This is a genomic window from Bartonella sp. PS7NMGDW (assembly GCF_042193585.1).
Taxonomy (GTDB): domain Bacteria; phylum Pseudomonadota; class Alphaproteobacteria; order Rhizobiales; family Rhizobiaceae; genus Bartonella; species Bartonella grahamii.
Genome location: NZ_JBHILX010000002.1, coordinates 57,672 through 115,342, shown reverse-complemented (window position 1 = coordinate 115,342; position 57,671 = coordinate 57,672). Strand labels below are relative to the sequence as shown.

At 37.8% G+C, this 57,671-nt stretch carries 47 protein-coding genes (2 of these 47 cut by a window edge); 26 read left to right on the top strand and 21 right to left on the bottom strand.

Features of this window, described 5'->3' with window-relative positions; genetic code table 11:
* On the top strand, positions 1-42 hold the final stretch of the coding sequence (locus tag ACFIKJ_RS01710) for a TIGR02301 family protein (protein WP_375651547.1). Its footprint begins 327 nt before the window's first position; only the last 42 of its 369 coding nucleotides appear in the window; its start codon lies beyond the left edge, outside the window; its stop codon occupies positions 40-42.
* A 412-nt stretch (positions 43-454) separates the two neighbouring features.
* Here ACFIKJ_RS01710 and ACFIKJ_RS01705 read toward each other — a convergent pair whose 3' ends face one another.
* Positions 455-1,783 (bottom strand): dihydroorotase, encoded by a 1,329-nt coding sequence (locus tag ACFIKJ_RS01705; protein WP_375670181.1) that lies wholly within the window; start codon positions 1,781-1,783, stop codon positions 455-457.
* A 64-nt stretch (positions 1,784-1,847) separates the two neighbouring features.
* Between ACFIKJ_RS01705 and ACFIKJ_RS01700 the strand changes: the two genes are divergently transcribed.
* Both ACFIKJ_RS01700 and ACFIKJ_RS01695 read left to right on the top strand, forming a co-directional pair.
* Complete coding sequence (locus ACFIKJ_RS01700; RefSeq protein ID WP_375651549.1) at positions 1,848-2,720, top strand: YgfZ/GcvT domain-containing protein; 873 nt, start codon at positions 1,848-1,850, stop codon at positions 2,718-2,720.
* Entirely contained in the window at positions 2,713-3,330 is a 618-nt protein-coding gene (locus ACFIKJ_RS01695) for a YfbR-like 5'-deoxynucleotidase (RefSeq protein WP_375625859.1), read from the top strand. The genes ACFIKJ_RS01700 and ACFIKJ_RS01695 overlap by 8 nt, the downstream gene beginning before the upstream one ends.
* Before the next feature lie 513 nt (positions 3,331-3,843).
* On the opposite strand, the gene panB is transcribed toward ACFIKJ_RS01695, so the two are convergent.
* The 11 genes from panB to rpoZ form a co-directional block, all read right to left on the bottom strand.
* Positions 3,844-4,659 carry a 3-methyl-2-oxobutanoate hydroxymethyltransferase gene (gene panB, locus ACFIKJ_RS01690; RefSeq protein ID WP_375625857.1) on the bottom strand — a complete coding sequence of 272 codons (816 nt, stop codon included), beginning with the start codon at positions 4,657-4,659 and terminating at the stop codon, positions 3,844-3,846.
* Positions 4,656-5,516 (bottom strand): pantoate--beta-alanine ligase, encoded by an 861-nt coding sequence (gene panC, locus ACFIKJ_RS01685; RefSeq protein WP_375625855.1) that lies wholly within the window; start codon positions 5,514-5,516, stop codon positions 4,656-4,658. The genes panB and panC overlap by 4 nt, the downstream gene beginning before the upstream one ends.
* Positions 5,517-5,539: 23 nt before the next feature.
* Positions 5,540-6,286, bottom strand: coding sequence for a DNA repair protein RecO (gene recO / locus ACFIKJ_RS01680; protein WP_375625853.1), 747 nt, complete (start codon positions 6,284-6,286; stop codon positions 5,540-5,542).
* A 31-nt stretch (positions 6,287-6,317) separates the two neighbouring features.
* Positions 6,318-7,217 carry a GTPase Era gene (era, locus tag ACFIKJ_RS01675; RefSeq protein WP_375625036.1) on the bottom strand — a complete coding sequence of 300 codons (900 nt, stop codon included), beginning with the start codon at positions 7,215-7,217 and terminating at the stop codon, positions 6,318-6,320.
* Positions 7,210-7,917, bottom strand: coding sequence for a ribonuclease III (gene rnc / locus ACFIKJ_RS01670; protein ID WP_375625037.1), 708 nt, complete (start codon positions 7,915-7,917; stop codon positions 7,210-7,212). Before rnc ends, era begins: the two co-directional genes overlap by 8 nt.
* Complete coding sequence (lepB, locus tag ACFIKJ_RS01665) at positions 7,898-8,710, bottom strand: signal peptidase I (protein ID WP_375653326.1); 813 nt, start codon at positions 8,708-8,710, stop codon at positions 7,898-7,900. Before lepB ends, rnc begins: the two co-directional genes overlap by 20 nt.
* 79 nt (positions 8,711-8,789) lie before the next feature.
* Entirely contained in the window at positions 8,790-9,191 is a 402-nt protein-coding gene (gene acpS, locus ACFIKJ_RS01660) for a holo-ACP synthase (RefSeq protein ID WP_375625039.1), read from the bottom strand.
* A 37-nt stretch (positions 9,192-9,228) separates the two neighbouring features.
* The gene (locus ACFIKJ_RS01655; protein WP_375625847.1) at positions 9,229-9,801 is read right to left on the bottom strand and encodes a DUF2062 domain-containing protein; all 573 of its coding nucleotides are present in this window, start codon (positions 9,799-9,801) and stop codon (positions 9,229-9,231) included.
* 94 nt (positions 9,802-9,895) lie between these two features.
* Complete coding sequence (pyrE, locus tag ACFIKJ_RS01650; protein WP_375625185.1) at positions 9,896-10,474, bottom strand: orotate phosphoribosyltransferase; 579 nt, start codon at positions 10,472-10,474, stop codon at positions 9,896-9,898.
* Positions 10,475-10,490: 16 nt separating this feature from the next.
* On the bottom strand, positions 10,491-12,716 hold the full coding sequence (locus tag ACFIKJ_RS01645; RefSeq protein WP_375625041.1) for a RelA/SpoT family protein: 2,226 nt from the start codon (positions 12,714-12,716) through the stop codon (positions 10,491-10,493).
* Between the two features lie 128 nt (positions 12,717-12,844).
* Positions 12,845-13,243, bottom strand: a complete 399-nt coding sequence (gene rpoZ / locus ACFIKJ_RS01640; RefSeq protein WP_375625042.1) for a DNA-directed RNA polymerase subunit omega — start codon at positions 13,241-13,243, stop codon at positions 12,845-12,847.
* 545 nt (positions 13,244-13,788) lie between these two features.
* Between rpoZ and ACFIKJ_RS01635 the strand changes: the two genes are divergently transcribed.
* Positions 13,789-14,457, top strand: coding sequence for a uracil-DNA glycosylase (locus ACFIKJ_RS01635; protein ID WP_375625043.1), 669 nt, complete (start codon positions 13,789-13,791; stop codon positions 14,455-14,457).
* A 49-nt stretch (positions 14,458-14,506) separates the two neighbouring features.
* Here the strand turns inward: ACFIKJ_RS01635 and smpB are convergent, their stop codons facing one another.
* Positions 14,507-14,983 (bottom strand): SsrA-binding protein SmpB, encoded by a 477-nt coding sequence (smpB, locus tag ACFIKJ_RS01630; RefSeq protein ID WP_012231306.1) that lies wholly within the window; start codon positions 14,981-14,983, stop codon positions 14,507-14,509.
* A gap of 18 nt (positions 14,984-15,001) precedes the next feature.
* Complete coding sequence (gene dapA, locus ACFIKJ_RS01625) at positions 15,002-15,886, bottom strand: 4-hydroxy-tetrahydrodipicolinate synthase (RefSeq protein ID WP_375625842.1); 885 nt, start codon at positions 15,884-15,886, stop codon at positions 15,002-15,004.
* A gap of 252 nt (positions 15,887-16,138) precedes the next feature.
* On the opposite strand from dapA, the gene ACFIKJ_RS01620 reads away from it, so the two are divergent.
* The gene (locus ACFIKJ_RS01620) at positions 16,139-18,229 is read left to right on the top strand and encodes a lytic transglycosylase domain-containing protein (protein ID WP_375625840.1); all 2,091 of its coding nucleotides are present in this window, start codon (positions 16,139-16,141) and stop codon (positions 18,227-18,229) included.
* Positions 18,230-18,471: 242 nt separating this feature from the next.
* Here ACFIKJ_RS01620 and ACFIKJ_RS01615 read toward each other — a convergent pair whose 3' ends face one another.
* The gene (locus tag ACFIKJ_RS01615) at positions 18,472-19,254 is read right to left on the bottom strand and encodes a cell envelope integrity protein TolA (protein WP_375625186.1); all 783 of its coding nucleotides are present in this window, start codon (positions 19,252-19,254) and stop codon (positions 18,472-18,474) included.
* Positions 19,255-19,498: 244 nt separating this feature from the next.
* On the opposite strand from ACFIKJ_RS01615, the gene ACFIKJ_RS01610 reads away from it, so the two are divergent.
* The 5 genes from ACFIKJ_RS01610 (at position 19,499) to ACFIKJ_RS01590 (ending at position 25,848) form a co-directional block, all read left to right on the top strand.
* A complete protein-coding gene (locus ACFIKJ_RS01610) occupies positions 19,499-21,679 on the top strand; it encodes a TonB-dependent hemoglobin/transferrin/lactoferrin family receptor (RefSeq protein ID WP_375670179.1) in 2,181 nt (726 codons plus the stop codon).
* A 271-nt stretch (positions 21,680-21,950) separates the two neighbouring features.
* Complete coding sequence (locus tag ACFIKJ_RS01605; RefSeq protein WP_375625047.1) at positions 21,951-22,994, top strand: hemin-degrading factor; 1,044 nt, start codon at positions 21,951-21,953, stop codon at positions 22,992-22,994.
* An 18-nt stretch (positions 22,995-23,012) separates the two neighbouring features.
* Entirely contained in the window at positions 23,013-23,915 is a 903-nt protein-coding gene (locus tag ACFIKJ_RS01600; RefSeq protein WP_375625048.1) for a hemin ABC transporter substrate-binding protein, read from the top strand.
* A gap of 5 nt (positions 23,916-23,920) precedes the next feature.
* The gene (locus ACFIKJ_RS01595) at positions 23,921-25,018 is read left to right on the top strand and encodes a FecCD family ABC transporter permease (RefSeq protein ID WP_375625834.1); all 1,098 of its coding nucleotides are present in this window, start codon (positions 23,921-23,923) and stop codon (positions 25,016-25,018) included.
* On the top strand, positions 25,015-25,848 hold the full coding sequence (locus ACFIKJ_RS01590) for a heme ABC transporter ATP-binding protein (protein WP_375625832.1): 834 nt from the start codon (positions 25,015-25,017) through the stop codon (positions 25,846-25,848). The genes ACFIKJ_RS01595 and ACFIKJ_RS01590 overlap by 4 nt, the downstream gene beginning before the upstream one ends.
* Positions 25,849-26,992: 1,144 nt before the next feature.
* On the opposite strand, the gene ACFIKJ_RS01585 is transcribed toward ACFIKJ_RS01590, so the two are convergent.
* The gene (locus ACFIKJ_RS01585; protein ID WP_375653269.1) at positions 26,993-27,967 is read right to left on the bottom strand and encodes a tail fiber protein; all 975 of its coding nucleotides are present in this window, start codon (positions 27,965-27,967) and stop codon (positions 26,993-26,995) included.
* Between the two features lie 2,556 nt (positions 27,968-30,523).
* Between ACFIKJ_RS01585 and thiC the strand changes: the two genes are divergently transcribed.
* The 9 genes from thiC to ACFIKJ_RS01540 all read left to right on the top strand — a co-directional run bounded on the left by thiC (position 30,524) and on the right by ACFIKJ_RS01540 (position 42,229).
* On the top strand, positions 30,524-32,359 hold the full coding sequence (thiC, locus tag ACFIKJ_RS01580) for a phosphomethylpyrimidine synthase ThiC (protein ID WP_375653266.1): 1,836 nt from the start codon (positions 30,524-30,526) through the stop codon (positions 32,357-32,359).
* Positions 32,356-33,306, top strand: coding sequence for an FAD-dependent oxidoreductase (locus tag ACFIKJ_RS01575; protein WP_375625826.1), 951 nt, complete (start codon positions 32,356-32,358; stop codon positions 33,304-33,306). Before thiC ends, ACFIKJ_RS01575 begins: the two co-directional genes overlap by 4 nt.
* A gap of 3 nt (positions 33,307-33,309) precedes the next feature.
* The gene (thiS, locus tag ACFIKJ_RS01570; RefSeq protein ID WP_273791115.1) at positions 33,310-33,507 is read left to right on the top strand and encodes a sulfur carrier protein ThiS; all 198 of its coding nucleotides are present in this window, start codon (positions 33,310-33,312) and stop codon (positions 33,505-33,507) included.
* A gap of 4 nt (positions 33,508-33,511) precedes the next feature.
* Positions 33,512-34,285, top strand: a complete 774-nt coding sequence (locus tag ACFIKJ_RS01565; RefSeq protein WP_012754916.1) for a thiazole synthase — start codon at positions 33,512-33,514, stop codon at positions 34,283-34,285.
* A complete protein-coding gene (locus ACFIKJ_RS01560; RefSeq protein ID WP_375625055.1) occupies positions 34,282-34,887 on the top strand; it encodes a thiamine phosphate synthase in 606 nt (201 codons plus the stop codon). The genes ACFIKJ_RS01565 and ACFIKJ_RS01560 overlap by 4 nt, the downstream gene beginning before the upstream one ends.
* On the top strand, positions 34,878-35,636 hold the full coding sequence (locus ACFIKJ_RS01555; protein ID WP_375625187.1) for a hydroxymethylpyrimidine/phosphomethylpyrimidine kinase: 759 nt from the start codon (positions 34,878-34,880) through the stop codon (positions 35,634-35,636). The genes ACFIKJ_RS01560 and ACFIKJ_RS01555 overlap by 10 nt, the downstream gene beginning before the upstream one ends.
* A 445-nt stretch (positions 35,637-36,081) precedes the next feature.
* Positions 36,082-36,924, top strand: a complete 843-nt coding sequence (locus ACFIKJ_RS01550) for a uracil-DNA glycosylase family protein (RefSeq protein WP_273788417.1) — start codon at positions 36,082-36,084, stop codon at positions 36,922-36,924.
* A gap of 69 nt (positions 36,925-36,993) precedes the next feature.
* Positions 36,994-39,621, top strand: a complete 2,628-nt coding sequence (gene pepN / locus ACFIKJ_RS01545) for an aminopeptidase N (RefSeq protein WP_375670178.1) — start codon at positions 36,994-36,996, stop codon at positions 39,619-39,621.
* Between the two features lie 286 nt (positions 39,622-39,907).
* Entirely contained in the window at positions 39,908-42,229 is a 2,322-nt protein-coding gene (locus tag ACFIKJ_RS01540; RefSeq protein ID WP_375670177.1) for an ATP-binding protein, read from the top strand.
* Here the strand turns inward: ACFIKJ_RS01540 and ACFIKJ_RS01535 are convergent.
* Entirely contained in the window at positions 42,226-42,750 is a 525-nt protein-coding gene (locus ACFIKJ_RS01535) for a methylated-DNA--[protein]-cysteine S-methyltransferase (RefSeq protein ID WP_375625817.1), read from the bottom strand. The two genes, ACFIKJ_RS01540 and ACFIKJ_RS01535, sit on opposite strands and share 4 nt — an antisense overlap.
* A gap of 456 nt (positions 42,751-43,206) precedes the next feature.
* On the opposite strand from ACFIKJ_RS01535, the gene ACFIKJ_RS01530 reads away from it, so the two are divergent.
* From ACFIKJ_RS01530 to ACFIKJ_RS01515, 4 genes are all read left to right on the top strand, one after another.
* Positions 43,207-43,335 (top strand): hypothetical protein, encoded by a 129-nt coding sequence (locus ACFIKJ_RS01530; RefSeq protein WP_375651619.1) that lies wholly within the window; start codon positions 43,207-43,209, stop codon positions 43,333-43,335.
* 237 nt (positions 43,336-43,572) lie between these two features.
* A complete protein-coding gene (gene carB / locus ACFIKJ_RS01525; protein ID WP_375670176.1) occupies positions 43,573-47,058 on the top strand; it encodes a carbamoyl-phosphate synthase large subunit in 3,486 nt (1,161 codons plus the stop codon).
* 246 nt (positions 47,059-47,304) lie between these two features.
* Positions 47,305-47,514 carry a cold-shock protein gene (locus ACFIKJ_RS01520; protein ID WP_012754908.1) on the top strand — a complete coding sequence of 70 codons (210 nt, stop codon included), beginning with the start codon at positions 47,305-47,307 and terminating at the stop codon, positions 47,512-47,514.
* Positions 47,515-47,833: 319 nt separating this feature from the next.
* Complete coding sequence (locus ACFIKJ_RS01515) at positions 47,834-49,036, top strand: pyridoxal phosphate-dependent aminotransferase (RefSeq protein WP_375670175.1); 1,203 nt, start codon at positions 47,834-47,836, stop codon at positions 49,034-49,036.
* A gap of 1,147 nt (positions 49,037-50,183) precedes the next feature.
* Here the strand turns inward: ACFIKJ_RS01515 and ACFIKJ_RS01510 are convergent.
* Both ACFIKJ_RS01510 and trxB read right to left on the bottom strand, forming a co-directional pair.
* Complete coding sequence (locus ACFIKJ_RS01510; RefSeq protein WP_012754906.1) at positions 50,184-51,089, bottom strand: LysR family transcriptional regulator; 906 nt, start codon at positions 51,087-51,089, stop codon at positions 50,184-50,186.
* Between the two features lie 42 nt (positions 51,090-51,131).
* Complete coding sequence (trxB, locus tag ACFIKJ_RS01505; RefSeq protein WP_375653258.1) at positions 51,132-52,088, bottom strand: thioredoxin-disulfide reductase; 957 nt, start codon at positions 52,086-52,088, stop codon at positions 51,132-51,134.
* Between the two features lie 312 nt (positions 52,089-52,400).
* Here trxB and ACFIKJ_RS01500 point away from each other — a divergent pair, with 312 nt between their 5' ends.
* Positions 52,401-53,795 carry a TrkH family potassium uptake protein gene (locus ACFIKJ_RS01500; RefSeq protein ID WP_375625807.1) on the top strand — a complete coding sequence of 465 codons (1,395 nt, stop codon included), beginning with the start codon at positions 52,401-52,403 and terminating at the stop codon, positions 53,793-53,795.
* Between the two features lie 1,154 nt (positions 53,796-54,949).
* Here ACFIKJ_RS01500 and ACFIKJ_RS01495 read toward each other — a convergent pair.
* Together ACFIKJ_RS01495 and greA are read right to left on the bottom strand one after the other, a co-directional pair.
* Positions 54,950-56,008 (bottom strand): glycosyltransferase family 4 protein, encoded by a 1,059-nt coding sequence (locus ACFIKJ_RS01495; protein ID WP_375653256.1) that lies wholly within the window; start codon positions 56,006-56,008, stop codon positions 54,950-54,952.
* A 17-nt stretch (positions 56,009-56,025) separates the two neighbouring features.
* On the bottom strand, positions 56,026-56,499 hold the full coding sequence (gene greA, locus ACFIKJ_RS01490) for a transcription elongation factor GreA (protein WP_007347010.1): 474 nt from the start codon (positions 56,497-56,499) through the stop codon (positions 56,026-56,028).
* Between the two features lie 338 nt (positions 56,500-56,837).
* Between greA and ACFIKJ_RS01485 the strand changes: the two genes are divergently transcribed.
* Entirely contained in the window at positions 56,838-57,152 is a 315-nt protein-coding gene (locus tag ACFIKJ_RS01485) for an SH3 domain-containing protein (protein WP_273788409.1), read from the top strand.
* A 259-nt stretch (positions 57,153-57,411) separates the two neighbouring features.
* Positions 57,412-57,671, top strand: the 5' portion of a protein-coding gene (gene uvrB / locus ACFIKJ_RS01480; RefSeq protein ID WP_375670174.1) for an excinuclease ABC subunit UvrB. Its footprint extends 2,059 nt past the window's final position; only the first 260 of its 2,319 coding nucleotides appear in the window; its start codon is at positions 57,412-57,414; its stop codon lies off the right edge, out of view.

Genomic DNA, 57,671 nt, shown 5'->3' with positions numbered 1-57,671 from the left:
GGAAGAATTTTATCTGAAAACCTCCTCATGCATTATAAATAATTAATCTATACAAAAAGTATCTCTCTCAATTTTAGCGATATCAATGATATTCCTCTCACAAATGCGGAGAGCAATAAACCAGCTCTGAAAATAGAGAGACTTTTAAAAAATAATGTCTCGATACGCTTTTATTCGTATGAGCGCCTTCTTCTCATACAAAATCGTTCTTTGGCTTCCTCCCCACACCTCAAAGGATGAAGATTGTTAACTAAATTTTTTCTGTAAATAATCTAGGTTCTTGTTGAACAAGATTCCTCTTGGCTTCCCACTCATGTAATTTGCTTCATAGTTTCTACAAATAAGCCTAAGAATATTCACCACGCATAAAAAAATACTTATGTGCCAAAGAGGCTGACATACCCTATATCATCACTCTAAAAGATGATATTTTACGACACACTTTTTAATCTGTTTACACCAAATTTTCCATAAATTTAACAGGCTCTCCTTGTGAAGGTGTGACAATTTCACCTTCCCACATAACGCGCATACCACGGATAATAGTCCCAACAGGCCAACCTTTAACTTTTTGACCATCATAAGGTGTCCAACCGGCACGCGAACCAATTAAGCCATTCGTAATAATTTCTTCTCTCTTAAGATCAACAATGGTTAAATCAGCATCATACCCAACAGCAATGCGCCCTTTACAGCTTATACCAAAAATACGACTAGGGCCATGTGAAGTGAGATCAACAAAACGTTCAAGAGATATTTTTCCTTCATTCACATGTGTCAACATAATTGCTGCTGTTGTTTGCACCCCTGTCATTCCTGAAGGTGAAGAGGGATAAGGTTGAAGTTTTTCTTCAAGGGTATGAGGCGCATGATCTGAGCCTAAAACATCAATAATTCCTTGTTGAACACCATACCAAAGAGCTTCACGGTGGCGCAATTCACGAATAGGCGGATTCATCTGAATTAATGTACCAAACTTCTTATAATCATCAGCCGTGAGAGTCAAATGATGTTGTGTCACTTCAATTGTTGCAACATCCTTATGTTTTTTTAGAAAATCAATTTCTTCTTCTGTCGAAAGATGTAACACATGAATCCGTGCTTTCGTCTCATGGGCAATTTTTACCAAACGCTGCGTACATTTTAATGCCGCAATTTCATCACGCCAAATCGGATGTGACGATGCATCCCCTTCAATACGCAATATTTTACGCTCTTTGAGCCTCGCCTCATCTTCAGAATGAAAAGCTGCACGACGGCGTGTATTCTTCAAAATAAGGCGTACACTTTCATCATCATCAACCAAAAGATCACCTGTAGAGGACCCCATAAAGACTTTAATTCCAGCCGCACCAGGAAGTCTTTCTAATTCAGATAGTTCATGAGCATTTTCACGCGTTCCTCCAACCCAAAATGCAAAATCACAATGCATTCGATGAAATCCGCGTTGAACCTTATCGCTTAATGTTTCTTCTGATGTTGTTAATGGATTGGTATTAGGCATTTCAAAAACTGCCGTAACACCCCCTAACACAGCAGAATACGAGCCACTTTCCAAATCCTCCTTATATTCATTTCCTGGCTCCCGAAAATGCACTTGGCTATCAATAATTCCTGGTAAAATATGAAGCCCCGTACAATCAATGACCTCACTAGCCGATGCACATGTAAGGTTGCCTATTTCAGCAATACGACCATTTGTAATACCAATATCACGCTTGCTTCTTCCATCATGATTCACAAGTGTTGCACCTTTAAAAATTGTATCAAATGTTTTAAACATAGCCACGCTCCTTACATATTGCTCACTTATCGATTATGTAACTTTGAGCAGAAAGGCAAGAACCATGATTGAAAAACAAAATGCCATTTGCTTAAAAAACCGCGGGCTTATTCAAATTACAGGCGAAGAAGCAACAGATTTTCTACAATCCCTGATCACGACAGATGTAAAAAAAATCAGCCCACAGGAACTTTTCCCTGGAGCCCTTTTATCCCCACAAGGAAAGGTTCTTGCTGATTTTCTTATCGGAAAAAAAGAAAATGGTTACCTGATTGATATCAGAATGCCTTTAGCTGATACGCTTCACCAACGTCTGTTGCTCTATAAGCTGCGTAAAAAAGTAGAAATTACACAACCATTACAAAAGCTTGTTACGGTTTCTTTGAATAATGAATCAGATTCTTTAAATTTTGATTCAAGTTTTGTTGATAAACGCTTCCCACAACAAGAAAAAATAATACGAATCTATGGCAAAAAACCTTTTTTGACTTCAGAATATCATGACACATGGAATCAATTGCGTATCCGTTATGCAATTGCGGAAAGTGATCAAGACTATGAAATTGGTAAAGTCTTTCCTCATGATATTAATTACGATCAAATCAATGGACTCTCATTCAATAAAGGATGTTATATTGGACAAGAAATTGTTTCACGAATGCACCATCGCCGTGCAGCACGTCGCCGTATTTTTATTGTAAAAGGCCAGTGTGAATTAACCCCTCAATCTAGCATTGAAGCAGGAACAAAAGTGCTTGGCTACTTGGGAACGTGTGTAGAAAATGAGGCTCTCGCTTTAATGCGTATTGACCACGTCAAAGATGCTATGGATCATAACATCCCCTTTACTGTAAAAAACATTCCTGTCACTATAAGCATTGCTGAAAATATGAATTTTACCTTTCCTGAAAATACTATAGAAAATACGCATGGCTAAAGCTGAATTATTAAAAAATGGAGAAGCACGCGCTTGGCAAAGAATGCTCTCTGGACGCAGACTTGATCTTCTCAACCCTTCTCCTTTTGATGTTGAAATTGAAGATATTGCCCATGGACTTTCTCGCGTGGCACGTTGGAACGGTCAAACACGAGGGGAGCATGCCTATTCTGTTGCACAACATTCACTTTTGGTTGAACAAATATTTCAAAAACTTTTTCCACAATCGGGAAGCAACGAATGTCTTTATGCTCTTCTTCATGATGCTCCAGAATATGTCATCGGCGATATGATTTCCCCCTTTAAAGCTGTCATAGGAAAACAATATGAACGCATTGAAAAGGGCATCCAAGATGCTATCCACATGCGCTTTTCTCTTCCCGTTGATCTTTCTCAAAAACTTTTAAAAAAAATCAAACAAGCCGACCGTATCGCTGCATATTATGAAGCGATTACGCTTGCTGGATTTAGTAGAGAAGAAGCCCTTCGCTATTTTGGCTCTCCCAATAATATTTTACCCGATGATCTTAATTTATACCCCTACTCTACCCAACAAATTGAAAACGCATTTTTAACTCGCTTCAATGCCTTGGATGCCCAAAGATTATAGACTCTTCGCATTGTTCCTTCCCTATCATTAAAGACTCATCACACTGATTTATAATAATAATTCATTGTTTTTTCATGTTGAATGAGAGCCACTAATATCGTAAGATTCACTCATTTCAAATCTGTTTATATTGAATCAATCAAAACCATTCTCTTGTACGTCATAAGTGGGACCGGCATATGGGTAAAAACTTTTAAAGAAAGAATTTGAAATGTCTCTTATGAAGCGTAAAGATGGGGGCGCTCTATAAATTGTACACTTCACAGGGGCTTTACCGCTATACCATTCACAAGCGCCGTCGCGAAATAGGATTGAGTCCCCAAGAAAGCTTTCTTAAAAAAAGCACATGACTTAGCAACCCAATGGCGTTCTGTTTTGCATGAGAGGAGTGACTCCATTAAAGAAATGGAAAAAATCACAGCTCAAATTGCATACAAAATATATGAAATAATACACTTTCATTATCAAAATAACAAATGTTCCCTTGTTAAACTTTTCATCTTAAACTGAAGTTTATTTTAATTTATAAACTTCATTATCCGCTGGGAAAGCACGAGATGTGACATCCTCTGCATAATTCTTTATTGCAGTTTCCATGGCTTGTTCAAGGTCTCCATAACGGCGTACAAATTTTGGCACATGAACACCATAGCCCAACATATCTTCCATAACCAATACTTGTCCATCGCATTGATTGGATGCACCAATACCGATCGTAGGGATAGAAAGCTTTTCTGTCAGTTTTACTGCTAAAGGTTCGACAATCCCTTCTAAAACAATAGCAAAAGCACCGGCCTCCTCAATTGCAGCCCCATCGGCTTCAATTCTTTGCCAATCACTCTGTTTTCGTCCTTGTGTTTTGAAACCACCAAAACGATTCACCGCCTGGGGTGTAAGACCGATGTGCCCCATCACTGGAATGCCACGTTTACACAAAAAATCAATTGTTTCCGCTATATAAACACCACCTTCAAGCTTAACTGCACCACACCCCGTTTGAGCAAGAATACGCGATGCATTAAAAAAAGCTTGCTCTGGACTTTCCTCATAAGAGCCAAAAGGCATATCAATAACCACAAGAGCTTTTTGAGATCCACGCACCACGGCTTGTCCGTGTAAAATCATCATATCTAAATTAACAGGAAGCGTTGTCTCAAACCCATACACAACCATACCAACGCTATCACCAACCAAAAGGATATCGCAATATGGATCAGCAATCCGCGCAGTATAAGCTTGATAAGCTGTTAAAGAAACAATTGGCTGTTGTCCCTTTCTTGTACGTATTTCGGAAGATGTTATACGCTTTACGGTTTTATGTACACTCATTTTCCGCCCTTCTCTTGCAATATATATTGATCAATCAGCCTTACCTCTCCAAAGCGAACAGTAAGAAGTAAAACTGCTGGTTTATTCAATGTTCCTTTAACCACGCATAAAGTTTCCATATCCCGCAAATCTATTGCTTCAATGATTGCACGCGTTTCTTGTTGTAAAATATCACGAACAGTTTTGCATAATTTATCAACCGACCGTTCACCTTCATGGTAAAGCTTTTTAGCAGCTTTCCCACTTTCAGGAATAATTTTGGCAGCTTTACGATCTTCTAATGTTAAAAACTGATTGCGTGAAGAACAAGCGACACCATCTGACTCCCGTAGAATAGGAACTCCAACAATTTCAATAGGAAAAGCCAAATCTTCAACCATACGCCGAATAATTAAAATTTGTTGAAAATCCTTTTCCCCAAAAAAAGCCTTATCTGGTTGAACAATGTTAAAAAATTTAGCAACAACGCTTGTTACACCACAAAAGTGCCCTGGACGTAATTTTCCCATCAAAATACGTGATAATTTTTTCACTTGCACAATTGTATCATTTCCCAGTGGCCACATTTCATCTACAGAAGGGGCAAAAACACATTCAACACCTGCTTCTTTTAACAAAGCACAATCGCCCTTCAAATCTCTTGGATATTGAGAAAAATCTTCATGAGGTCCAAATTGCTTTGGATTGACAAAAATAGAAACCAATACGCGATCACACATTGCTCTTGCATACTGTACTAATGCAAGATGACCATCATGCAATGCCCCCATTGTTGGAACAAAACCAATCGAAAAACCTAAACGTCGTTCCTCTGAAGTATATTGGCGGACTTCAGCAATTGTCTTTAAAACTTTCATTTTTCCATTCAATTATCATCAGATCAACAAATTAATGCTCGTATACCAAATTGGCGCTCAAACAATTGTATCAAATTCATGCGCACTGACGGCTGCTTTATATCTCGTGGCTCCCAGACATGACGCATAAGAAAAAAACCCGTCAGTATAAAACCATTTATTATGTCACTAGAATCAGTAGGACGAGTTGTTCTTTGCACAAGAAACTGTGGTAGAATGAGAAGCTTTTTTTTCCAAGGTTCCCCTGCTTCTTCACAGACAGCCCGTCCAGATTTTGGTGATACGTAATGCAGCCTTTCCTGACGACCTGTTGCAGCACAACAAGATAAATCAAGACCAAAACCAAGTTCTTCAAGAAGCCGCATTTCAAAACGTACAAGCAATTCTGCAGTTACAAATGGTTCATCAAAATTCTGCATAAAAAGGTGTAAAATATCATATAAAACGGGATGTGGATCACGTTCGGGAAGAAGCCGCAAATGAAAAGCTATCAATTGCAAAGCATAAAGTGCTTCTGGTAGACAGATTAATCGCGCCGCGTGTAAATCAAGAGCTTCAAGTCGAAAAAGTCCCAAATGCTCTTCTAAACGAGCCCACCATTCAGCTTCCACAAAATTTCCAGGTTGAAGAAGAGCTGCCATACGACGCGACCGCCCCCCTTTTACCACTCCCATATAACGACCATGTTCACGTGTCATAACCTCAAGAATAACACTTGTTTCACCATATTGGCGTGTACCAAGAATAACGGCTTGTTCTTTCCACTTCATTTTACTTTAATTATTTTTAAAAATCTTATTTTTAAAAATCCAATCCCATTTCGCGATAACGTTCTGGATCGGTATCCCAATTATCGCGCACTTTCACAAAGAGAAAAAGATGAACCTTTTGATCCATAATTTTCATTAGTTCTTTACGTGCTGCTTGACCAATCGCTTTTATTGTATCGCCTTTTGCTCCTAAGACAATTTTTTTCTGACTCTCACGCTCAACATAAATAACTTGATTAATTTTAACGGAACCATCTGAACGCTCTTCCCAGTTTTCTGTTTCAACCGTTGAGGAATAAGGAAGTTCATCATGAAGACGAAGAAAAAGTTTTTCACGCGTAATTTCAGCAGCAAGATGACGCATGGGCATATCGGAAATTTGATCTTCCGGATAATACCATGGTCCCTCCTGCATCATATTACTCAACGCATGAAGTAAATCCTTGCAACCAGAACCGTTTAGAGCAGAAATCATAAATGTTTGCGCAAACTTTACACGTTCATTTATTTTAGTGGTTAACGCTAGAAGAGATGATTTAACAACTGTATCAACCTTATTAAGAACAAGAACTTTTTCTTGTTTCATGTTGTTTACAATATCTAACATCATATCAACTTCATCCGAAAGACCACTTTGAGCATCAATTAAAACGAGCAGAACATCCGCGCTCTTAGCCCCTCCCCAAGCAGCAGAAACCATGGCACGTTCTAAGCGCTTATGGGGACGAAAAACACCCGGTGTATCGACCAACACAATTTGCACATCATCATGAATGACAATACCGCGGATTAAAGTTCGTGTTGTTTGTACCTTATGCGTTACAATTGAAACCTTTGTTCCAACCAATTGATTAACCAATGTCGATTTACCGGCATTAGGCATCCCAATAAGCACAACAAACCCAGAACGCGTTTTCATAACGTCACTCATGATCATTTTTTCCCACTGTTTTCCATACACCCTCTCGTCGCAAAATTTTTTCAGCTGCCATTCTTTCGGCATATCTTTTGGAGCTTCCCTGCCCAATCTCTGAAGCAAACCCAGAAATACTTACCTCTACCATAAAAACAGGATCGTGATCTGGACCTGAACGTTTTATAACCTGATAATGTGGTTGTGCATTGCCTTGGATATGCGCCCATTCCTGTAATTCGGTCTTGGCATCACGCCGACCAGCATTCATTTTCTTTGCCCGACTATGCCAATATTTTTGAATAAAAGGGCGAACGCTTTCCAAGCCTCCATCGAGATATATCACGGCAATCAAAGCTTCCACGACATCTGCATGCATATTGATGAGTCGACGCCCCTCGAAATTTTTCATCTCAAAACCAACACGGATCATATCAGGCAGCCTCATTTCACGCGCAATATCAGCACATGTCTGCGCGTTGACCAGATGATTCAAACGGACTGATAATTCACCTTCACTTGCCTGAGGAAAAAGTTGATACAGCATTTCTGCAATCAAAAGCCCTAAAACCCGATCCCCTAGAAACTCTAGTCGTTCATAATTCCCCTGTTCCGAATCTTGCACACTCGAGTGTGTTAATGCCTTCTTTAACCTCTCTTCATCTTTAAAACGATGCCCCGTCAGCTTGAAAAGCTGATCAATCATTAGACGTTTCATCGTTGTTTCCTTGATTGATAAGCGGCAAATCATGAACCGTATTTATGAAAGAAAACAAACGCTTCCAACGCACATCAAATGGCCAGCGCCAAACCTGCCAAGCACTTGAACCGTTACTGATGGAAAAGAAAATCACGCTCGCGCGACCAATAAGATTTTCTTCTGGAACATAGCCTACATCTAAACGACTATCATCTGAATTGTCGCGGTTATCTCCCATCATAAAGTAATGTCCTTGAGGAACTTCAAAGACTTTTGTATCATCGACTTTCGGGATGAAAGCTAAATCAAGTGTATCATAACTGACACCGTTAGGCATTGTCTCGCGATAAACCTCAACAGGATAGTTAACCTCTGTTATATCAGAATTATCAATTTCCCCCATAAAGTGACGGGAAACAGCCTCATCATTAATATAAAGAACACTTTGACGGACTTGTATACGATCACCTGGTAGCCCAACAACGCGTTTTATATAATCAATCTTTGGATTACTTGGTAAGCGAAAAACGACCACATCTCCACGTTGAGGCTGAGATGCCCAAATCCGTCCAGAAAAAAGAGGAGGAGAAAATGGGATGGAAAAACGAGAATACCCATATGCATACTTAGAAACAAACAGATAATCTCCCACCAACAAAGTAGGACGCATTGAACCGGAAGGAATACTAAAAGGCTGGAAAAAAAGTGTCCGAATAACCGCTGCTAAAAGCAGAGCCTGTATTAAAACAGAAATAAATTCACGAACCCCACCTTTTTTTTCTTTTTTATGCACTTTATCTTTTTGGATCATCACCAACTGCCTTCTCATCACAGATATAATTTTTTTCATCATAATATTCAAATAACAAAAGCACAATCTCTCACACCATCTATCCACGTGGAAGTGCTTCGATAATAATAAATGCCTGTGCCCAAGGAAAATCATCTGTTATGCTAAGATGAATAACTGCATCATGATGAGGAGGTAATAACTTTTGAAGTTGTACTTGCGCACGATTTGTTAATTGCATTATTGGTTTACCAGATGGCAAATTAATAACCCCCATGTCTTTCCAATTAATCCCACAAGCGATTCCCGTTCCTAAGGCTTTAGCACATGCTTCTTTAGCAGCAAATCTTTTTGCATAGGAAGAAGAGCTTTTTTTGAGATTTTCCGATCTATTCCTTTCAATATCCGTAAAAATACGTTGGGTAAAACGCTCACCATAACGAACCAACATTTTCTCAATACGTCGTATATCAACCAGATCATTTCCAAGACCAACAATCATACGATATTACCCCATCTTTCTTACGATGAACGCTTCTTTAAACGCCTTTTTTTATAATCTTTTGATATCGCTTTTGTTTAAAACGAACCGTTGCTCTGTAAACACCTATATAAGATAAACCACCAAAAACAATACCTAAAAGAGTTCCACCTAAAATCATAGGACTCATAATTGTGTCCCATGCGCCTTTAAAGAGGAGAGAGAGATTTGACAATGTCAAACCATTAAATAGAGCACGAATTTGCGAAAGAGAAATCTCTTTGACATCGCTAAAAAGTGATAAACAAAAATACCCTACTTTATAATCAGCCATGACAATCAATAAAAATGTGAGTGGATTAGAAAAAATCGTCCCAATGATTGCGGCAGCAAAGTTTGCACGCAAAAGCCAAGATAAAAATATTGCCAAAATAATATGCAACCCAAAGAAAGGGGAACAAGCTAAAAAAATGCCAACAGCAACCCCTAATGCTACTTCATGCGGTGTTGCTGATATACGCAAAATACGTTTATGTATGTAGCAAAATGAGCGAGAAAATGAACGACGTGGCCATAACCAAAGTCGAATACGCGTTACAAAATCTATTGGTTCTCGACTACGAAAAAGCATATGACTCTCAATATACATCTTTTGATGATGAAATAATCTATATCATCCAAATTAATCTTTTTAAGCTTTTGCACAAAAAAAAATAGAAAGACAATTAAATATTTCGACTACCTGGTTTAATCGCTGGAAGAACAGAAAGCTCTGCAGGAAGTGCATCACTAGCATAAGAGGTTATCTCGTATTCAGCAAGTGCAATCAATGGAACTCCAACATTGACTTTACCACCAGAACGATCAAGGATACATGCACTGGCTAATACCTCTGCTCCTGCTGCAACGAGCGCCTCAATAGTCTCACGAATGGAAAGACCCGTTGTCACAATATCTTCAACGATAACAACCCGTGCCCCCTTCTTGATTTCAAAACGACGCAATTCAAAGATGCCATTTACACGCTCTACCCAAAGAGAAGGAACACCAAGGTGCCGTGAAGTTTCATAGGAAGGAATAAGGCCGCCAATTGCGGGACCAACAACATAATCAATTTTTCCCTCGATAGATTTTTTGATTTTTTCAGCTAATCCACGACACAACTTTTCCGTCAAGTCAGCATGCATGAATACTTTCGCTTTTTGCATATAAGTCGCACTATGGCGTCCCGATGTTAAAATAAAATGCCCTTCTAGAATAGCATCTGCTTGTTTAAAAATATCAATGACATCTTGTGTATTCATTGCAAAATCTTTCTTTTTATCCATGAACCCGCCGTACTGTACTTACTGAACCCGCCTCTTTTAACTGAGAAAAAATACGATTCAAATGTTTTAAATCCCACACTTCCAAATCAATCATAATTTCTGTAAAATCTGGTGCTGTACGGATAAAAGATAAATTTTGGATATTGGCATCGTTAGCAGAAATTATTTGTGTAATTTCAGCCAAAGAACCAGGACTATTTACAACCAAAATGTTTATCCGTGCAGGAAAACGTTCATTCATTTGGGCATCAATATCCCAGCGGACATCAATCCATCGTTCTGGCTGATCATCATATGCCATCAAAGCTGAAGACTGTATTGGATAAATAATGATCCCAGCCCCAGGCTGCATAATACCAACAATCCGATCTCCAGGCACTGCTCCTTCCGGTGAAAAACGTACGGGTATATCTCCACGGGTTCCTCTAATAGGCAATGCTTTAGATTGATGATTCTCGAACATTTCATTCTTTTCATTTTCTGGAACTTTAAAAATCATACCTTGAGCATTCTCAATATTAAACCAACCTTCTTCCCCAGGCTTAAAAGATGACTTTTGTACTACACGGTGATCTTGATAATCAGGATAAACCGCTTTAATCACATCAGCGGAAAACAGCTCCCCACGCCCAACAGCAGCCAATACATCCTCTACATCTTTACGTGCTAAACGTGGCAAAACTTTCTTCAAAACGTCTTTTGAAAATTGTTTTCCCATATATTCAAATGAACGCTCGAGAATACGATATCCTAAACCCGAATATTGTTTACGTACCGCAGCACGACTTGCTCGTCGAATAGCTGAACGTGCTTTACCTGTGACAACAAGAAATTCCCATGCAGCCGGCGGAATTTGAGCATGTGAACGAATAATATCAACCTCATCACCATTTTTTAATTTGGTCATTAAAGGCATAATACGACCATTGATTTTCACACCCACACAAGAATCACCAATATCGGTATGGACGGCATAAGCAAAATCAATAGGAGTAGCTCCTTTAGGAAAAGCAATTAATCGACCTTTCGGCGTAAAACAAAAAACTTGATCTTGAAAAAGCTCAAGCTTTGTGTGTTCTAAAAATTCTTCCGGATTATCTCCATCTGACAAAGATTGAATCGTTTGACGCAACCATGCATACGCATTTGTTTCATTTGATAACCTCGAAGCCGAATAATTAGAACCCTGCTCTTTATAAATGGAATGTGCCGCAACGCCATATTCAGCAATTTCATCCATAGCAGCAGTTCTAATTTGCAACTCAACACGTTGTCGCGATGGTCCCACAATCGTTGTATGAATGGAACGATAATCATTTTGCTTTGGTATAGAGATATAATCTTTAAAACGACCAGGAACCATTGGCCATGTCGTATGAATGACACCAAGAGCACGATAACAATCATTCACGGACTCAACAATCACACGAAAACCAAAAATATCCGATAACTGTTCAAAAGATAATGCTTTACTTTCCATTTTGCGAAAGACTGAATAAGATTTTTTCTGACGGCTTTTAACATCTGCTTTAATGCCGTGCTCGAAAAAAAGCTTTGTCAATTCATTTTCAATTGTGGAAAGCAAATCACGGTTGTGTTTCAATAATTCAGAAAGTCGATTAGTAATCGTACGATAACCTTCTGGATTTAAATAAAAGAAAGAGAGATCCTCTAATTCCTCGCGCATATCCTGCATACCCATACGACCTGCAAGTGGCGCATAAATATCCATCGTCTCCTCAGCAATTCGCCGACGTTTATCATCACGCATAACACCAAGGGTACGCATATTATGAAGGCGGTCAGCGAGTTTGACTAAAAGAACGCGAACATCATCAGAAATAGCAATAAGAAGTTTACGAAGATTTTCTGCCTGTACAGCTTTCTTTGATACAAGATCAAGCTTATTAAGCTTTGTAAGTCCTTCAACCAACTTCCCAATTTCAGAACCAAAAAGCTGATCAATTTCTGCTCGTGTAGCGCTTGTATCTTCAATTGTATCATGCAAAAGAGCAACAGCAATCGTTGCCTCGTCCAACCGCATATCCGTCAAAATAGCAGCAACTTCTAAAGGATGAGAAAAATAAAGATCACCTGACGCACGCTTTTGATGTGCATGCTTTCTCATTGCATAATCATAGGCCCTGTTTAAAAGAGCCTCATCTACGTCAGACTTGTAACGTTGAACACGTCCAACAAGCTCACACTGACGCATCATACGAGCATATCCTTTATCTTTTCACACCCCTAATCTTTATTGAACACGTCCTATCAATAAAAGACAAGAAAAATAATTGCTCCTCACATGACAAGGTATCTTTACTCCTGTAACATAAATTGCTGCAATTAATAATCGTCACTTTTTTCTGGAACAACCAAACCTTCAATACCCGCTAAAAGCTCTTCTTCTGACATATGATCAAATGAAGTACCTTCTTCTTGCGACGACGTATTAAAAGCACTTTCAGCTTCACCTGAATGGGTAATAAATTCACTTGCCATTTCTGGCTCATCTACTTCCACATGCTTTTGCAGCGAATGAATAAGGTCTTCCTTTAAATCAGCAGGCGACAATGTTTCTTCTGCTATTTCACGCAAAGCAACAACTGGATTTTTATCATTATCACGATCAACCGTAATCTGCGCTCCTTGTGAAATCTGACGCGCCCGATGACCTGCTAAAAGTACCAATTCAAAGCGGTTGTCAACTTTATCAATACAATCTTCTACCGTTACGCGGGCCATTTATGCCTCTTTCTCAAATAAAAAAATTTAATAGCGGATAGGGAAGTATATACAATAATCAAAACAAAACACAAGAAAAACAACACAAACTTTTATATTTTTTGATTAAAGAAATTATTTAAGAAAATTTATAAAAATGTATAACCTATTCATGCCCGTTATCAAAGCTGCTCTTAAAAGCATTCCAATAGATTGGCTTCAAACAGAGGGAGCTCTTTCTTGACAAAATACTTGTCTGGAGTCTTTATCCTTTTAAAAAGAATACCAGCTGTTGAAAATCCTTTGCAATAAAGGCAGCCTTATGCATAATTTTTATGATAATATTTTATCTTAAAGAGAGAGATTTTTTCTTTGAACATCATGTGTATTACGCTCTTATTCATCGAATAAATTACTGAAAGATTACCTCTCTTTACACAATAATTAGTAATAAGTTTATATTAAATTTTATTTATATTCATTATAGATTGTTTCTCAAAACATAACCCGTCATATACGCTATAAAAGACTCAAAAAAATAGAAAAAACGATTGATGCCTAACACCATGAATAACCAATTAACATCACTTTTCCCAGAACCACCCAAAAATTGCAATTTATGTCCTAGGCTCCATCAGTTTATCGCTGACTGGCGTGTAAAAGAACCAAGTTGGTATAACGCACCGGTGCGCCCCTTCTTTCCTTATAAAGGAGCAGACACAACGCGCCTTCTTATTGTTGGACTTGCTCCTGGATTACGTGGAGCAAATCGAACTGGACGTCCGTTCACTGGTGATTATGCTGGGCACTTACTTTATTCAACTTTAAAAAAATTTGGTTTTGCCCAAGGAACCTTCGAAGAAAGAGCAGATGATACTCTTGAACTGATTGATGCAGCAATCGTTAACTCTGTTCGTTGTGTTCCACCAGAAAATAAACCCACCGGTGCAGAAATTAACACGTGCCGCTATTTCTTCTCACCTCTTTTAACAAATCTTCCCAAACTTAAAGCCGTTATTACCTTAGGAACCATTGCACACCATTCAACGATACGTGCCCTTAATGCAAAAGTTTTAGCTCACCCTTTTGGACACGGCGAAATCAATAACATCGGCAGATTACGCATCTTTTCAAGCTATCACTGTTCTCGTTATAATACAAATACTGGACGCTTGACAGACGCCATGTTTCACCAAATTTTTCAAGCAGCAAAAACATACTTAGATCAATGCTAAAACTGTTTTAAACCAGCGCTATAAATAAAGGATACCTAGATCGCATTCGTCATCCATATCTTTTTAAAAGTCTTGCTTTTTCACGTCCCCAATCGCGTTTTTTTTCTGTTTCTCGCTTATCATGAAGTTTTTTCCCCCGCGCTAGAGCAATCTCCAACTTAACGCGCCCACGTTCATTAAAATAAAGTTTAAGAGGAACAAGCGTCATTCCTTCACGAGACGTTGCATTAAAAAAACGTGCCATCTCACGTTTTGAAAGCAATAACTTGCGCAAACGTCGCGGTTCATGATTAAAACGATTAGCCTGCGTATATTCAGGAATATAGCTGTTTACTAACCATAATTCCCCATTCTCAAAACTCGCATAGCTTTCAGCAATATTGGCATGATTAGAACGTAAGGACTTTACTTCCGCTCCCTGAAGGACAAGACCGGCCTCGAGATTATTAAGGATTTCAAAATTAAAACGTGCTTTACGATTGTCAGCAATTATTTTCCGTACGGGCGCGTTCTTTTTTTTATTCATGGCTTTGTCAATATCATTTTATGCTTTTAAAATACCAGCATGACTGAGGGCTGCATCAATAATCTTCTTTGTTCTTTCTGTTAACGGAACAATCGGAGAACGCACAGTATCACCACAAAATCCTAATTTTGCAGCAGCATATTTAATACCCGCTGGACTAGGCTCAATAAACACAGCACGATTAAGAGGCATCAAGCGATCATTTAATTCTCGTGCTGTTTTATAATCACCACGAAAACAAGCATCTTGAAGCTCTGCACACAGCTTTGGAGCAACATTGGAGGAAACTGAAATACACCCCATACCTCCATGTGCATTAAAACCTAACGCTGTACAATCATCACCGGAAAGCTGTACAAAATCCTTCCCACACTTTTCACGTTGTTCACTAACGCGTTCAATTCTGCTCGTTGCATCTTTTACACCAATGATATTTTTAAAATCTTGATAAAGGTCTTTCATCGTTTCCACAGCCATATCGATAACAGAACGACCAGGAATATTATAAATTATAATCGGAATAGAAACAGCTTTGGCAATGGAAGAAAAATGTTTGTATAAACCAGATTGATTTGGTCTATTATAATAGGGAGTGACAACCAAAACTGCATCTGCACCAGCTTTTTGCGCGTATTGTGCAAGCTCTACAGCCTCACTTGTGCTATTTGATCCCGCTCCAGCAACAACAGGAACACGCTTTGCGACCTGCTCAACACACAATTCTATAATCCGCTTATGTTCTTCATGACTTAACGTTGCTGATTCACCGGTTGTCCCAACTGGGCTTACACCGTTAATCCCTTGTGTGATCTGCCATTCAATAAAATCACAAAACGCCTTCTCATCAATTGCGCCCTTATTATCAAACGGTGTAATAAGCGCAGTTATAGCTCCCTTGAGCATGATAAACTCCCTATAATGTTCGCTTTTATTTTTTTTAATAATCGCCTTTTATAAATTTTAAATAGAGCATAATCTTGCTCTATCATTGAAGCAAGATGAATTTCAAAAAAAGCCCTCTTAAGATAAAAATATTCCTCCTTAAATGTTGCACATTTTTTTAAAATAAGCCGTCTATATTAACGCGTTTTTCATGCTTGTGTTCTATAAATCCTTAAGTTTTTACAAAAAGCAAGGTCTCAAGGTCTTTTTTCTATGCGTGTATTTTCCACCTCTCTTTTCGTATCAACCTTTACTGCACTTATACTGGCAATAAGAATTTTATTTTCAAGTGCATCCGCGCAAACACCCCTTTTGCACGGGAAAGCGCCAATCCCTTTGGTGCGCCCTACTCCCTTTACCGAAAAAGAAGCTCTAGAGCCTCTTCAACAGATACACACGACATTACACAATACTGCTACACTTCAGAAACTGAAAGCTGGGCTAGATGCACTAGCAAACAACAATATTGCAAAAACAATAAATCTTCGTAATTCAATGGAAAAACATAGCCTTGATCGTCATATTTTGACATGGGCGCTGGGGATATCAAACCAAGCTGATATACCAAGTTCTGAAATATTTAATGCAATCAACATGCTAAAAGGATGGCCCGGTATAGAAACGATGCAACGCAATGCTGAACGTGCTTTTCTTAACGAAACCAACCTCACACGCGCAATCATCCAAAAATTTTCTCATCACCCGCCCCAAACAGCGCAAGGAATGGCTCTCTTCGCTAAAGCACTTATTGCAACGGGACAAACCACTCGTGCTCGACACGTTATTGCGCCATGGTGGCATAAAACACAGCTTAATGCAAAAGAAGAAATATTTGTTCTTAAAAATGCAAGCGCTGCATTAAAACCTATTGATCATCTGAAACGCATGCAGTTTATGCTGTATGCATATCGTTTTGATTCAGCAGCACGCGTTGCAAAATTAGCCCATGCTCAATCTCTTTTTGATGCTTTTGTGGCCGTTGAAAAAAATGATCCTAGAGCTACACAAAAATTAAAAGCTGTAGAAAGATCATGGCAAAAAGATCCTCTTTTTCAGTTTGCTCGAATACGCCATCTTCGACGAACAGAGCAATATAATGCAGCTGCAGCACTCATGATGAAAACATCAAAAGATGCATTCCACCTTATGAACCCTCATTCATTATGGAAAGAACAACGCGCCCTTTCTCGTGAAATGCTCGATTTAAACAAACCAAAAATTGCTTATCAACTCGTTGCAATGCACACTGGTATAACATCTGCATTAGCTATCGATGCTGAGTTTCATGCAGGATGGTACGCACTACGGTTTCTTCATAACCCTAAATTGGCAATGCAGCATTTTTCACGTATTCCTCAACTCTCTTCTTTACCTTTTTCTGCATCACGTGGATATTACTGGATGGGACGAACAGCAGAAACGCTAGAAGAACATAAAAATGCCCAGCAATACTTTCATCGCGCAGCTCATTTTGGTGCAACTTACTATGGTCAATTAGCCGCTGCACGACTCAACCAAAAAAAGCTTAAAGTTTCCTTTCCCAAACCAACAACCGCTGAGCGACAACATTTTAGTGCACGAAAAGCGATCAAAGCAATTCAACGTCTTGAAGCAGCCGGCTATGCTGATTTTGCTAAAATTTTTTATAGAGAGCTCGGAAAAAAAATAGAAAGTCCCGGCGAATTAGCCCTTCTGGCTGTTATGGCAGAAAAAAACGGAGACTATTATACCAGTCTCAAAATTGGAAAAATGGCTGTTTTTCAGGGAAAAAATGTCGGTGCACTCTCTCATCCTCTGGGAGCTATACCAGCTTCTACTAATATTTCTGTAGAAGAAAAATCGCTTATCTATGCCATTGCACGCCAAGAAAGCGAATTTAATCCAACAGCCATATCAAAAGCAGGTGCACAAGGTATACTCCAATTGCTTCCTACAACAGCAAAAGCATTGGCAAAAAAACACTCAATTGCATGGTCTCCTAAAAAATTTAGCAGTGATGCTCATTATAATGCAACATTAGGTGCCCATTTTCTTAATGAACAATTGGAACGTTTTAATGGATCCTATATACTAACTCTTATTGGCTATAATGCGGGTCCCCGTCGTGTCAATGAATGGATAAAACGTTATGGCGATCCTCGAGGACAATCTCTCGATAACGTCATTGATTGGATTGAGCGTATTCCTTATACAGAAACACGTAATTACGTGATGCGTGTCATGGAAAATTATGGTGTCTACAAAGCAAGACTCACTGGGAAAATAGATATAAAAACCGACCTGCTTTCTGGTCGACGGAAATAATATGCCTTAACTTCCCAAATAGTACTTTGAAAGCGTTCATAAGACGTGTTTTTATTCCTTTTTAAATAGCACCCACATACCAACCTGCTTATGATGTATACGCAAGTAATTTTAATTGATTCAGTATCAATAAATTCAAAATGAGAAAACCCTATGCTATTAGGATCTTTTATTTCAAATACAAAATGATGAATTATCATTCTAAATCAATATATTATAAGAAAAGCGCCCCATATAAAAAATCAGCTAAATATCAAGGATACTCTGATTATTTTATTCACTTTTGATGGGGGGGGGGGTGGAAAAGAACCAACGCGTTGAAGTGCCGCCATCGCTAATCGATCAAGTTCCGGATTACCAGCAGAGACTGCTACACGACTAGAAAAAATACTCCCCTGCTTATGCACCATAAATTCTAACTTCACCGTTCCTTTTGCACGACTGGTACGCTGTCCCACAATATAATTTTTTTGCCTTTCTAATTGTGACTGTACCTTTGCTAACCACTCCATTAACAACATATCTTCAAGCCCTGCTGTACTGACGCCCTTGTTGGTGGAAGAAGAACGTACCGCCTTTGCATTGGAGCGCTTTACTACAGCTTTTGGCATCGGTATTGTTTTTTTGATAAACGCTTTATGCTCCACTTTTTGAGGAAGGGGTTCTTCCAAAGACTTTAAGTCATCTTGTTCTACCATATGCTGAGGCTCTTCCGATTGAACTTCATCCACGGATTCTAATTCCTCTGACTCCTTCTCTAAAAGATCAGACTGTAATACTTTTGGCTCTGTATTAATATCCGAATTAATATCCGACTCTGTATGAATATCTGACAAATCTGTATCAACATCCGGATAGATAGTTTCTTGCACAAAAGTCAGCATAATCTCCGACGAGAGCAAGCTATTACTTACACCCGTACTTTGAAAATAAAACTGCGCTCCCAATAATACATGCAAAAATAAAGCTCCAACAAATGCACCAATCCAAAGAGTTAATAATTGCGTCGTATTTTCAAAATTCATCGTTTCTTCTGCCGCTATTTTAAGCTTAATATTGGTGTAAATCTCATTAAAACAGGCTATTTTGAAATTGCAACTTTTTTCTTGACTGATTTTATCATGTTTAATATGGTTTTCTAGTGGTTTTGTCTTGTTGGCAAAATCACTTCTGCTTGGCTGGCAAGTTTTAATCAGCGGGTCCAGCCTTTTTGTATGTAAATAAAATTTCAAAACAGAGAGGGGATGTTTAAAAAGGTTGTGATGTGTTATGCAAATAAGACGAAAAAATATCTATAAAAGCTGTGTGATTTTAAGTGCATTATCGGTCTGTATACCTTCATTTGTTTTTGCACGAAATAAAGATGGAGGAGCTGTCACTGAACTCAAACCAATTGTTATTGAAGAGAAAAAAATAGGGACGGCCTTGGATTCGGTCACTATTCTGACAGATCGGAAAACCGCGAAGGATATTCGTGAGAAACAAATAACTGATGCCTATGATATTAGTCGTCTTTATCCAACCGTGGGGTATAGCCCAAGTAATAACAGTTTTGTCATTCGTGGTTTAGAAGCAAACCGTGTTCTCACAACAGTGGATGGTATTGTTCTTCCGTGGTTCAATGATATATTGCGTAATAACAGTGGTAACACAATGTTTGACTTTAGTGCGCTTTCCACACTTGATGTTATTCAGGGACCGGATTCTAGTCTTTATGGATCTGGTGCACTGGGAGGAGTTGTTGCGTTGCGTACCCTTGATCCTGAAGATCTTATCACAGAAGGAAAAAATTGGGGTGGTCTTATAAGAAGTGGTTATCATTCTGTTGATAATAGTTGGCACGTAGATCAAGCTGTTGCAATGCGTGCTCAACAAACGTTTTTGCTTTTCCAAGGTTCTTATGCGGAAGGTCATGAGCGCAAAAATATGGGAACCCTAGAAGGTTATGGAGAGCGCACACGTAAAAACCCGGCTCATTTTGACCAAAATAATTTGCTCTTTAAAATTCACCAATACCTTGATGACAATCACCGACTTGGTTTTACAGCAGAACGTTTTGGTCACAATGTTGATACACATTCATTGAATGCTTCTGAAAGATATTATGCCCGTGGTTCCGTTTATGACAAGGACGACAAACTCCGTGAACGCCTTTCTCTTTCTTATGACTATAACGGCAATGAAGATGCACTTTTTGATGCGTTTCGTGGACAGATTTATTGGCAAAGACAGTCAAGTCATGATATTATGACTTCATTTCGTGTTCGGGCACCCAAAGGGGATTTTTTGAGAGATAATTTTTTGCGTAATACCAATTATGGTTTCAATGCTGATGCTCTCAAGAAGGTTCATATTGGCACTGTAGACCATACGTTAAAGCTTGCCGCTAATGTCTTGTCATCTAAGTTTCATCATTATTTGTTCGGGAAAGATAATTGTCACTTGCCGGAAAATGCACGGGGATGCCTCTTTGTGCCCGCTAATCGGTCAGATTCACCAGATACAAATGGCTATAATTTGGGTTTTGTTTTCGAAGATGAAATTGGCCTTGCCGATAACCATTTCCGTATCACACCTGGAATTCGTTATGATTGGTATAAGTATGTCCCTCAGAAAACGTCTTCTTATGAGAAAGCTCTACTTTCTGACAAATTTCCTCCAGAAAGAAATGGTTCACGTTTTTCTCCCAAATTACGTGTGGAGTGGGATGTTCGTGATCAAGTAACGCTTTATGCCCAATGGGCACAGGCTTTTCGTGCACCACGTATTGCAGAACTTTACGTCTCTTATATAAAACCCTCTGCTTATTACTCGAAGGGCAACCCTGATCTTAAAGCAGAAACGAGCAATGGGTATGATGTTGGTATAAGGTATGGAAATAGAAATTTGGGTGGTTCAGTCAGTGCCTTTTTCAATCAATACAAGGACTTCATAGACACTATGGATAAAGGTCCATCAGAGGAATTCCCATTAGCACGTCGCCATTATATAAATCGTGCAAATGTGCGTATTTATGGTGCTGAAGCAAAAATACATTTGGCTCTTAATGGTGGATTCCATAGCAATTTTGCTCTTGCCTATTCGCAAGGAAAAGATATTGATAAAGATGAATATCTTAACTCAATTCCAGCTTTAAAAGCGATTGTTGGGATCGGATATGCAAAAGAAATCTGGGGAGCAGACGTTGTTCTTACCTCATCTGCCAAACGTGATAAAGTTGCTAAGGAATCGGACTATCAAAAAATTCCAGGTTATAATATTATTGATGTGTCAGGTTGGTTGAAGCCATTTGGTGAAAAGGGTCCTGTTATAAGGGCTGGTGTTTATAATCTGTTCAATCAAAAATATTGGAATGTATCAGATCTTCCTTCCGATGACGGCTCAACACCGAAGGATTATTATAGTCAGCCTGGTCGCAACTTTAAAGTTTCGTTCGTGCAAAAATTTTAGTCACTTTTGTTAATCATTAGATCAATTAAAAAGGTTATATCGATAAAAAATAAATTATTGCGTTTCTGTTCTCATTGTTCTTTGAACAACGAATTTTGAGGTTTGCGCTTTAACTCTTTGTAATTTATTGGTTTTTATTGTTCTATTGTTGATAAAATAAGGGCTTTTTTGGTGGTGAGTTGAACCATTAGTTGATAGTGGTTCAACTCACTGTTTTTGAGTTTTAAAATTAAACAATTAACCTTTAAACAGGTAACATAAGGATAAGCCCATGTCATACACAGCCGAAATGATTATTCACTTGCGTGAAGAAAAAAAAGAAATGCGTAACCGCGATTTCGCGGACTCTATTGGTATATCCGAAGCAGAACTCATTGCGGCTTATTGTACAATTGGAAAAGCAAAAAAACTACGCGCTGATGTCGCTACTCTCTTGGAAAATGCTCCTAAACTTGGAATAGTCATGGCATTAACACGGAATGAAAATGCTGTCCATGAAATAACAGGATGTTTTGAGAAGATTGTTCAAAGTCAGCATATTCCGATAACACTCGGTGAAATTGACTTGCGTATTTTTTCAAAACAGTGGAAGTTTGGTTTCGAGCATGACGTGACTATTCTCGGAACACCTATGAAAAGTCTGCAATTTTTTGATCAATATGGCATTGCTATTTTCAAACTCTATTCTCAAGACGCAACAAATATGGAAGAATGGGCTGCACTTGTTGAAAAGTTGCTTCATGACGATCAATCATCCGCACTTGATATTTCTCCCGCTCCTACTCCAGTACAATGTGATACGGCAAAGCTAGATGTTGAAAAGTTCCGAGATCGTTGGCGACAGATGACTGATGTGCATCAACTTCATGGAATTATTTCTGAACTGAAAATTAATCGACATAATGCCGTAAAACATGCCGGAAATGAATTTGCCGATGAGTTAAAAATAGAAGCTGTTGAGATGATGCTCAAACAAGTTGCACAAGAAGAGTTACCAATTATGTGTTTTGTTGGAAATAAAGGATGTATCCAAATTTTCACTGGGCAAGTAAAGAATATTAAGCAAATGGGACCTTGGCTTAATGTTCTCGATCAGAAGTTTCACCTCCATTTACTCGTTTCTGGAATCAAGAAGGTATGGCGTGTTCGCAAACCTACAATTGATGGATATGTCAACTCACTTGAAGTTTTCGATAAAGATGATGAGATGATTATTCAATTCTTTGGCGTACGCAAGGAGGGCCAAAAAGAACGTGAAGATTGGCGCTCTTTATTGAATGGTTTACCATCGAGCCAAGAAAACAGCAGTAACTAAGATAAGGTAAGGTCAGACATGTTCATATCTCTTTTGCATAGGTTATCAAACCTTTTCCTTATATGTTTACTGCTCTCTCTTACCTGTTTTTCTAAACAAGTGATTGCTGAACCCACAACCCGTTTTCCTGAAAATGCTCGAATTGTTTCTATCGGCGGAGCACTTACAGAAATTGTCTATGCATTGGGTGCCCAAGATCAGCTTGTCGCCCGTGATAGTACAAGCGTCTACCCGCAAGAAGCGCTCAAGCTTCCTGTGCTTGGATATATGCGTGCTCTTTCACCGGAGGGTGTTTTATCACTTGCCCCAGAGGGCATATTGCTTGTTGAAGGAAGCGGTCCCGCTTCAACAATTGATATTCTCAAAAAAACATCAATCCCTCTGGTGATCATACCAGAAGACTACTCCCGTGAAAATGTGATAGAAAAGATTCGCCTCGTTGGTCAAGCCATTCATCGGGAAGTTCAAGCCGCTGCGTTAATTGAAAAATTGAAGCGTAATTTTTTAGAAAACGATACGCTTTTGGCGAAAGTAACAACACCAAAGCGTGTTCTTTTTGTTTTCTCTGTGCAAAATGGACGCGTCATGGCATCTGGAACAGGTACTGCAGCTGATAGTATGATAAAACTTTCAGGTGCTATCAATGCTATCACCGATTATAAAGGATATAAACTTCTCAACGGCGAAGCGTTATTGAAATCAGATCCTGATGTTATCTTACTTGTAAAACATGGTGCAAGATCAACTAGCATTGATAAGATTTTAGCCATACCGGCAGTTCAAGCAACAACAGCAGCAAAAAATCATGCCATAAAACAGATGGATGCTATGTATTTTTTAGGATTTGGTCCACGCACTGCAGACGCATCAAGAGAGCTTATTGAGATACTTTATGGTGCAAATCAAAACGGTAAGAGCTGATAAAAATGGTAGACGGTACATCCATGATGCATTTACCTGAAACAAAAGAAGGTAAAAAAATAAACCGTTCAAAGCAGGGGAAGGTTTTATTATTAAGCTTAATAATATTCCTTACCTTCAGTATTTTTGGTGGGCTCTTGAATGGTGCCGCAAAGGTTTCTTTCCTTGATCTCCTCCATGTGATGCTTACACAAGATTTTTCAGTAAGTAGTAAAACGCGTGATTACCTCGTGCTTATCGACATAAGGCTTCCCCGTGTTATCTTTGGATTGTTAATTGGAGCAGCTTTAGCTGTCTCCGGTGTTCTTATGCAAGGGCTTTTCCGTAATCCTCTTGCAGATCCTGGAATTATAGGTGTATCAGCAGGTGCTGGACTTGGAGCAGTCTTAGCAATTGTTGTCGGTATTGCTTTTCCTGTTTCATTTGCACCTTTTCTAGAGCCTTACAAAGTTATCATAGGTGCTTTTTTTGGTGGACTTTTATCAACGATTATTCTCTACATAATAGCAACGCATAATAGCTTTACCTCTATTGCAACCATGCTGCTTGCTGGTATTGCTCTTGGTGCATTAAGCAGTGCAGTTGTTGGAACATTGATTTTTATCGCAAATGACCAACAACTCCGTGATATCACTTTTTGGAGTCTTGGCTCTCTTGCAGGCGCTACATGGTTGAAAGTATGGCTCGTTCTCCCTTTCATCGTTATTGGTCTTCTTTTCTCTCCCTTTTTATCACGAGCACTTAATGCCCTTGCTCTTGGAGAAGCTGTTGCTGGCCATATTGGTTTCCATATTCAACGCGTTAAAAATATTGCTATTCCCCTTGTTGCCCTTATGTGTGGTAGTGCTGTTGCTGTCAGTGGTGGTATTGGTTTTATTGGTATTATTGTTCCTCATATTTTACGTCAACTCATTGGTCCTGATCATCGCTATCTCATTCCTTGCTCTGCTCTCTTGGGAGCAGCATTACTTATTTTTGCTGATACGTTTGCACGCTTAATTGTTGCCCCCGCAGAATTGCCGATTGGGATTGTAACAGCGCTTTTTGGTGCTCCTTTCTTTCTATGGATCCTTATATGCAAACGAGGAACAGACTTTTCATGATTAAAGCGACAAATATTTGTGTTCAGCGCGGAAAGAAGCAGATTCTTAAACACATTAATCTTCAAGCTAAAAGTGGTGCTTTTACCATTATTATTGGTCCTAATGGATCAGGGAAAAGTACTTTTATCAAAGCTCTGAGTGGTGAAATTCCTTACAGTGGAAAAATAACCTTAAATGGTTATAATGTATGCCAAACAAAAACTCATGAAATGGCAAAAATGCGCGCTGTGCTACCACAATCAACAACGCTCGTATTTCCATTCTTAGTCCATGAAGTTGTAGGGCTTGGCCTTTCTGTAAACCAATTTACCATTACCAAAGCCGAAATGCAAAATCTTATCCAAAAAGCTTTAGAGTGCGTTGACCTTTCTGATTATGGCAACCTGTATTATCACCAATTATCAGGTGGAGAACAAGCTAGAGTACAACTTGCCCGTGTCCTTTGCCAAATCTGGAAACCTGTTCATAATGGGATTCCTCGCTGGATGATATTAGATGAACCTATTGCTAGCCTCGATATTCAACATCAAATCATCGTTATGGATATTGCTAAACAATTTGCCCATTCTGGTGGCGGCGTTCTTGCTGTTCTTCATGACCTCAATCTCGCAGCACATTATGCAGATAACATGATCTTGCTCAAGGAAGGAGAGATTTATTGCAAAGGAAATGCAACTAACGTTTTGACAACACAAAATCTCCGCGATGTTTATCATTGTTCTTTAAACGTTTCTGAATTACCTAAAGAAGATATCCCATTTATACTCCCTCAAACGGCATCCTCCTATGAAATTAGATCTCTAAGCTATCGGTTTCAATCTAAAAACTAAAGTCCATAGAAAAATAAAACATGCAAATATTTAAGAATCTTTTTTATTTTTATATGAACTTCTTTTTGTCATCTGTCATTTTAAAAAAGAAAACCAAACACCCTAAAAATATTTTGAGAAAAAACCACTAGTTTAAAATCTTTCAAGATTTTACATAACTAAAAACATGCGAAATTTTGTTTTGCTATCAAGCTGTTAGATAATACGAATTTATACAACATAAATATGCGTTTTTCCACTCTTTCTATCACTTTTATCTTTATAAAAATGTTTCAAGAAATGCGTACAAATGCCTTTGTTATAATAATGGGGTGTATTATTTATATCTTCTAAGGACTATGTAGAAATCAAGTACCTTTCTCCCATCTATAAAAATTTATTTGTAGCTTTAATGGTAATATTTTCTTTATAACACATATACTTTAGCTTTTTGTATAAATAAATATTGATTTATAATGATATTTTTTACTTTTCTCTCTCTATTTAAAAAATCGTTTATTGGCATATCACAAAGAATTAAACTATTGAATAAAAACTTTAAAATAAAATCAATAACGCTTCTTGTAAGCCCCCTAATACAAAAACAATGCGGAATATAGGAATGAGGAGAGAGATAGCATTTGTCTGCTGCTTCACAAGCATAACGATGATTCCACTCAAGGAATACTATCATTTACAGATAAAGCCTACACCATAGCAATGCAAAGAAATGAAATGGACAACAAGATGAGAGATATCTTTATGAGATAAATTAACTCATACAGGGGTATGCTATTTTTACACAAAAAACGTTAAAAATATTGTACTTTTTATGCCTCAGGTTGAATAATTTTATCACCTTATCCCCTATCAAAACACCTTATGAACAAATATATCTCCAGATCTCTTCATGGCACAGTTTAAATGATTTAATACATTTTCTCTATGTTATCATACAATTATAAAAAAGTTATGATTTTCTTTTTCTGATAATAAATTATATCCTTAACTCTTTCTTTTAATCATTTTAAAATTGTTTTTTTGTCTCCCTCAAGTATCGTATTAACAATATAGATTTCCTCTTCATAGACGTAGAAAATAACGCGGAATTGCTCCGCGTTAATAAAATTATCAATGTCTATAGATTATTATTACTCAAACATACTCAGGATTTTATAGCATAGACAACGGTTGCATTAACAGGACGCGTTTCTGCCTCACCCGTATGGGAAAGAGTTACCTTGTGTGTATGTGCGCCAGCAGAACCTGTTCTCCCCTTCAGGGTCGCATTATAGGTATAATGGTTCGGTAGTCTCCCAATATCACCAACTGGCCATCCAACTCCTTTATACTCAAAATTATGCGCATGCTCGCCTGCATTTTCAATACTCCCAATATGCGTATGCGATTTTATGCTATCTTGTTGTTCATCTGCAAATTTTCTACCACCATCTAACCCCCGACCATTATCAAAGCCGCGTAAAAACATGCCTCTAAAATCAGGAACTTTAAAAGTTTTATTGCTGTCTTTTCCCCATTTATCACCTATTGCGTTGAATAACTGCGGATAATCTTCACGCTTATAGGCCTTACCATCACACAAAAGCCAACCATTTGGCACATTTTGCATAGCAAATGTTGCAATAAATCCAGAGGGAAAACTTTCTATCTTTGGTGGTGTAGGATTTAATAAATACCACCCCTCATGCTCTTTTATTAAAACACCATTATTGTACACCATTTCATAAATGCCATCTGTTTGAAATTCTCCACCTTCTAATGGTATAACCCCCGCATCAGTTGCTTTATAGATAAGCTTTTCTCCTATATTATTAACAGTTATTTTTGTCGAGCCAATATTTACACCACAAGCTTTAAAACGTATGATGATATCATTGTTGTATTTTTTTATAGGCGAAACTGTCTTTAAGGTAATTAATGTTGTTTTATCTTCCACATTTACTGTAAAGCTTGAATTAATAGATCCACCATTATCTGCAAGATATTCACGCACGCGCTGCATCATCGCCCGTGCACTATCATTAACAGAACTAGGCGGCTGACCTTCTGCCCAATTAATGATACTATCTGAATAAGCATTTTCATCAGCCTTTAGAGACCAATCGTAAATATTAGACATTATAAATCCCCCATTATTTTCATAGTTTTTCTAACAAATTCTCGTTCTGTGCACTAAAATGTGCTGCCACTGTTGATTGGTACATCATAATCACTGCACCATCCGTATTTACGCATTTTACCTCTCTTCACTCCTTACAATTTAATAACCTAAATTCACCAGATGCTTTTCATAACATTAGTATTAATGTTTTCTCTTCTAATGTGTGATGTAACCACCTCATCTGATGTTACTTAATATCTTGTTTTGTTGCTTTGCTGTTGTTATATAAATATTTCTCAAATCTTGCATCTTGTTGCAAAATTTATAAATACTGTTCAAAATTTTCCTTATTATGGATTTCATATAACCATTATCGAATGTAATAACTTATCATCCACATAGAAAGTTTCTGACTTAAGCATTATCTTTTTTATTTTTTTCAATAGTTTAAATCTATCTCGTTGATATTTTAAAACAAGGAAACTCTATCTTTTGGCTATCACTTGTATTAAAATTTTAAAGTTAGCTTTAAATTCTTTGCATGCTTCATTATGTTTTTATTCACATGCAAATGCTTTGTTCTATTTTATTCAATTTATTCCTGAAATTGTGTTACAAGGTCAGCACCAATGTTTTTTTGAACAGGCTTTTGTTCAATCTAAATGCACCATAGAGAATATACTCAATATGGCCATTTCCTCACACTTTCATTGAACTGGAAATGAAATACCACACACCTTCACCACATCTGAAGGTTGTATCCGATCCGGAAAACATTAAAAAACATAACCTAGCACCCTCCCCCAATTTTTATGAACAATACCCTTGTTTTTTTAATGCCCCGTAACCAAATTCTCCCCTCCCGCATTTAGCATATTTCTATATATATTATTATATGTATATTTTTTTTGCAAGAATAATAAATCATTCTCAACAACATCTTGCAATTATTGGTGCTCTTCTCTATTCTTTCCAGCGTTTACCTCATTATTTAGTATAATTGAACTACTTAAAAATGATTTTTTTAACAAGATCTAAAAGATAAGCTATTTTTTATATCTTTCATAGTGTTCATAACGAGTTTTATGATATTAGTGGAACAATGCAAAGCAATTATAGAATGCTATGATAGTTTAGATAAAGAATTCACTAACGAATTTATCTATGAGTCTCTTGTTAACACATTTGTCTATCTCTGGGGTATACCAATCATCTTTTCCTGTATAGCTGCAGATTTTATATGGCTACCAATTGTAACATTGCTAATAATAGCAATATTAGTGGGAATTTGGTTACTCTTCCTCATAATTCCTTACTTATTCCAAAATTGGTTTTTGGCTTTGATAATCATTATTATAATAATTCTTTGTTTGCGTTTGTTTTATTTATTCCCTATTTTAGTGTTTAAAAATTTTTTTGAGGCGAATTTACTCAATTTTTTTCTTGTTGTATTATAATAAATAAGAGCACTTCATTATAATTAGAAAGCTTTTTGTATATCTTTTTGTATATAATGAGTGATTTCTTATCTGTAATATTACTGCACGATATCACATGACTCTTGAGTACCTTTACCTTGAAAACAAAGAGCTTTATGTCTCAGAAAATGAATTTAAGTAGTACTTTATGCTGAGATACATCCTTTTGCTTTCTCTCTTCCAACTCTTTAAAAGTGTTGATGAAATTTCAAGATGAAAAGCCTTTGTTCATTTTCATCATCATTTTTTAATAATAAAGATTAAGTATTGTTTCACATTTTTGTTTATCGCATTCTTAATGGGAATATCTCCTCATGAAAAATAGAATGCCCCACACAAAATATAATGATATTGCATATCACGCACTTTTTAAAGAAATATTGCTCAAAATATACTCTGTTCATTTTACGATAGCACACGTCAATGATACAATAGAAAGCCATTACAGATCGTCATCTTTAAGCTTTTGAAGATACAAGCTGGAACCCATTATACAATTTTGTTGGTCGCCACATTGCGATCGTCCTCGCATCTGAGAATGTTCATGTATGACTTTTCGCTTCCTTTCTTCAAGTATTTTGCCCCATATGCTCCCACTGATGACGTGCAAGAAGTGATTTTATATGAAAAGATGTATGATGAAAGAATCTTATGGTATTCTGAGTTACTATTTTAATATGAAAAAAATCTCGATCAGAGCTATAAACTATCTAATTTTTCCTTGATAATCCGTTTTTAACTTTATTCTTGTTTATAAAAGCTTCAGTATCATAGTTTATCACTTCATAATATCTATTTTCACTCTTAAAAAACACACCAAAATCATTTAAATATATTTTTATGATTGACAATATAGATATTTAAGCCAACCATATTCGTATTAAAAAAATACTTTAAATGGGAGGAGGCATGCAAATATTAGAATAGATATTGTATCAATTTTTCAAAATAAATTTTCTTGAGCTTTATTCGGTTTGCTTTGCTATAAAGCAAATACTATTTCTATTCATCCGAATGCTCGTAATTGATAATTTGAATATATCTCCATTAACATCGCAACCTATTTTTGAACTCTGTATCTATAAGGAAAAAGTTTGTGCAGAAAAATACTCCATCAATCAGTTGTAACCCCTTTCCCGCTTCACGCAAAATTTATCAACAAAGTCCTATCTTTTCTGATGTGCGCGTACCATTGCGTGAAATTTCACTGACTGATGGCAGTGGTGAGAAACCTTTAAAAGTTTACGATACTTCTGGCCCCTACACAGATAAAGATATGATCATTGATATTACAAAAGGCTTGCCAGCAATTAGCTTGCCTTGGCTCTCTAAGCGGGATGATACTGAAACTTATCCTGCACGATTAGTTAAACCTGAAGATAATGGATTGGCTTCTGATAAAAACCTTACACCAACCTTTCAACAAAAACGTCCCATTTTACGAGCAAAAAATGGCAAAGCAATTACACAAATGGCTTACGCGCGCGCAGGCATTATTACCGAAGAAATGGAATATGTGGCTATACGAGAAAATGAAGGATTAGCAGTAAAAGAACAGCAAAATGTACCATCAAATGAAACATTTGCTGGATCAATACCAGAAATTTATACTGCCGAATTTGTTCGCAATGAAATTGCTTGTGGACGCGCCATTATTCCACAAAACATTAATCATCCAGAGTGCGAACCCATGATTATTGGGCGTAATTTTCGTGTTAAAATTAATGCTAATATTGGCAATTCAGCAGTGACTTCATCTATGGAAGAAGAAGTTGATAAAATGGTTTGGGCCATTCGCTGGGGAGCAGATACAGTTATGGATCTCTCAACAGGTCGAAATATTCATAATATTCGTGAGTGGATTATTCGAAATGCCCCTGTTCCTATTGGAACTGTTCCACTTTATCAAGCACTCGAAAAAGTACAGGGTATTGCCGAAAACCTAACATGGGATATTTTCCGTGATACTCTTATTGAGCAAGCAGAGCAAGGTGTTGATTATTTTACCATTCATGCGGGATTAAGATTACCTTTTATCCCTTTGACCGTTGATCGGGTAACAGGTATTGTTTCACGAGGTGGTTCTATTATGGCAAAATGGTGCTTGCAGCATCACAAAGAAAGTTTTCTTTATGAACATTTTGATGAAATTTGTGATATTGCACGCACGTATGACATCTCTCTTTCCTTGGGGGATGGATTGCGCCCTGGCTCTATTGCCGATGCCAATGATGAAGCCCAATTTGCAGAGCTTAAAACTTTGGGAGAATTGACAAAAATTGCTTGGAAAAAAGATGTACAGGTTATGATTGAAGGTCCTGGGCATGTCCCAATGCACAAAATTAAAGAAAATATGGAGCAACAATTAGATCTCTGTCATGAGGCGCCTTTTTATACTTTGGGACCTCTTACAACCGACATTGCTCCTGGTTATGATCATATTACATCAGCAATTGGTGCCGCTATGATTGGATGGTTTGGAACAGCTATGTTGTGTTATGTAACACCTAAAGAACACCTAGGACTCCCCGATAGAAATGACGTAAAAACTGGTGTGATCACTTATAAAATTGCTGCTCATGCCGCTGACCTTGCCAAAGGTTTGCCTAGAGCACAATTGCGCGATAATGCTCTTTCGCGTGCACGATTTGATTTTAGATGGCATGATCAATTCAACCTTTCTCTTGATCCGGAAACAGCCTGTGCCTTTCATGATGAAACAATGCCTAAAGAAGCCCATAAATTGGTACATTTTTGTTCCATGTGTGGACCAAAATTCTGTTCTATGCGTATTTCTCATGATATTCGTGAGGCAGCAGCAATAAGAAAAACAAAAGGGGAAGGTATGATCGCCATGGCCGAAAAATATCAAAAAAATGGTGATCTTTATATGGAAATCATTTCTCCTCAAAAAAAGAAAGTAAACAGTTGAAGAACATTCTTATCAAAGGTGCAGGTGTAGGCGGCTTAACGGTTGCCTTTATATTACAGCAAAAAGGTGTTTCTGTTACTATATCGGCTCCCCCTCATTCTCCTATAGGAAGTGCTAGTTGGTATGCAGGAGGAATGCTCGCACCTTACTGTGAGAGAGAAAATGCGGAACAGATTGTTGAAGATCTTGGTATACAAGCTATACAGTGGTGGCGTAAAACGCTTCCCAACCTTGTCATACAAAAAGGCACTTTAGTGGTTGCACCTACACGAGATAGAGGAGAGCTTGAACGGTTTTCTGGACGCACGCATAATCACAAAACCATAGATAATATAGAGATAGCTCATCTTGAACCAGATCTTGCGGAACGTTTTAACTGTGCACTCTTTTATGAAAATGAAGCCCATATTGATCCTCGCAAAGCACTTATGGCTTTAAAAGAAAAGCTTCTCAACAATGGAGCGTGTTTTGTTGATGTAGAGACGGCTGAAACAAATTTTGATATTGTTATTGATGCGACAGGAATAGCACGTTTAGGAAAAGATAAAAATATACGGGGCGTACGCGGCGAAATGCTTCTCGTGCGCTGCACCGATATTAAAATTTCGCGTCCAATTCGTCTTCTTCATCCACGGTTTCCTCTCTACATTGTACCTCGACAAGATAATATTTTTATGATTGGTGCAACGATGATTGAAAGTGACTTTGATGGTGCAATCTCAGTGAGATCAATGATGGAACTGCTCAACGCGGCTTATACTTTACATCCTGCTTTTGCTGAAGCAGAAATTATTGAATCTGGCGTTGGTGTTCGTCCATGTTATCCTAATAACTTCCCTTCTGTGCATAAAGATGGTAACTTTATTTCTATTAATGGATTTTATAGACATGGTTTTCTGTTGTCTCCAGAAATGGCAAAACGAGCAATGGAATTGGCATTGGAATAAAGCATGCAAATATTTGTTAATGGTGAAACAGTCCAAACAGAAGTTATGACTCTCGGTCTCTTGCTTGAAGAATTGGGGTATGAAGGAAATTGGCTTGCAACTGCTGTTAACGCTGAAGTTGTTCCCATAGATGCACGAAGCCAATTTGTCTTGCATGAAGGAGATAAAATTGAAATTTTAAGCCCAATGCAAGGAGGCTAAAATTATGCTGAATCTTTATGGACGACAATTCTCTTCCCGTCTTCTATTAGGTACAGCGCAATATCCTTCACCAGCAATCCTTCGTGATGCTATTCATAAATCGAATACGGAAATTGTAACTGTTTCCTTGCGCCGTGAAACTGCAGGTGGAAAACAAGGTGGACAATTTTGGCAATTTCTTCAAGAACTTGGGGTAACAGTACTTCCTAATACTGCTGGTTGTTATACTGTTAAAGAGGCCGTAACCACAGCGCAATTAGCAAGAGATCTCTTTAAAACAGCTTGGATTAAACTCGAAGTGATAGGAAACCCAGACACCTTACAGCCAAATATTTTTTCCTTAATCGAAGCAGCGCAAATTTTAAACAATGAAGGTTTCAAAATTTTTGCTTACACAACGGATGATCTCATTGTTGCTGAAAAACTTTTTGACATTGGTTGCCGTGTTATTATGCCTTGGTGTGCTCCTATTGGTTCTGCCAAAGGACCTCATAATACTGATGGATTGCGTTCTATCCGTGCTTACCTTCCGGATGCTACTCTTGTTATTGATGCCGGCATTGGACGCCCATCACATGCCGCCATTGCGATGGAACTCGGTTACGATGCAGTACTGCTTAATACCGCAGTTGCTAAAGCAGGTGATCCTGTCTTAATGGCTGAAGCATTTTCTAAAGCTGTTCAAGCAGGACGTATGGGATATAAAGCTGGCATGATCGAAGCACGCAATGTGGCAGTCCCTTCAACGCCAGTCATTGGAAAAGCAGTATTTTCATGAAACTGGATCCATTTTACCTCATCGTTGATAACGCTGATTGGGTTGAACGTTTGCTCCCTCTTGGCATCAAGCTCGTACAATTGCGTATGAAACATGAAAATCAACAAATAATCCGTCAACATATCAAGCGCGCAAAAAACATATGCAATAAATTGGGAGCACAATTAATTATTAATGATCATTGGGAAATAGCAATTGATGAAAAGTGCAATTTTATTCATCTGGGACAAGAAGATCTAAGCAATGCTGATCTTCACGCAATTCGTAAAAGTGGTATAAAAGTTGGTCTTAGTACACACGATGAACATGAATTGGATATCGCACTCTCTGTTAATCCTGAATATATTGCACTTGGTCCTATTTATCCGACAATCTTAAAAAAAATGAAATGGATGCCGCAAGGACTAGAAAAAATCAAACAATGGAGAAAGCGGATTGGTGCTTTACCTTTGGTGGGCATTGGTGGTTTAACACCAGAACGCGCAGTTGGTGTTTTAAAAGCGGGAGCAAATAGTGCTGCTGTTGTGACTGATATTATCCTCCATAAAAAACCTGAAGAGCGTGTCCAACAGTGGATAAAAGTGACACAAATATGGCGTTGATACCTTCCATTCTTATTGTTGCAGGCACAGATCCAACAGGAGGTGCCGGTATTGTTCGTGATATAGAAACCGCTGCACATTTTCAAATAAAAGCAAATTTAGCAATCACTTGTGTTAACGTACAAGATGATAATCGCGTTGCCGAAATCATTCCAATGCGCGAAGACCTCGTCGCTGCGCAAATGCGTGCTGCCCTAGAAGCAAATCCAATAAGCGCAATAAAAATCGGTATGATGGGGACAAAAGCAATTATAGAAGCAATCTGTAACGTACTCAAAGACTATCCCCATATCCCAGTTATTTTGGACCCCGTACTTGTCGCTTCATCAGGAGGAAAACTAACAACGGAAACAATCATCGACACGATGATCGATAAACTGCTTTCTCATGTTACTCTTTTAACACCGAATAGAGAAGAACTTGCTCTTCTTAGCCAAAGTCCATTGGCATCTTATGATGAGCAAGCAATACAACAAGCAAAAAAACTTTTGTCATTGGGAGCTCAATCTATTTTAGTAAAAGGGGGACATGCAGAGGGTCCTCTTGCAATTGATAGCTTCTTTGACAAAACTGAAGTCATAAATATTTCTACGCCACGTTTAAAAGGAACAATGCGAGGAACAGGTTGCATTCTCTCAAGCGCTATTGCTGCGCATTTGGCGTTAAATGAATCTATGACTGAAGCGGTAAAAAAAGCAAAAGCATATACCCACACATTACTTTTAAACCATTGTAAAAACAGTTTGTAAAGTCTTAGTATTTTTTCATATAAAAGTAATATTTATATATCTCATTAATATATTTAATATTTTTAATAAAAATTATTAAAAATAATATAATAATAAAAAAAATATACTTAATTTTATAAATAAAATACTATAAAAGTAACTTTCATTAATTATTAAATATAGAATATAATGATCAAAAATGTTATCATACCACTTGCATTCAGTAGAGAATTCTTTTATTATAAAGAACTTAGTCTGTTTAAAAATTTAAAATAGCGTAATTTAAACAAATTGTACATTTAAAGATGTATATAATCGCGAACACTCGCATTTTACGATTTGCCTTTTTGTGAAAAGAGAGAATCCTATCAGCGTTCTTGTACATTAATGGCTAGCGAATACATTTATAAAACTTGAAGGATAATTTTGTTTGATCTATAGTTGCTAGATCATTAGAAAAAATAAAATGTTAAATCAAACGCCGTGCTCAATTTCCTATGAAGAACTCTTAAACTTTTATAAAGAAAGTGGTGCGGATGCTGTTCTGACAGATTTCCCTATTAATCGTTTTAAGCAGTCTGCTTGTTCAGAGAGCAAATTAATATCTGTCGTGAACATTTCTCATAATCAACAAACATCTCCCAAAACATCTCCCACCGTAAAATCAGATCATCGTCCGCTGCATAACTCTAGGGGGGCTATACAAAATGAACCCACAGCTATAGAGAGTGCAAACAATGCAAAAACACTTGATGAATTAAAATCTGCTCTCCTTGCATTTAATGGCTGTTCACTAAAATTGACAGCAAAAAATACCTGCTTTTCAGATGGAACAGCAGGAAGCCCCCTGATGCTTATAGGCGAAGCACCAGGACGAGAAGAGGATATACAAGGAATTCCTTTTGTGGGAAAAGCAGGGATGTTGCTTAATAAAATCCTCGCATCAATTGGCTTAACAAGAAATAATGTTTACATTGCCAACACTATTCCTTGGCGTCCACCAGGAAATCGTACACCAACACCAAGAGAAGTCGCCTTGTGCCGCCCTTTTATTGAACGGCACATTTATCTAGCGCGTCCTCGTGTACTTATAGCACTGGGAGGCATTGCTGCACAGCTTCTTACGGGATCTCAAAATGGGATTATCCGAACACGAGGGAAATGGCATATTTATGAAAGTGAGGATAATATAAAAATACCTGTTATGCCAACTTTCCACCCTGCCTACCTTCTCCGAACCCCTAGTCAAAAAAAACTTACATGGATAGACTTCTTAGAAGTAAAAAATCGCCTCGATAGCCTTTTGTAATTCTTTAATCTTCTTTGACTCTAAAATTAAAAACCTTCTTTAACTCTTAAAATATGAATGGGAAAAACTATGGAACAGCCAATAACATCTATTTATCGTTTGGAAGACTACCAGCAAACCCCTTACACTATCCCTAAAACACAACTTTCCTTCCAATTGGCACCAACAAAAACTTATGTTACAGCCATATTGTCTATCGAATCCCGTCACGATACAAAAGAATTAACACCTCTTGTTCTTTCTGGTGATGATCTTACTTTAATTTCCGTTTCTATCAATGATGAGACGTTAGCCCCAAACACTTATAAAGTGACGCCTTCACGTTTAGAAATTACAACGCCACCAGCAGCTCCTTTTACATTGAAATTGGTTACGGAACTGAATCCTGAAAGCAACCGCCAACTTATGGGCCTTTATCTTTCAAATGGTGTTTATTGCACACAATGCGAATCGGAAGGGTTTCGTCGTATTACTTATTTTTACGACCGCCCAGATGTTCTTTCTACCTATAGAGTGAAAATTGAAGCAGATTCCCAAACAATCCCAATATTGCTTTCAAATGGTAATCTGGTGGAAACAGGAACTTTAGAGAATAATCGCCATTTTGCCATTTGGGAAGATCCTTATCCCAAACCATCTTATCTCTTTGCTTTAGTAGGTGGAGATCTTGATAAGTTAGAAGATCATTTTACAACTGTATCTGGACGACGTATCGAGCTTGGTATCTATGTGGAAAAAGGAAAAACCAAACGCGCAACCTATGCAATGGATGCTCTTAAACGTTCCATGCGTTGGGATGAACAATGTTTTGGGCGCGAATATGATCTTGATGTTTTCAATATTGTTGCAGTGTCCGACTTTAACATGGGAGCAATGGAAAACAAGGGACTTAACGTTTTTAATGATAAATATGTTCTGGCAGATCCTGAAACAGCAACCGATCAGGATTATAGAAATGTTGAACGTGTCATTGCACATGAATATTTCCATAATTGGAGCGGTAATCGTATTACCTGTCGCGATTGGTTTCAACTCTGTTTAAAAGAAGGATTCACTGTTTATCGTGATCAGGAATTTTCATCAGATCAAAATGTACGCAGCCTACAACGAATTGAAAATGTAAAAGCATTAAAAGCGACGCAATTTGCAGAAGATGCAGGACCTCTTGCGCATCCTGTACGTCCTCGTCAATATAGCCAAATTAATAATTTTTACACCACAACTGTTTATGAAAAAGGTGCCGAAGTTGTTCGCATGATACGGACTATTTTAGGACCCTCTCTATTTCGTAAAGGTACTGATCTTTATTTTCAACGTCATGATGGACAAGCTTGTACAATTGAAGATTTTATCGCCTGTTTTGCTGAAGTATCTGGTCAAGACTTTTCCCAATTCATGTTGTGGTATGAACAAGCTGGAACACCAAATGTAGAAATCGATAGTCATTATAGCGATGGTGTTTTAACAATTCATGCAAAGCAACATATTCCGGCAACCCCACAACAAAATACAAAAAAGCCCATGCTTATCCCTATATTATTTGGCTTGTTAGGACCTAATGGAGAAAACCTCACCTATGAAGCGGATACAGATATTCAATCAAACGTTATGCTTTTATCCAAGGAAAACCAAACGTTTACATTAAAGGGTCTGCGTGAAAAACCTGTTTTATCACTGCTTAGAGACTTCTCTGCACCAATCAATCTACAAACTCCATTCAATGAAAGCGAACTTATTTTTCTTGCACAACATGATGACAATCACATCAATCGCTGGCAATCTCTTAATCATTTAATGACGCAAGCTTTGATTCAAAGCATTCAAGATGAAACAAAAGCAAAAGAGGGTATGCCCTCTGCTTTGATAAAATTGATTGAAGCTATCGTTACAGATGAAAGTCTTGAACCTGAGTTTCGTGCATTTTGTTTAAGTTTACCGAGCGAAGTTGAACTTGCCCACACACTTGGTAAAAATGTTGATCCAGAGCGTATTCATCATGTGCGCAATCAGTTTTTAGCTTCGCTCGCGCATACACATCAAGGGCTCTTCACAAAATTTTATGGGCAAATGCAAACCAAAGAGCCCTATTCATCAAACACTGTACAAGCTGGAAAGCGAGCATTAAAGAATATAATACTGGATTATCTTTCCATTACTGAGGCCAATCCAAATCGTGCTGCCACACAATATGCAACAGCTGATAATATGACTGACCGTATGGCTAGTATCGCTGTTCTCGTGAAGCGTTTTAATGAAAGTGAGCAGGCGCAAAATGCCTTAAATGATTTTGAAAACCGCTATCACCATGATCCTTTGGTCATGGATAAATGGTTCTCCATTCAAGCAATGGTTGCAGGGGCATCAACGCTCGAGAATGTTCAAAAGCTCATGCAACACCCGCTCTTTTCAAAAGATAATCCCAATCGTGTGCGTTCCCTAATCGGTGTCTTTGCCTCTAACAATCTCACGGGCTTTAACAGGATGGATGGAGCGTCTTATCATTTTCTTTGCCAAATTATTTTGGAAATTGACAAAAAAAATCCACAGCTCGCTTCATGGTTATTAACAACGATGCGCTCTTGGCGACAATTAGAACCCATTCGACAACAAAAACTTGAAACTGAATTAAAAACGATTGCTGCTGCGCCAAAGTTATCAAGCGATGTCGCTGATATCATCAACCGTCTGCTCACTTGAAACGAAAAAATTATTTTAAATCAATATTCTATAATATTTTTTAAATAAATTCTACAGACTATTCGATCATCATTAAATCTATAAACAGGCAATCTAAGCCTGTTTATAGATCATGTTTAAAGTGCCTTTTCCTTTTCATATTCCAAATTCATAGAAGTAAAATTATTTTTTTTAAAAAAAAGACTGGACAGAAGACTCCTGTTTTGATTCATTGCACTCGATGGGGTTACTATGAATATCGAAGCAGTTTTTAAATCACATTATTCCATAATTAAAGGAACTGGAAATGGCTAAATTGGACGCATATCATGCGCCAACGGAGGTGTATGCTGATTCAAAATCGAGCGCTCCAAGTCATAAAGCGCAGAAAAAACGCATTCATCTGCTTTCTGGCTCCGCCTATCAAAAGCTTCTCTTTATTGAGCCTTGGTTGCGTCGCTCACTTCCATTTGTCATTGTAGCATTTCTTATTGTACTTGCATCAATTCGTTTTGTATCACTCTATGATTGGCGTAACACGATTGATAAAAACACGCGTTCTACCATCACTCTCTTAGCTTCTCATATTACCAATACAATTAATCATGACTTACTGGCTGTTTCTCAGAAAGGAAAAGTCTCTACCCTTTCTCATAGTCATTTACAAAATATCCTCACCACTTTTCGTAATCAAGAGCTTATTAATCCTAGCACTCTGATCGCCATTATTGATCAAAAGGGAAATGTCTTAGCTTCATCTAGTTCAGAGATTGCTTTAGATAAACCTTTGCAAGATTTTATCTCTGACAGCATTGCTTTACAATCTCTTGGACAGCACATTGGAATTATGAAAATCACAATAGGAAAAGATGCCCCTGCTCTTGCTTCATTTCACCAAACAGAAAATGGGCAATATGGCGTATTCATTAGCGAAAAGATGCAAGATAGCGTCATGGAATGGCGGAAAATTCTCTCGTTAAATATAACTCTGTTCATTGGAACTAGTGGCGTTATCCTCGCTCTTCTTTATGCTTATTACAACCAAATTGTACGAGCACGCAAAACGGATCTTGTTTCAGAAAAAATTCAAAACCGTATTGATATGGCAATGATGCGTGGACGCTGTGGACTATGGGATTGGAATATGGCAAGTGGACGCGTCTACTGGTCACGAGCAATGTACGAAATGCTCGGCTATATCCCTCAGGATGCATTGCTCTCAATTTCCCAAATTAGCGCCATTATCAATCCAAATGATGCGAATTTTTTTGATCTTGCTCAGGAATTAATGAGTGGTAAAAAAAAGCATATCGATATTAACGTTCCCATGCGTCATGCCGATGGCCACTATGTCTGGATGCGTATTCGTGCTGAAGTTACTGAAGAAGAAGAACCCCATTTGGTTGGTATTTCCTTCGATATTAGTGAACAGCAACAATTGGCTGAACAAACAGCGCAAGCCGACCTTCGTATCCGTGATGCGATTGAAAATATTTCAGAATCTTTCGTCTTGTGGGATGCTGAAGGACGTTTAGTCATGTCCAACAGCAAATTTTGCGAATATGCCGCTATTCCTAAACAAATTCTACAATCAGGTATCCAACGTGCAACCGTCGAAGCCATGGCACGCCCTGCACTCAGTGAATATCCCCTTAAAGATGATGGTACTGGTAACTTAACCAGTATTCGCCAAACGGCAGATGGTTGTTGGCTCAAAATTAACGAACGGCGAACCCAAGACGGAGGATTGGTTTGTATTGGTACTGACATTTCTGAGCTTAAACAACAACAGGAAAAATTTGAAGACAGTGAAAGGCGTCTTTTTTCTTTCATTCAAGAACTCAAACGTGCTCGAGGAAGTGCTCAACAACGTGCCTCAGAAGTTGAAAAACTTAATAAAAGTCTCAAGGCAGAAAAAGAGCGTGCTGAAAGTGCTAACAAAGCTAAATCAGAGTTTTTGGCTAATATGTCCCATGAATTGCGCACGCCACTGAATGCTATTCTCGGTTTTTCAGATATCATGTTACAATCGACTTTTGGCCCTCTTGGTTCACAACGCTATAAGGAATATATGCATGATATTTACAATTCAGGAACCCATCTTCTAACCCTTATCAATGACATCCTTGATATGTCAAAAATTGAAGCTGGAAGATTTACGCTTGATTGTAAAAATACCGATCTTGAGCCCATCATTAGTGAAGCAGTACGGACATTAACGCCTCAAGCTCAAGAAAAAAATATTGTTGTTACAACAAACATTACGCCAGAACTTCATGCTGAAGTTGATGGTCGTGCTATGAAACAGATTTTCCTTAATCTCATCTCTAATGCCGTTAAATTTACGCCTTCTGGCGGAAATATTGATGTTTGCGCTTTCAAGAAAAAAAACAGCCTTATTTTTAAAATTACAGATACAGGTGTTGGTATTCCCCAATCAGCAATTAAAAAACTTGGGCAACCTTTTGAACAAGTTGAAAATCAGCTTACTAAATCTCACACGGGCTCAGGTCTTGGCTTAGCCATTTCACGCTCCTTGCTAGAACTCCACAAAGGAAAACTTGAAATTACCTCAAAAGAAATGAAAGGGACAACTGTAACGATTATAATGCCCATCACACAAAATTAAATTCCTCCATTTTGTTCTCGTTGTAGCAAAATCTGTTTCCGTTTGGATCCCCAACGATACCCTGAAATAAAACCATTTTTACGCACAACACGATGACAAGGAATGATAACAGCCAATTCGTTACGTGCACACGCATTAGCAACGGCACGAAAAGCGTTCGGTATACCAATACGGCACGCTAAGACTTCATATGAAATTGTTTCACCACATGGTATATCACATAATACTGCCCATACTTGTCGTTGAAAAACTGTACCATTTATATCTAAGGGAAAATTATATTTTTTGACCAACTTAGGTGTTTCTATCATGGCTATAATATGGGCAACTTCTCTCTTAAATGTATTGTCACCTACAACTTGTTGTGCATCACCAAAGCGTATCGTAAACCCCTGTAATAATTGCTCTATAGTGTCTCCTAACGCTATATAACAAATCCCTTTTTGAGACCTAGCCACCAAAAGCTTTCCTATTGATACATCTTTCAAACAGAATATTCTCGTTTGGGAAATGTTCAGCATTTTAGCCTTCTTTATATTTTTAAATATTTTAAAAAGTTTTGAACATCATCCATAAAGTAAAGAGAGAGTATTCACTATCTTTTAACAACAAACAAAATCATTCTGAAATTATCTCCTTAGCCATTGTATTAAAATACACTCTCGCCCTTTTATGAAATGGAAACATACATCGATTGACTTCCTTCCTACCCTAAAACGGAAACTTCAACCAGAAAAGATCTATCAACAATCTTGCTTTTTATCTAACAGATTCCAACTGAGACCATTTCATATGGTTTATTTCACAAGCTCTCTACAAACAAATCCTGCCCTGAATTCTATCATATACTCTAACAAAAAACACCTTAATGTGGTAAATTTTCATACCTTATATTAGAGCTCTAAACGGTAGTATTTTACGGAACAACACGATAAGATTCCCATTTCATTTTACGAAATCCCATCGAACCATAAATAATGGCTTATGTTTTACAAGCAACAGAAAAAGCGCGTGCTCTCTTAAGCAAAAAATGTCATAAAACACAAAACATGCCAGCAATGGACTGGAAAGATGTTCCGGCTTTTTATGCTCCACAGTATGCTTGAATATTCTAATTTGTTGGAGCACTATTATTGTTTTTTTATCAAAGGTCATACTTTTGATAGACCGACGAGATGACTCAACTCAAAAAAAATTATCTTCAATTTTATGAAAAAAAGCATGGAAAAGATATTTTAATGCTTACTTTCTTTGTCACTTAACTTATAAAATGACTGTAGCCTCAGAACTGAAATATTTTGCCCGCAACAATCGCACACAGATATTTGTCATAGGAAAAAGTCATGCCCAAACGCACAGATATAAAATCTATTCTTATCATCGGAGCAGGACCTATTATCATTGGTCAGGCATGTGAATTTGATTATTCAGGCACTCAAGCCTGTAAAGCATTAAAAGAAGAAGGTTATCGAATTATTTTGGTAAATTCTAATCCTGCCACGATTATGACAGATCCAGATTTAGCTGATGCAACTTATATAGAGCCCATTACTCCTGAAATAGTTGCCCAAATTATTGCCCACGAGCGTCCCGATGCCCTTTTGCCCACTATGGGAGGACAAACAGCCCTCAATACTGCTTTATCATTAAAGCGTATGGGTATTTTAGACCGCTATCATGTTGAAATGATAGGAGCCAATGCTGATGCTATTGATAAAGCTGAAGATCGTGCTTTATTCCGCCAAGCGATGGCAAAAATCGGTTTGGAAACGCCACGCTCTATGTTAGCGAATGCAACAGAACTGAAAGAAGAAAATCGCCAACAACACGCAAAAACATGTGCTGAACTTAAAGCAAAGCTTTCTGGTGCTGCGCTTGACAAAGCACTCGAAGAACTTGAGCGCAACTGGCGACATACCGAAGCTGATCGCAAACAACATTATATCGCTCATGCAACAGCAAAAGCAGTTCGAGCCCTTGATGTTGTTGGACTTCCAGCTATTATTCGTCCTTCATTCACCCTTGGTGGAACTGGTGGTGGTATCGCTTATAACCGCTCTGAATTCTACGAAATTATCGAACGTGGTCTTGAAGCTTCGCCTACAACAGAAGTATTAATTGAAGAAAGTGTTTTAGGATGGAAAGAATATGAAATGGAAGTTGTTCGTGATAAAAACGACAACTGTATCATCGTTTGTTCTATTGAAAACATTGATCCAATGGGGATTCATACCGGTGATTCGATCACTGTAGCACCTGCTCTCACCTTAACCGATAAAGAATATCAATGTATGCGTAATGCTTCGATTGCTGTTTTGCGTGAAATTGGTGTTGAAACAGGGGGATCCAATGTACAGTTTGCTGTCAATCCTGAAAATGGGCGCCTCATTGTTATTGAAATGAATCCGCGTGTTTCTCGCTCTTCAGCACTTGCCTCAAAAGCAACAGGATTTCCCATTGCCAAAGTAGCGGCTAAACTGGCTGTTGGTTATACACTTGATGAATTAAAAAATGATATAACGGGTGGCGCAACACCAGCATCATTTGAACCTTCTATTGACTATATTGTGACAAAAATTCCTCGTTTTGCTTTCGAAAAGTTTCCCGGTTCATCACCTGTCCTCACAACTGCGATGAAATCTGTAGGAGAAGTCATGGCAATTGGACGCACTTTTCAAGAATCGTTACAAAAAGCACTCCGTGGACTTGAAACAGGGCTTACAGGTCTTGATGAAATTGTGATTCCAGAGCATGCTGAAGGTGATGAAAAAAGTTCTATACGTTCAGCCATTGCCATACCAAGCCCTGATCGTCTACGCTATGTTGCTCAAGCCATGCGCTCAGGCTTACCCTTAAATGAGATACACCAAATTAGCAAAATTGATCCGTGGTTTTTAGAACAAATAGCCTCCATCATTGAAATGGAGCAGCGTATCCGCATTCATGGATTACCCCAAGATGCAGATAACTTACGTATGTTAAAAGCTATGGGCTTTTCAGATGCGCGATTAGCCTCCCTTACAGGGAAAGAACCCGATTATATCGCAGCTTTACGCAAATCACTGAATGTTAAACACGTCTTCAAACGGATTGATACTTGTGCCGCTGAATTTTCTTCTCCTACAGCCTATATGTATTCAACATATGAAGTTCCCTTTGCAGGTGTAGAGCACTCGGAAGCACACGTTTCTGAACGCAAAAAAATTGCTATTTTAGGCGGTGGACCAAACCGCATTGGGCAAGGTATTGAATTTGATTACTGTTGCTGTCACGCTGCTTTTGCACTGCGTGATGCAGGCTTTGAAGCGATTATGATTAACTGTAATCCTGAAACAGTTTCAACTGACTATGATACCTCTGATCGCCTTTACTTTGAATCTTTAACAACAGAAGATGTTATCGCTATTTTAGAAGCAGAACAGGAAAAAGGAGTTTTGGTTGGAGTCATCGTCCAATTTGGCGGACAAACACCCTTGAAATTGGCAAGCGCTCTAGAAAAACACAACATCCCCATCCTAGGTACTTCACCTGACGCTATCGACTTAGCAGAAGATAGAGATCGCTTTCAAAAACTGTTATTTAAACTTAACTTAACACAACCTCAAAATGGTATTGCCCACTCCATCGAACAAGCACGCCTCATTGCCCACGAACTAGGATTCCCATTGGTTGTACGTCCCTCTTATGTTTTAGGAGGACGTGCTATGCAAATTATCCGTGATGAACGTAGTTTACAAAATTATTTACTTGAGAGTGTCCCTGAATTAATTTCAGAAGATATCAAAGTCCGTTATCCTAACGACACAACAGGACAAATCAATATATTGCTTGGTAAAAATCCGCTTCTCTTTGATACCTATTTAACAGAAGCAATTGAAGTAGACGTTGATTGTCTATGTGATGGCAAAGAAACACTGATCGTTGGTATTATGGAACACATTGAAGAAGCTGGTATCCACTCTGGTGATTCAGCATGTTCTTTACCAGTCCATACACTCTCAAATAAAATAGTTACTGAATTAGAGCGCCAAACCAAAGCATTAGCACAAGCACTTCATGTTCGCGGTTTAATGAATGTACAATATGCCATAAAAGATGACACCATTTATGTCTTAGAAGTCAATCCCCGTGCTTCACGTACTGTCCCATTTGTTGCAAAAACGATTGGTCGCCCTATTGCTAAAATGGCTGCACGTATTATGGCAGGAGAAACGCTTCATGATGCTCTTCAAGCTTATGGTGGATTACCTTCTTTACAGGAAAAACAACATATAGCCGTCAAAGAAGCAGTGTTTCCTTTTGCTCGTTTTTCAGGTGTTGATACACTTCTTGGTCCAGAAATGCGCTCAACCGGTGAAGTTATGGGACTTGACTATGAATTTTCGCTTGCTTTTGCTAAAGCCCAACTTGGAGCTGGTGTAAAACTCCCTAAAGAGGGAACTTTGTTCGTTTCTGTAAGAGATGAAGATAAAAAACGCATCTTAAATCCTGTAAAACGTTTAACTGAGCTTGGCTTTTCTGTTGTCGCCACAAGTGGAACACAAAAATTTCTCACCGAACACCACGTTGAAGCAAAAAAAATCAACAAAGTTCTAGAGGGGCATCCTCATATTGAAGATGCTATTCGTAATCGCCAAATTCAATTGATTTTTAATACAACTAGCACTGCCAGTGCCATCTCAGACTCAAAATCATTACGTTATGCAGCACTTATGCAAAATGTTCCCTATTATACAACAATAGCTGGAGCCGAAACCGTCGCAGAAGCGATCAAAGCACTCCAAAAAAGGCGCCTTGAAGTACGTTCACTACAAAGTTATTTCAGTTGATTTTTTTCTACTTAGTAAAATGTATACTGTTTTCTTATTTTTTCTTTATATAAAAATTGATTAAGACTTGCTTTTTGTTCCAAAAACTTTTATAGAAGTTTCATCGAATTTTCGGTTACGTGACTTTCTTTCCTGTGCAACCTGCACTTTTGACGAAACTTCTCCCACCTAATTTCGATCTACAACCGTATTGAAGAAATGAAAGCTTCAATACTCAATATAACTATATATTCTAAGGAGTTTCCTATGTCTACAGGAACAGTTAAGTGGTTTAATACAACAAAAGGTTTCGGATTCATTCAGCCTAGTGATGGTAGTGCAGATGTATTTGTACACATTTCTGCCGTCGAGCGTTCTGGTCTAAACAGTCTTAATGAAGGGCAAAAAATTTCTTATGATGTTCTTCAAGATCGTCGTTCAGGAAAATTTGCCGCTGGTAACCTTGCAGCCCTTTAAAGTTTAAATTCTGCAATATTTTATTTAAAAATCTTCGTCTGTAACGACGAAGATTTTTTCTTTTGTATAAAATCATTTTACCTTGTAAAAATATAAAGACTGCTTATCTCCTTTGCACAATTTATAAAACCTCCCTTATACTTCCTCAAAAACTTTCATAAAATCTAAGAAGAGTTTATCTTGTAAAAATCTCAAAAAAGATGAATATAAAGCCCGTGTAAGAGTATTTTGGAAGTTTTTTATTGCATACAATATAATCTCTTATAGAATATCCTTAAAGCAATAACCATTTGTTGATATAATATAAGGATTTAAAATTATGGCTTTTATTGCCGACAAGCTGTCTCGTATCAAACCTTCTGCAACAATTGCTGCTTCTCAAAAGGCCCGCCATCTAAAAACATTAGGGCGCGATGTTATTGCTTTAAGTGCTGGAGAACCAGACTTTGATACCCCAGACAACATCAAAAACGCGGCCATTGAAGCTATTCGAAGAGGAGAAACAAAATACCCTCCCATATCTGGAATTCCAGAATTGCGCCAAGCAATTTCTGCAAAGTTTAAAAGAGAAAATAATCTCAATTATGAACCAGAGCAAATTATTGTTGGAACCGGTGGTAAACAGATTCTCTTTAATGCATTGATGGCAACTTTAAATAAAGGGGATGAAGTCATCATTCCATCTCCTTATTGGGTAAGTTATCCAGAAATGGTCGCACTCAACGATGGTACGCCTGTCTTTTTAGAAACAAAAGCCGAATTTTCTTATAAACTCCAACCACAAGAGCTAGAAGCTGCCATTACCCCCAAAACCAAATGGTTCATCTTTAACTCTCCTTCAAATCCATCAGGTGCCGCTTATACACATAATGAATTGAAAAAACTCACAGATGTTTTAGCAAAATATCCTCATGTTTACATCCTTTCCGATGATATATATGAACATCTCACATATGAGGGTTTTACCTTTGTTACTCCAGCTCAAGTAGAACCAGCACTTTATGAGCGTACACTCACAATGAATGGTGTTTCCAAAGCCTATGCGATGACGGGATGGAGAATCGGCTATGCAGGCGGACCACAAGAATTAATTAAAGCTATGGATACCATTCAAGGTCAGCAAACATCTGGAACAAGTGTCATTTCACAATGGGCTGCTGTTGAAGCTCTCAATGGACCACAAGACTTTATCGCTAAAAATAAAAGTATTTTTCAAGAACGCCGTGATCTCGTTGTTTCCATGCTCAACCAAGCTCCTGGCATTCACTGTCCAACGCCCGAAGGTGCTTTTTATGTTTATCCTTCTTGCACAGGACTTATTGGAAAGAAAACACCCAACGGTCAATGTATTACGAATGATGAAGACTTTGCCATAGCGCTTCTAGAAACAGAAGCTGTTGCTGTCGTCCAAGGATCTGCTTTTGGACTTGGATCAGCTTTTCGTATTTCTTATGCAACATCAGAAGAATTACTTGAAGAAGCTTGTATACGTATACAGCGCTTTTGCAACAGTTTAATTTAAAATTTTTAATACCATCTCTTGTGATCGTTTTTTTGCCGAATGTCAGTATAGGCGAGAAAATATCGGAAACTGTATCATGACCTGAATCAATCGATTCAGTAAAAATATCCATGAATAAACACATGTAGATAAAGATCAAAAAAATCTAGCGATCAAATAAATGAATCGGTTTATTATCATGAAAGATGAAAAACCTTTTCTGCTTTCTCCATTCAATTTATAACTCTAAAAAAGATCGAGAACTTTTAAATACAATTGCCCTTATAATCAAGAGCCCTTACAATCAAATCTTTTTTATTTCTCGGCTTCTTCTTGGTCCTAAAATGAAGAAGAAGCCACCTCCCGTCGTTATGTAAACAATCCAGTTTCCTTTAAGTTCTATCTAATAACGACTTGATTTACTTCATAGGCTTTATGAACAAAACCTGCCTTAAATATTCACCTCACACTCTAATAAAAAGCACTTCATGTATAAAGTTTTAAATATTTTATATCACGTCCCTAAAAGACAGACTTTTATGCTACAACATGATAAATCTCTCTCAAACTCCTTATTGAATTGTAGTATTCTTAAAAAATTGTTGGATATCTACAAATTTCGAAATTTTTTCCTTATCATCCTCCCATATATTGCAATTTCTAGGAGCTCTTTCAAAAATAAAAAAAAGCCGGACATCTGTCCGGCAAATTTGGAAAATCCTCAGAGATAAAATCAATCTGATAGATCTTCGTAAGGGAACACTCAAGAAAATGCACTGGGAGGCAACATAATCAAGAGATAGTATTCTATGTCATCTTATAAGAAAAAGTACAATAAAGACTTAAGCGTATCTGCTATGCAATAAACACATAGCTTTAAATTTGTCTCCATCATGTACAATTCTTTTTAATTAAATATAAAAATGTAAGCTATACCATCACACGATTGTCCAGTTTTCAATATATAATAACTCTCACATTCGCTAGTATTCATAAAAAACATTTATCCCTTTTTCCAAAAGTATTTCTCCACACGGACTGCCCCCACTTTTAATGTGCAACGAATAGTTTTAATTGATTCAATATAGGCAAATTTGAAACGAAAGAATATTAGGGAGTCTCAAGTTATAAAACAGTTAATTATTCCTTATAAATTAAGGCATTAACATTAAAAAGACCACTGACGGGCTTTTAAAAAAATATAATCTCGAAAAGCATTTAATCTTGCCAAATTCTTTAAATTATAAGGATAACAAAAAAAAGTATCAAACGAAGGAATATCAACCATATCAGGAAAAAGACGCACCAAATGCTCATCATTATTGACGATATAATCAGGCAGCACAGCAATCCCAAGATCACGCATAAGCGCATTCTTTATTGAGATAATATTGTTGATTTGTAGAACTGAAACGCGCAATGATCCATCACTTCTACCAGCCTTTTCCAACCAATTTAAACCAGACAAATAAGGTGGGACAGGTTCACCGAACGAAATAATACGATGCTCATCGAGATCAGACAATTTTTCCGGCTTTCCATAATTTGCAATATACTTTTCCGAAGCATAAACATGCATATGAATTGTAAAGAGTTTTCTTTGTATAAGATCAGGTTGTTGGGGTTGATGTAAGCGAACAGCACAATCCGCATGACACATTGTCAAATCAAGCTCTTCATCGGAAAGCAAAAGCTGAACCTGCATATCAGGATAAAGACTAAGAAATTCTGGCATACGCTCTGCAATCCACCCTGCCCCCATTCCAAAGGTTGAGGTCACACGCAAGTGCCCCGTTGGTTTTGCATAGCTTTCACTTAATTGCAAACGCACACTTTCAAGCTTCATCAAAACATCATGAGCTGTACGATAAAGAGTTTCTCCCTGTTCTGTAAGAATCAAACCACGCGCATGACGTTGAAATAAGGATACCCCAACCTCTTGTTCTAAAGCCGAAACCTGTCGTGAAACTGCTGATTGAGATAAATGAAGTTTTTGAGCAGCATGCGTAAAAGATCCCGCTTCTGCTGCAGCGTGAAAAACCCTTAACTTATCCCAATCCAACGGTGGCGCCACAATTAATTCTACCTCTAGATTCTTTATGTTCTCAATGAATTACTAACGCTTAGGTATATCCAAAAACCGTTCTGCTTCCAACGCTGCCATACATCCTCTTCCTGCAGCTGTTACAGCTTGGCGGAATCTTTCATCTGTTACATCCCCAGCAGCAAAAACACCAGCAATGCTTGTTGCTGTTGAGTCCGGTGCTGTCCATAAATAGCCGCCTCGTTTTTGTTTCAGCTGTCCTTCAAACAGAGAAACAGCAGGATCATGCCCAATAGCAATAAATATTCCCTCTGCATTCACTGTCATCTCGTGACCTGTCTTAACATTTTTTAGACGTGCCCCTGTTACAACAGCGCCCACTGCCCCCTGTGCAGGCAGCCCCACAATTTCTTCCACCACATGATCCCAAATGATACGTACGTTCTTGCAAGCAAGCAACCTATCTTGTAAAATTTTTTCTGCCCGAAACTGCCCCCGCCTGTGAACCACGCTTACACTTTTAGCCAAATGCGATAAATAAAGTGCTTCTTCAACAGCGGTATTTCCTCCTCCCACGACAATAACGTCCTTATCACGGTAAAAAAAGCCATCACATGTAGCACAAGCGGACACACCACCGCCCATAAAGGTCTGTTCACTTTCTAAACCAAGCCAGCGCGCTTGAGCTCCTGTTGCAATAATCAGGGAATCACAAGAATATTGTGTTCCTGAATCCCCATATAAAACAAAAGGATACTTCAACAAATCAGCCTTTATAATTGTATCATAGAAAATTTTTGTCCCCATATTCTCAGCTTGTTTCGCCATTTGTTCCATCAACCACGGTCCTTGAATGGGATCTGCAAAACCTGGATAATTCTCAACATCAGTTGTAATTGTCAATTGTCCACCCTGCTGCAAGCCCGTCACCAAAACCGGCTTAAGCATTGCTCTTGCTGCATAGATCGCCGCTGTATAACCAGCCGGACCTGAGCCAATAATCAGCAGACGAATATGTGATTGTACCATTAAATCCCCTTCACTTTATTATAACTTAATTATTCTATAAATGATAACGGAATGCAGCCTTTTAAAAAAATATTTTTCAAGAACTCCAATTATGTTATACATACTTCATTTTCAAGTTTTATGAAAAGGTCTGATTACAAATTTCATCAAGGCATGCTAATGTTAAGGATTAATCTTTATCCTATGAAGAGAAAAACGTAAATTCTTATGAGCACAAAACCATAATAAAAAGAGATACAAAGATAGGGAACGGTCATTTTTCAGTTTATTATCAATGTTTGTGCACGGTTTGCGTTAATCATGGCAGGAGCAATGCTTTTGCCAATTTTTGTGGATCTGCACGACAACAATCGTAATTGGATAACCTTTCTCTATTCTTGTGCCATAACCACCATGTTAGCAACGCTGATTCTTTTAGCAACTAAGGGAGCTACTTGTCGTTTTTCAGCACGGCTTGGCTTTATGCTCACTGTTTGCCTTTGGCTAACAGGAAGTATCGTAGGTGCCTTACCTCTTTATCTTTCTCCTCTTCCCATTTCTCTAGCAGGAGCGATTTTTGAATCTGTTTCTGGAATTACAACAACAGGCTCCACAGTCCTTTCTGATCTTGATAATTTATCGCGAAGTATTTTGTTATGGCGTTCTCTTATATGCTGGATTGGGGGTATTGGTTTTATCGGTTTAGCCCTCTTACTTTTGCCTTCACTGCGTGTGGGTGGCGTACGACTTTTTCATATGGAATCATCTGATAAATCTGAAAAAATATTGCCTCGCATCAACCAAATTGCTAACGGAATTATCATCGCTTATGTTGGGTTAACATTGGCTTGTATGCTTTCTTATTTTGCTGCAGGCATGAATTTATTTGATGCCATTAACCATGCAATGAGTACAGTCGCAACAGCTGGTTTTTCAACGCATGATGCTTCTTTTGGTTATTTTTCTGATACACCAGCCATCTTAATTATTTCAACAATCTTCATGTTGCTTTCTGCTTTGCCCTTCGTACTTTATGTTAAATTAGTCCTTCCTGGACACTCCAAACGCTTCCTTGACCCACAAGTGATTGTTTTTCTCCATATCGTTCTCCTTTTCAGCTTTGCTTTAGCGGCATGGCTACGGTTTTATGATCATCGCGCGTTCCACTTGATTTTCCTTGATGTCATTTTTCACCTTTCATCCATTATTAGCACCACAGGTTACAGCGCTGAAGATTATCAACTTTGGGGACCGTTTGCGCTTGGAATTTTCTTCATTGTTTCTTTTACAGGCGGATGTGCTGGTTCTACTTCTGGTGGCATGAAAATCAATCGCCTCATTATTCTTTGGCGTATTACACAAACAAATATAGAAAAACTTCTTTCTCCTAATGTCGTTGTAAAGGCCCGCTACGATCACTCAAATATATCAAACGATGTTGCTCAAGCCGTTTTGTTTTTTGTTTGTCTTTATATGTTTTGCCTCGTTATCGGCACTGCACTTTTGCTTACAACCGGTCTTGACTTTACCTCTGCCTTTACGGGAGTCTTAACCGCACTTTCAAATGTTGGTCCAGGCTTTGGAGATATTATTGGCCCCACTGGTAATTTCTCTACAATCAACGATAATGCTTTATGGATTTTAAGTTTTCTAATGTTAGCTGGACGCCTTGAAATCATAACAATATTCGTCCTTTTTATTCCCGCTTTCTGGCGTGAACAATTCTAATGCATAGAGCATTTTATTCTACTATGATAAAAAATTTACAATATAAAAAGGCGTGAACAGTATGAGTCATAATATTCACCCCTTACTCAATCCACTGAAGATTTCCTAAAATTTCATACAAGTCATCATATCAACGATATAAATGTTGATATAAAAATAATTCGACAAGAACAATCAAATACCAAGAGCCTTCAAATCGAGAACATATAAAACTTCACTTTATTGATCTTCTTTATCAAATAAAGTGGGCACATAGAACATCCTTTTTTTACGAATAATCTCTCATGCAAAAAATATGAATATTTGCTAATAAAAGTGCTTTTTCTCTTTAATAGAGTTACATCCTTATAGAAAAAATGCTATTATATTATGGATTCACAAGCTTGTTTGTAAAAAAAATCTCACAATACTCATCAACCCCATTTCACGACAGTTCTCATGAAAGATATAAAATGGGCACCATCATTTTTACTTAAATAATAATAAGGTGCAAGTCGGTACCACAAAATAAGATATAAATTAGTACCACCATATTATTTTCTTTCTGTTAATGCCGTAACAACCTGCAGTTCAGACAATTTATAAGAAATCTCTTTACACCCTGTCTTCAATAGTTTTTATCCACCACATGCTTTCTTCCAATTGTGATGTGCAAGAGGATAGCTCTTATTCAAATTAAAAAGGTAAATTATCTATAAAAATCATATATATATATTGATCTTAGATCCATCTTATTATGAATTTATTGAAAATATGTACGACTATTTTACCCATGGAGACACCATAAATATCTTTTTTAAGACAAGAAAACGTTTTTTCCATCTATTTAAGTCTTCCAAAACGAACAATATCAGTACGACACCGTATATCTAGACTTGAGTTAAAGCATTATTTTCTTATTCTAAAATATCACTGAATAAAAATAGCTTTCCTCTCTCCTAATATGCTTTATCATAAAGCACATGTTGCTCTCAAGCGTATACATTTTTAATATTTTATCCAAAATTTTGAGAACTTCTTATAGCGTTCTACTAAAGAAAATATAAATTTTGTAAAATAACATTTATATCATTGAGCTGCTTTCTTGATGACTATGAAAAATCTTTAAGGAAAAAACTTTTTATCACTCCTCAAAAAGATTTTTGATATAATAATCAAAGTGTTTTTTCCGCAAACAGTTCTTTGTAAACACGCTCAATCTCGGTTGTCTCCTTTTCCAAAGGAAAGTGTGTACGAACATGGGTTAAAGCTTTCTTTCCGGCTACCAATGTTTTTTCTACATCAGCAAAATAAGGTTCAATTGCTGCTGTTAAAGCCGCTCTATCTCCTGCTTTTACAACTGTTCCTGTTCCCTCGACCACAAATTCTTTATAAGCTCCTGCATCACTCGTTACAACAGCAACCTGTGATGCCATTGCTTCTAATGGTGTTAAACCGAAACCTTCTGTACGAGAAGGTGCAACATAAAGCGATAAACGACGATACCACAAAGGGATATCCAGAATCTCACCAAGAAAAATAATGCGATCATCCAGACCAGCCTTAGCAATCTTTTGGTGTAATTCTTTTTCAAAATGATAATATTGCTCTGTCGTACGACCAGCGATAAGTGCTGTCCATTCAGGATAGTCAGGCAATAACGCTATCATGGCATCAACAAATAAATCTGTTCCCTTTGAGTAACGCAGACGCCCAAAACACCCTACCGCATATTTTCCTGGAAATCCTGTCGAAGAAAAGTAATCATCAAGAGCCTGTGGTGGAGTAAAACGCCTCACATCCACTCCGTGCATAATAACCTTATGAGGCACTTCTAGATAAGCGCCTGTATGTGTACTGGTAGCGATAACCCTATCCATACAGCGAATCAACCATTTGGTAAAAGACTTATGATGGCGTTGTGAAGCCGATGTAAAGATAAGTTTCAGCTTCATTTTCAAGATATCGCGCAAAAAGATCCCAAAAAGCATCTCAATATTGCGTCGTGCATGCCAAATACGAAATGGCTTCCCTTTCGGACTTTTCCAAAGTCCGAAAAGGTCCTTAAAGGCAAGAGTCGGCAAAGTTTGTGGTAAACCAAACCCTAAAGTGGATATACGCACACCCTGTTCGCGTTGCAGTGGAATAAGCTGAATAATCGTAGATGTTACTCCCGATAAACGCCTTTTAAAGTGAGGCGCAATAATTTCAGTTTCGTCCAAAGATACACGCATAATAATCCATATGTTATTTAGATATACTGAACCTTAATGATCTCGTAATTATGCGCACCACCTGGTGCATTCACCTCAATCACATCACCTTCTTGCTTTCCAATGAGTGCACGTGCAATAGGCGAAGAAATAGAGATTTTACCAACCTTTACATCAGCTTCTTGATCTCCTACGATCTGATACACTTTTTTTTCTTCTGTATCCTCATCCAAGAGTTTAATGGTTGCTCCAAATTTTATTTTGTCGCCTGAAAGACGCGAAACATCTATAACTTCTGCTCGGGCAATATAATCTTCAAGCTCATTTATACGCCCCTCATTATGGCTTTGTGCTTCTTTAGCTGCATGATACTCAGCATTTTCTGATAAATCACCATGTGCACGCGCCTCAGAAATTGCTTCAATAATTCGCGGACGCTCCTGTTGTTGACGCCAACGCAACTCTTCTTTAAGACTCTCAAAACCAGCTGTAGTCATCGGAACTTTTTCCATAATCCGTCCCTTTCTATTACACGGAAGGTTTAATAAAAATACAAAAAACGGCTTCCAAAATTACTTTTGGAATCCGAAAACTACGATCTTTTTTATTATATAGTACAGTATCGCTATTTTCCATACAAAAATAAATAAAGGAAACAAAACATGCACAAATAGTGATTAAAACATCTCATTTTGGTGTTTAAAACGTTAAACTTCACTCTTCTCTTTAAAATCTCCTAAAGAAGAAAGAATTGTATTTTTTTCTGTTTTATCATAATCTAGCAAAAGAAATCATATGGGATACAAAGAGAGAAGGATAGAAAATCTCTAAAGAAATTCTTTACAGAAGAATGAAAAAAATCGTCATTTTTTTTATGTTTGGCTCTTTCTTTTTCGCCACAACAGTATCTGAAGCTGCGGATGCTTTTGTTACGAGAAATCTTAATTTTAGAACAGGTCCCAGCACTCAGTATGCACTTTGCGGCTTAATCTCTGCTGGAGAATTGGTTTTTGTTAAAAACTGTGAAGGCAATTGGTGCCATATCCGATATAACACTCAAATAGGTTGGGTGTCATCTCGTTATCTTTCATTTAAAGATGGAAATGATCTTTATCACACATACACGATGTCTTTAGTGCCCAAACGTACCGATTATTCTCCATAACAGCCATAATAATTTATGCCATCTTAAATATTATCATGGCAAAAATGCAATAGTGTCCACGAACAACCACAATATGCCCCCTCCAAAGAACCACTTCGAAGAATTCGTCTCATAGAAAAAACTTGATCAATATCCTAATGAAAGCTCCAATAAACCAAAATAAATCTGTTCAATAACGTTTTGCTGTTATCGTAATGAAATTGTAAAAATTAGTATTTTCTTTAAAATCACCAGCACTTTTCTATTAAAGGATACAACAATGAAAAATGGTGTTACAGCAACAGTTGAGGCTCTTTCTGCTCTGATTGCCTCAGGCAATCCTCTTTTTAAGAATGGCGTATTATGGACACCTCACTGCCCTATTCGTCCTGAAAAATCTGAAGGTGGCATTCCATTTCAACTCGAAACACCCTTTGAACCTGCAGGAGATCAACCTCAAGCAATTAAAACTCTGGTTGAGGGAATTCAAAAAGATGAACGTACACAAGTGCTTTTGGGTGTTACCGGCTCAGGAAAAAC

What these genes read in the sequence shown, in the direction of transcription:
- ACFIKJ_RS01705 (WP_375670181.1), bottom strand. Translation starts at nt 1,783, where the DNA reads ATGTTTAAAACATTTGATACAATTTTTAAAGGTGCAACACTTGTGAAT.
- ACFIKJ_RS01700 (WP_375651549.1), top strand. Translation starts at nt 1,848, where the DNA reads ATGATTGAAAAACAAAATGCCATTTGCTTAAAAAACCGCGGGCTTATT.
- ACFIKJ_RS01695 (WP_375625859.1), top strand. Translation starts at nt 2,713, where the DNA reads ATGGCTAAAGCTGAATTATTAAAAAATGGAGAAGCACGCGCTTGGCAA.
- panB (WP_375625857.1), bottom strand. Translation starts at nt 4,659, where the DNA reads ATGAGTGTACATAAAACCGTAAAGCGTATAACATCTTCCGAAATACGT.
- panC (WP_375625855.1), bottom strand. Translation starts at nt 5,516, where the DNA reads ATGAAAGTTTTAAAGACAATTGCTGAAGTCCGCCAATATACTTCAGAG.
- recO (WP_375625853.1), bottom strand. Translation starts at nt 6,286, where the DNA reads ATGAAGTGGAAAGAACAAGCCGTTATTCTTGGTACACGCCAATATGGT.
- era (WP_375625036.1), bottom strand. Translation starts at nt 7,217, where the DNA reads ATGAGTGACGTTATGAAAACGCGTTCTGGGTTTGTTGTGCTTATTGGG.
- rnc (WP_375625037.1), bottom strand. Translation starts at nt 7,917, where the DNA reads ATGAAACGTCTAATGATTGATCAGCTTTTCAAGCTGACGGGGCATCGT.
- lepB (WP_375653326.1), bottom strand. Translation starts at nt 8,710, where the DNA reads ATGATCCAAAAAGATAAAGTGCATAAAAAAGAAAAAAAAGGTGGGGTT.
- acpS (WP_375625039.1), bottom strand. Translation starts at nt 9,191, where the DNA reads ATGATTGTTGGTCTTGGAAATGATCTGGTTGATATACGACGTATTGAG.
- ACFIKJ_RS01655 (WP_375625847.1), bottom strand. Translation starts at nt 9,801, where the DNA reads ATGCTTTTTCGTAGTCGAGAACCAATAGATTTTGTAACGCGTATTCGA.
- pyrE (WP_375625185.1), bottom strand. Translation starts at nt 10,474, where the DNA reads ATGAATACACAAGATGTCATTGATATTTTTAAACAAGCAGATGCTATT.
- ACFIKJ_RS01645 (WP_375625041.1), bottom strand. Translation starts at nt 12,716, where the DNA reads ATGATGCGTCAGTGTGAGCTTGTTGGACGTGTTCAACGTTACAAGTCT.
- rpoZ (WP_375625042.1), bottom strand. Translation starts at nt 13,243, where the DNA reads ATGGCCCGCGTAACGGTAGAAGATTGTATTGATAAAGTTGACAACCGC.
- ACFIKJ_RS01635 (WP_375625043.1), top strand. Translation starts at nt 13,789, where the DNA reads ATGAATAACCAATTAACATCACTTTTCCCAGAACCACCCAAAAATTGC.
- smpB (WP_012231306.1), bottom strand. Translation starts at nt 14,983, where the DNA reads ATGAATAAAAAAAAGAACGCGCCCGTACGGAAAATAATTGCTGACAAT.
- dapA (WP_375625842.1), bottom strand. Translation starts at nt 15,886, where the DNA reads ATGCTCAAGGGAGCTATAACTGCGCTTATTACACCGTTTGATAATAAG.
- ACFIKJ_RS01620 (WP_375625840.1), top strand. Translation starts at nt 16,139, where the DNA reads ATGCGTGTATTTTCCACCTCTCTTTTCGTATCAACCTTTACTGCACTT.
- ACFIKJ_RS01615 (WP_375625186.1), bottom strand. Translation starts at nt 19,254, where the DNA reads ATGAATTTTGAAAATACGACGCAATTATTAACTCTTTGGATTGGTGCA.
- ACFIKJ_RS01610 (WP_375670179.1), top strand. Translation starts at nt 19,499, where the DNA reads ATGCAAATAAGACGAAAAAATATCTATAAAAGCTGTGTGATTTTAAGT.
- ACFIKJ_RS01605 (WP_375625047.1), top strand. Translation starts at nt 21,951, where the DNA reads ATGTCATACACAGCCGAAATGATTATTCACTTGCGTGAAGAAAAAAAA.
- ACFIKJ_RS01600 (WP_375625048.1), top strand. Translation starts at nt 23,013, where the DNA reads ATGTTCATATCTCTTTTGCATAGGTTATCAAACCTTTTCCTTATATGT.
- ACFIKJ_RS01595 (WP_375625834.1), top strand. Translation starts at nt 23,921, where the DNA reads ATGGTAGACGGTACATCCATGATGCATTTACCTGAAACAAAAGAAGGT.
- ACFIKJ_RS01590 (WP_375625832.1), top strand. Translation starts at nt 25,015, where the DNA reads ATGATTAAAGCGACAAATATTTGTGTTCAGCGCGGAAAGAAGCAGATT.
- ACFIKJ_RS01585 (WP_375653269.1), bottom strand. Translation starts at nt 27,967, where the DNA reads ATGTCTAATATTTACGATTGGTCTCTAAAGGCTGATGAAAATGCTTAT.
- thiS (WP_273791115.1), top strand. Translation starts at nt 33,310, where the DNA reads ATGCAAATATTTGTTAATGGTGAAACAGTCCAAACAGAAGTTATGACT.
- ACFIKJ_RS01565 (WP_012754916.1), top strand. Translation starts at nt 33,512, where the DNA reads ATGCTGAATCTTTATGGACGACAATTCTCTTCCCGTCTTCTATTAGGT.
- ACFIKJ_RS01560 (WP_375625055.1), top strand. Translation starts at nt 34,282, where the DNA reads ATGAAACTGGATCCATTTTACCTCATCGTTGATAACGCTGATTGGGTT.
- ACFIKJ_RS01555 (WP_375625187.1), top strand. Translation starts at nt 34,878, where the DNA reads ATGGCGTTGATACCTTCCATTCTTATTGTTGCAGGCACAGATCCAACA.
- ACFIKJ_RS01550 (WP_273788417.1), top strand. Translation starts at nt 36,082, where the DNA reads ATGTTAAATCAAACGCCGTGCTCAATTTCCTATGAAGAACTCTTAAAC.
- pepN (WP_375670178.1), top strand. Translation starts at nt 36,994, where the DNA reads ATGGAACAGCCAATAACATCTATTTATCGTTTGGAAGACTACCAGCAA.
- ACFIKJ_RS01540 (WP_375670177.1), top strand. Translation starts at nt 39,908, where the DNA reads ATGGCTAAATTGGACGCATATCATGCGCCAACGGAGGTGTATGCTGAT.
- ACFIKJ_RS01535 (WP_375625817.1), bottom strand. Translation starts at nt 42,750, where the DNA reads ATGCTGAACATTTCCCAAACGAGAATATTCTGTTTGAAAGATGTATCA.
- ACFIKJ_RS01530 (WP_375651619.1), top strand. Translation starts at nt 43,207, where the DNA reads ATGGCTTATGTTTTACAAGCAACAGAAAAAGCGCGTGCTCTCTTAAGC.
- carB (WP_375670176.1), top strand. Translation starts at nt 43,573, where the DNA reads ATGCCCAAACGCACAGATATAAAATCTATTCTTATCATCGGAGCAGGA.
- ACFIKJ_RS01520 (WP_012754908.1), top strand. Translation starts at nt 47,305, where the DNA reads ATGTCTACAGGAACAGTTAAGTGGTTTAATACAACAAAAGGTTTCGGA.
- ACFIKJ_RS01515 (WP_375670175.1), top strand. Translation starts at nt 47,834, where the DNA reads ATGGCTTTTATTGCCGACAAGCTGTCTCGTATCAAACCTTCTGCAACA.
- trxB (WP_375653258.1), bottom strand. Translation starts at nt 52,088, where the DNA reads ATGGTACAATCACATATTCGTCTGCTGATTATTGGCTCAGGTCCGGCT.
- ACFIKJ_RS01500 (WP_375625807.1), top strand. Translation starts at nt 52,401, where the DNA reads ATGCTTTTGCCAATTTTTGTGGATCTGCACGACAACAATCGTAATTGG.
- ACFIKJ_RS01495 (WP_375653256.1), bottom strand. Translation starts at nt 56,008, where the DNA reads ATGCGTGTATCTTTGGACGAAACTGAAATTATTGCGCCTCACTTTAAA.
- greA (WP_007347010.1), bottom strand. Translation starts at nt 56,499, where the DNA reads ATGGAAAAAGTTCCGATGACTACAGCTGGTTTTGAGAGTCTTAAAGAA.
- ACFIKJ_RS01485 (WP_273788409.1), top strand. Translation starts at nt 56,838, where the DNA reads ATGAAAAAAATCGTCATTTTTTTTATGTTTGGCTCTTTCTTTTTCGCC.